General features: G+C 48.4%; 50 protein-coding genes, 2 tRNA genes, 1 other RNA gene and 1 pseudogene (2 of these 54 only partly in view). 38 read left to right on the top strand and 16 right to left on the bottom strand.

Annotated elements, in window-relative coordinates; genetic code table 11:
- On the top strand, positions 1-954 hold the 3' portion of the coding sequence (locus FAY32_RS07770; RefSeq protein ID WP_143462879.1) for an aldo/keto reductase. It extends 63 nt beyond the left edge of the window; the window shows 954 of its 1,017 coding nt (coding positions 64-1,017); its start codon lies off the left edge, out of view; the stop codon is at positions 952-954.
- 87 nt (positions 955-1,041) lie between these two features.
- Here the strand turns inward: FAY32_RS07770 and FAY32_RS07765 are convergent, their stop codons facing one another.
- A complete protein-coding gene (locus FAY32_RS07765) occupies positions 1,042-1,578 on the bottom strand; it encodes a 3'-5' exonuclease (RefSeq protein ID WP_143462878.1) in 537 nt (178 codons plus the stop codon).
- A gap of 26 nt (positions 1,579-1,604) precedes the next feature.
- Positions 1,605-2,369, bottom strand: coding sequence for an exodeoxyribonuclease III (locus tag FAY32_RS07760; RefSeq protein WP_143462877.1), 765 nt, complete (start codon positions 2,367-2,369; stop codon positions 1,605-1,607).
- A gap of 241 nt (positions 2,370-2,610) precedes the next feature.
- On the opposite strand from FAY32_RS07760, the gene murB reads away from it, so the two are divergent.
- The gene (gene murB, locus FAY32_RS07755; protein ID WP_143462876.1) at positions 2,611-3,522 is read left to right on the top strand and encodes a UDP-N-acetylmuramate dehydrogenase; all 912 of its coding nucleotides are present in this window, start codon (positions 2,611-2,613) and stop codon (positions 3,520-3,522) included.
- Between the two features lie 17 nt (positions 3,523-3,539).
- Entirely contained in the window at positions 3,540-5,672 is a 2,133-nt protein-coding gene (locus tag FAY32_RS07750; protein WP_143462875.1) for a cation:proton antiporter, read from the top strand.
- Between the two features lie 417 nt (positions 5,673-6,089).
- On the opposite strand, the gene FAY32_RS07745 is transcribed toward FAY32_RS07750, so the two are convergent.
- Positions 6,090-6,749, bottom strand: coding sequence for a DUF1361 domain-containing protein (locus FAY32_RS07745; protein WP_143462874.1), 660 nt, complete (start codon positions 6,747-6,749; stop codon positions 6,090-6,092).
- Between the two features lie 247 nt (positions 6,750-6,996).
- Here FAY32_RS07745 and cdaA point away from each other — a divergent pair, with 247 nt between their 5' ends.
- From cdaA to FAY32_RS07670, 15 genes are all read left to right on the top strand, one after another.
- Entirely contained in the window at positions 6,997-7,845 is an 849-nt protein-coding gene (gene cdaA / locus FAY32_RS07740) for a diadenylate cyclase CdaA (RefSeq protein ID WP_143462873.1), read from the top strand.
- Positions 7,845-8,816 (top strand): CdaR family protein, encoded by a 972-nt coding sequence (locus FAY32_RS07735; RefSeq protein WP_143462872.1) that lies wholly within the window; start codon positions 7,845-7,847, stop codon positions 8,814-8,816. The genes cdaA and FAY32_RS07735 overlap by 1 nt, the downstream gene beginning before the upstream one ends.
- 34 nt (positions 8,817-8,850) lie before the next feature.
- The gene (gene glmM, locus FAY32_RS07730; protein WP_143462871.1) at positions 8,851-10,206 is read left to right on the top strand and encodes a phosphoglucosamine mutase; all 1,356 of its coding nucleotides are present in this window, start codon (positions 8,851-8,853) and stop codon (positions 10,204-10,206) included.
- 576 nt (positions 10,207-10,782) lie between these two features.
- Positions 10,783-12,600, top strand: coding sequence for a glutamine--fructose-6-phosphate transaminase (isomerizing) (glmS, locus tag FAY32_RS07725; protein ID WP_143462870.1), 1,818 nt, complete (start codon positions 10,783-10,785; stop codon positions 12,598-12,600).
- 156 nt (positions 12,601-12,756) lie between these two features.
- Complete coding sequence (locus FAY32_RS14985; protein WP_125689137.1) at positions 12,757-12,879, top strand: hypothetical protein; 123 nt, start codon at positions 12,757-12,759, stop codon at positions 12,877-12,879.
- A gap of 345 nt (positions 12,880-13,224) precedes the next feature.
- On the top strand, positions 13,225-13,929 hold the full coding sequence (locus FAY32_RS07715) for a glucosamine-6-phosphate deaminase (protein WP_191988164.1): 705 nt from the start codon (positions 13,225-13,227) through the stop codon (positions 13,927-13,929).
- Between the two features lie 101 nt (positions 13,930-14,030).
- Positions 14,031-15,479: a glucosaminidase domain-containing protein gene (locus FAY32_RS07710; RefSeq protein ID WP_143462868.1), complete on the top strand. Its 1,449-nt coding sequence runs from the start codon at positions 14,031-14,033 to the stop codon at positions 15,477-15,479.
- Positions 15,480-15,962: 483 nt separating this feature from the next.
- Positions 15,963-17,048: an ABC transporter ATP-binding protein gene (locus tag FAY32_RS07705; protein WP_143462867.1), complete on the top strand. Its 1,086-nt coding sequence runs from the start codon at positions 15,963-15,965 to the stop codon at positions 17,046-17,048.
- Positions 17,049-17,653: 605 nt separating this feature from the next.
- Positions 17,654-17,962, top strand: coding sequence for a hypothetical protein (locus FAY32_RS07700; protein WP_143462866.1), 309 nt, complete (start codon positions 17,654-17,656; stop codon positions 17,960-17,962).
- 280 nt (positions 17,963-18,242) lie between these two features.
- The gene (locus tag FAY32_RS07695; RefSeq protein ID WP_143462865.1) at positions 18,243-19,007 is read left to right on the top strand and encodes an NEAT domain-containing protein; all 765 of its coding nucleotides are present in this window, start codon (positions 18,243-18,245) and stop codon (positions 19,005-19,007) included.
- Positions 19,008-19,274: 267 nt separating this feature from the next.
- Positions 19,275-20,510, top strand: a complete 1,236-nt coding sequence (locus FAY32_RS07690) for an NEAT domain-containing protein (RefSeq protein ID WP_143462864.1) — start codon at positions 19,275-19,277, stop codon at positions 20,508-20,510.
- Positions 20,503-21,291 carry an NEAT domain-containing protein gene (locus FAY32_RS07685; protein WP_143462863.1) on the top strand — a complete coding sequence of 263 codons (789 nt, stop codon included), beginning with the start codon at positions 20,503-20,505 and terminating at the stop codon, positions 21,289-21,291. Before FAY32_RS07690 ends, FAY32_RS07685 begins: the two co-directional genes overlap by 8 nt.
- An 11-nt stretch (positions 21,292-21,302) precedes the next feature.
- The gene (gene isdE, locus FAY32_RS07680) at positions 21,303-22,196 is read left to right on the top strand and encodes a heme ABC transporter substrate-binding protein IsdE (protein ID WP_143462862.1); all 894 of its coding nucleotides are present in this window, start codon (positions 21,303-21,305) and stop codon (positions 22,194-22,196) included.
- Positions 22,193-23,161 (top strand): iron ABC transporter permease, encoded by a 969-nt coding sequence (locus FAY32_RS07675; protein WP_143462861.1) that lies wholly within the window; start codon positions 22,193-22,195, stop codon positions 23,159-23,161. The genes isdE and FAY32_RS07675 overlap by 4 nt, the downstream gene beginning before the upstream one ends.
- The gene (locus tag FAY32_RS07670; RefSeq protein WP_143462860.1) at positions 23,142-23,903 is read left to right on the top strand and encodes an ABC transporter ATP-binding protein; all 762 of its coding nucleotides are present in this window, start codon (positions 23,142-23,144) and stop codon (positions 23,901-23,903) included. The genes FAY32_RS07675 and FAY32_RS07670 overlap by 20 nt, the downstream gene beginning before the upstream one ends.
- 514 nt (positions 23,904-24,417) lie before the next feature.
- Here the strand turns inward: FAY32_RS07670 and ppx are convergent.
- Genes ppx through FAY32_RS07645 form a run of 5 tightly spaced genes read right to left on the bottom strand, consistent with a single transcriptional unit; the run spans position 24,418 to position 30,525 of the window.
- Entirely contained in the window at positions 24,418-25,353 is a 936-nt protein-coding gene (ppx, locus tag FAY32_RS07665) for an exopolyphosphatase (protein ID WP_143462859.1), read from the bottom strand.
- 1 nt (position 25,354) lies between these two features.
- On the bottom strand, positions 25,355-27,514 hold the full coding sequence (locus FAY32_RS07660) for an RNA degradosome polyphosphate kinase (RefSeq protein WP_263862547.1): 2,160 nt from the start codon (positions 27,512-27,514) through the stop codon (positions 25,355-25,357).
- A 2-nt stretch (positions 27,515-27,516) separates the two neighbouring features.
- Positions 27,517-29,046 carry a Ppx/GppA phosphatase family protein gene (locus tag FAY32_RS07655; protein WP_143462857.1) on the bottom strand — a complete coding sequence of 510 codons (1,530 nt, stop codon included), beginning with the start codon at positions 29,044-29,046 and terminating at the stop codon, positions 27,517-27,519.
- Between the two features lie 26 nt (positions 29,047-29,072).
- The gene (locus FAY32_RS07650; protein ID WP_143462856.1) at positions 29,073-29,894 is read right to left on the bottom strand and encodes a LicD family protein; all 822 of its coding nucleotides are present in this window, start codon (positions 29,892-29,894) and stop codon (positions 29,073-29,075) included.
- 22 nt (positions 29,895-29,916) lie between these two features.
- Positions 29,917-30,525, bottom strand: coding sequence for a DUF5067 domain-containing protein (locus FAY32_RS07645; RefSeq protein WP_143462855.1), 609 nt, complete (start codon positions 30,523-30,525; stop codon positions 29,917-29,919).
- Between the two features lie 630 nt (positions 30,526-31,155).
- On the opposite strand from FAY32_RS07645, the gene FAY32_RS07640 reads away from it, so the two are divergent.
- Entirely contained in the window at positions 31,156-31,599 is a 444-nt protein-coding gene (locus FAY32_RS07640) for a MarR family winged helix-turn-helix transcriptional regulator (RefSeq protein ID WP_143462854.1), read from the top strand.
- Positions 31,600-31,656: 57 nt separating this feature from the next.
- The gene (locus FAY32_RS14800; RefSeq protein ID WP_191988161.1) at positions 31,657-31,830 is read left to right on the top strand and encodes a hypothetical protein; all 174 of its coding nucleotides are present in this window, start codon (positions 31,657-31,659) and stop codon (positions 31,828-31,830) included.
- Positions 31,831-31,889: 59 nt separating this feature from the next.
- Here FAY32_RS14800 and FAY32_RS07635 read toward each other — a convergent pair whose 3' ends face one another.
- Positions 31,890-32,342: an OsmC family protein gene (locus FAY32_RS07635; RefSeq protein WP_143462853.1), complete on the bottom strand. Its 453-nt coding sequence runs from the start codon at positions 32,340-32,342 to the stop codon at positions 31,890-31,892.
- 391 nt (positions 32,343-32,733) lie between these two features.
- On the opposite strand from FAY32_RS07635, the gene FAY32_RS07630 reads away from it, so the two are divergent.
- On the top strand, positions 32,734-32,913 hold the full coding sequence (locus tag FAY32_RS07630; protein WP_143462852.1) for a hypothetical protein: 180 nt from the start codon (positions 32,734-32,736) through the stop codon (positions 32,911-32,913).
- 574 nt (positions 32,914-33,487) lie between these two features.
- Here the strand turns inward: FAY32_RS07630 and FAY32_RS07625 are convergent.
- Positions 33,488-33,859: a DUF1304 domain-containing protein gene (locus tag FAY32_RS07625; RefSeq protein WP_143462851.1), complete on the bottom strand. Its 372-nt coding sequence runs from the start codon at positions 33,857-33,859 to the stop codon at positions 33,488-33,490.
- A gap of 214 nt (positions 33,860-34,073) precedes the next feature.
- Between FAY32_RS07625 and FAY32_RS07620 the strand changes: the two genes are divergently transcribed.
- The 6 genes from FAY32_RS07620 (at position 34,074) to FAY32_RS07595 (ending at position 40,706) form a co-directional block, all read left to right on the top strand.
- Positions 34,074-34,568: an alcohol dehydrogenase gene (locus FAY32_RS07620; protein WP_143462850.1), complete on the top strand. Its 495-nt coding sequence runs from the start codon at positions 34,074-34,076 to the stop codon at positions 34,566-34,568.
- Between the two features lie 200 nt (positions 34,569-34,768).
- Positions 34,769-35,719, top strand: coding sequence for an L-lactate dehydrogenase (locus tag FAY32_RS07615; RefSeq protein WP_143462849.1), 951 nt, complete (start codon positions 34,769-34,771; stop codon positions 35,717-35,719).
- Positions 35,720-36,091: 372 nt separating this feature from the next.
- Complete coding sequence (locus tag FAY32_RS07610) at positions 36,092-37,513, top strand: anion permease (protein WP_143462848.1); 1,422 nt, start codon at positions 36,092-36,094, stop codon at positions 37,511-37,513.
- A gap of 133 nt (positions 37,514-37,646) precedes the next feature.
- Entirely contained in the window at positions 37,647-39,035 is a 1,389-nt protein-coding gene (locus FAY32_RS07605; protein ID WP_143462847.1) for a class II fumarate hydratase, read from the top strand.
- Between the two features lie 257 nt (positions 39,036-39,292).
- Positions 39,293-39,775: an RNA polymerase sigma factor gene (locus FAY32_RS07600; RefSeq protein WP_143462846.1), complete on the top strand. Its 483-nt coding sequence runs from the start codon at positions 39,293-39,295 to the stop codon at positions 39,773-39,775.
- Positions 39,768-40,706 carry an anti sigma factor C-terminal domain-containing protein gene (locus tag FAY32_RS07595; protein ID WP_225428308.1) on the top strand — a complete coding sequence of 313 codons (939 nt, stop codon included), beginning with the start codon at positions 39,768-39,770 and terminating at the stop codon, positions 40,704-40,706. Before FAY32_RS07600 ends, FAY32_RS07595 begins: the two co-directional genes overlap by 8 nt.
- Before the next feature lie 315 nt (positions 40,707-41,021).
- On the opposite strand, the gene FAY32_RS14980 is transcribed toward FAY32_RS07595, so the two are convergent.
- Together FAY32_RS14980 and FAY32_RS07585 are read right to left on the bottom strand one after the other, a co-directional pair.
- Positions 41,022-41,582, bottom strand: coding sequence for a C40 family peptidase (locus FAY32_RS14980; RefSeq protein ID WP_263862546.1), 561 nt, complete (start codon positions 41,580-41,582; stop codon positions 41,022-41,024).
- A 384-nt stretch (positions 41,583-41,966) separates the two neighbouring features.
- Positions 41,967-43,364 carry a YhgE/Pip family protein gene (locus tag FAY32_RS07585; protein ID WP_143462844.1) on the bottom strand — a complete coding sequence of 466 codons (1,398 nt, stop codon included), beginning with the start codon at positions 43,362-43,364 and terminating at the stop codon, positions 41,967-41,969.
- 257 nt (positions 43,365-43,621) lie between these two features.
- Between FAY32_RS07585 and FAY32_RS07580 the strand changes: the two genes are divergently transcribed.
- On the top strand, positions 43,622-44,182 hold the full coding sequence (locus FAY32_RS07580) for a TetR/AcrR family transcriptional regulator (RefSeq protein WP_143462843.1): 561 nt from the start codon (positions 43,622-43,624) through the stop codon (positions 44,180-44,182).
- A 203-nt stretch (positions 44,183-44,385) separates the two neighbouring features.
- Here FAY32_RS07580 and ssrA read toward each other — a convergent pair.
- Positions 44,386-44,756: a transfer-messenger RNA gene (gene ssrA / locus FAY32_RS07575) on the bottom strand.
- Positions 44,757-45,030: 274 nt separating this feature from the next.
- Here ssrA and FAY32_RS07570 point away from each other — a divergent pair.
- The 9 genes from FAY32_RS07570 to FAY32_RS07535 all read left to right on the top strand — a co-directional run bounded on the left by FAY32_RS07570 (position 45,031) and on the right by FAY32_RS07535 (position 56,543).
- Positions 45,031-45,756 carry a response regulator transcription factor gene (locus FAY32_RS07570; RefSeq protein ID WP_143462842.1) on the top strand — a complete coding sequence of 242 codons (726 nt, stop codon included), beginning with the start codon at positions 45,031-45,033 and terminating at the stop codon, positions 45,754-45,756.
- Between the two features lie 2 nt (positions 45,757-45,758).
- The gene (locus FAY32_RS07565; protein ID WP_143462841.1) at positions 45,759-47,228 is read left to right on the top strand and encodes a sensor histidine kinase; all 1,470 of its coding nucleotides are present in this window, start codon (positions 45,759-45,761) and stop codon (positions 47,226-47,228) included.
- 63 nt (positions 47,229-47,291) lie between these two features.
- Positions 47,292-48,440, top strand: a complete 1,149-nt coding sequence (locus FAY32_RS07560) for a class I SAM-dependent methyltransferase (protein WP_143462840.1) — start codon at positions 47,292-47,294, stop codon at positions 48,438-48,440.
- Between the two features lie 182 nt (positions 48,441-48,622).
- Positions 48,623-49,483 (top strand): GRP family sugar transporter, encoded by an 861-nt coding sequence (locus FAY32_RS07555; protein ID WP_143462839.1) that lies wholly within the window; start codon positions 48,623-48,625, stop codon positions 49,481-49,483.
- Positions 49,484-49,615: 132 nt separating this feature from the next.
- The gene (locus tag FAY32_RS07550) at positions 49,616-50,962 is read left to right on the top strand and encodes a glucose-6-phosphate isomerase (protein ID WP_143462838.1); all 1,347 of its coding nucleotides are present in this window, start codon (positions 49,616-49,618) and stop codon (positions 50,960-50,962) included.
- A gap of 459 nt (positions 50,963-51,421) precedes the next feature.
- The gene (locus tag FAY32_RS07545) at positions 51,422-53,437 is read left to right on the top strand and encodes a SpaA isopeptide-forming pilin-related protein (RefSeq protein ID WP_143462963.1); all 2,016 of its coding nucleotides are present in this window, start codon (positions 51,422-51,424) and stop codon (positions 53,435-53,437) included.
- 227 nt (positions 53,438-53,664) lie between these two features.
- Positions 53,665-54,246 (top strand): hypothetical protein, encoded by a 582-nt coding sequence (locus FAY32_RS07540; RefSeq protein WP_143462837.1) that lies wholly within the window; start codon positions 53,665-53,667, stop codon positions 54,244-54,246.
- 103 nt (positions 54,247-54,349) lie between these two features.
- Positions 54,350-54,484: a hypothetical protein gene (locus FAY32_RS14975; protein WP_263862545.1), complete on the top strand. Its 135-nt coding sequence runs from the start codon at positions 54,350-54,352 to the stop codon at positions 54,482-54,484.
- Positions 54,485-55,592: 1,108 nt separating this feature from the next.
- Positions 55,593-56,543, top strand: a complete 951-nt coding sequence (locus FAY32_RS07535; protein ID WP_143462836.1) for a hypothetical protein — start codon at positions 55,593-55,595, stop codon at positions 56,541-56,543.
- 83 nt (positions 56,544-56,626) lie between these two features.
- Here the strand turns inward: FAY32_RS07535 and FAY32_RS15070 are convergent.
- Positions 56,627-56,878: pseudogene (locus tag FAY32_RS15070) on the bottom strand (hypothetical protein); the annotation flags it as partial.
- Positions 56,879-57,004: 126 nt separating this feature from the next.
- Positions 57,005-57,076 (bottom strand) — tRNA-Gln (locus FAY32_RS07525).
- Between the two features lie 180 nt (positions 57,077-57,256).
- On the opposite strand from FAY32_RS07525, the gene FAY32_RS07520 reads away from it, so the two are divergent.
- Positions 57,257-57,330: transfer RNA gene (locus FAY32_RS07520), tRNA-Glu, on the top strand.
- A gap of 115 nt (positions 57,331-57,445) precedes the next feature.
- On the opposite strand, the gene FAY32_RS07515 is transcribed toward FAY32_RS07520, so the two are convergent.
- Positions 57,446-57,671, bottom strand: partial view of an EAL domain-containing protein gene (locus FAY32_RS07515; RefSeq protein ID WP_143462835.1) — the 3' end only. Its footprint extends 449 nt past the window's final position; only the last 226 of its 675 coding nucleotides appear in the window; its start codon lies off the right edge, out of view — the gene reads right to left on this strand; its stop codon occupies positions 57,446-57,448.

Below are 57,671 nucleotides of genomic sequence, written 5' to 3'. Positions count from 1 at the left end.
TTGAAACTTTCTGCCATTAGTTTAGGTCTTTGGAATAACTTTGGTAGCGTGGACGCGTATGATAATCAACGTGCCATCATCCATCAGGCCTTTGATCTGGGGATTACGTCGTATGACCTGGCTAATAATTATGGACCAGAGCCTGGGAGTGCCGAGGAAAACTTTGGCCGGATCATGGCGACCGACATGCATGCTTATCGTGATGAAATGGTTATTTCCAGTAAGGCTGGTTACGTGATGTGGCCCGGTCCTTATGGTAACTGGGGTTCACGGAAAAGCATCATTGCTAGTGCTGATCAGAGCCTGCAACGGACGGGGTTGGACTATTTTGACATTTTCTACAGTCACCGTGCTGACCCAGCAACTAATCCAGAAGAAACTGCTTTGGCATTAGACCAACTCGTGCGCTCGGGGAAAGCCCTTTATGTGGGAATCTCAAACTACAACGGCGCACAGACCCAGGCCATCGCCAACATTTTCGAGGACCTACATACACCGTTTATCATTCATCAACCACGCTACAATCTGCTGAACAGGGAGATTGAGAACGATGTATTGCCCGTTTTACTGCGGAATCACAAGTCGGCAATCAGCTTCAGCTCGTTGTGCCAAGGTTTGCTAACAACGAAATATTTGAACGGCATTCCAACGGACTCACGGGCAAATAAAGCCACGATTCCGTTCTTACATCCCGCTCAAGTTGAACAGACCCTGCAGACGATTCGCGCACTAAATGGTGTTGCCAAACAACGCAATCAAAGCCTAGCGCAAATGTCATTGGCTTGGAACCTCAGACAACCAGCAATTGCCAGTGTGCTGATCGGTGCTAGTCGTCCCGAACAGGTCGTCGATAACGTCGCGGCTCTGAAGAATCTGGACTTCACAACGGATGAGTTGAATCAAATCGACCAAATTTTAGCGCAACAAGCGCCGATTGATTGGGATAAGAAGTAAATTAATGAAATAAAAAAAGATTGGCACTATCCGCATAAGATGGTGTCAATCTTTTTCATTTAACGGGTTGCTAATTTTAAGCACAGCCTAAGCATTGACCGTCACAAAGGATTTCAGCGGTTGCGTGCCAAAATGGTTGGCTTCATACAGCAGAATATTAGCACAGGCGAGGCTATCGTCGAGCGCGTTGTGATGATGATGCAAGTCAATGTTGAGTTCATCGCAGACGGTGTTCAACTTGTGGTTGGGGAACTCGGGGAAGAACTTACGACTGGTCTTCACGGTATCTAACGTCAGGTAGCGTGCGGTCGGTAAGTTGTAGTGTTCCAACGTGCTGCGTAAGACGCCGTTGTCAAATGGTGCGTTGTGGGCAATCACGAGGCGATCCCGTTGGAAGAGGGGCGCAATGTGCTGCCAAACCTCCGGAAAGGCTGGTGCATTGGCAACATCAGCTTCGTGAATGCCGTGGATCTGGACATTGCGCCAGAAAAAATCAGTATCTGGCTTGATCAAGGTATAAAATTCATCGACGACTTGACTGTTTCGGACGATGGTCAGGGCTAAGGAACAAGCGCTGTATCGCTTGCCACTGGCCGTTTCAAAGTCCATGGCAACAAAATTCACAAAGACATCTTCCTCTCTTAATTGATTTAAACGGTGAGTCCATCGACATCCAATTCTACCGGACAGTGGTCGGACCCCATGATTTGATCTAGAATTTCTGCTTGCTTGAGTTGTGGTTCGAGGCGTTGGCTGGTAATAAAGTAATCGATCCGCCACCCAGCGTTGTTATCGCGGGCGTGGAATCGATAGCTCCACCAGGAATACCGGTCGGTGGCATCCGGATTGAAGTAGCGGAAGGTGTCGGTGTAACCGGCGGCCAGTAACGCTGTCATTTTTTCCCGTTCATCATCTGTAAAGCCAGCGTTCTTATGATTGGTTTTGGGATTTCGTAAATCGATTTCCGTGTGGGCCACGTTGAGGTCACCACAGAAAATAACGGGCTTTTTGGCATCCAACTTATTCACAAACGCCAGAAAAGCTTGTTCCCAACCCATGCGAAAGTCAAGCCGCTTTAGTCCACTGCCAGAATTGGGCGTGTAACAGGTCAGCACATAGAAATCGGGATACTCCAACGTAATCGTCCGGCCTTCGTGGTCAAAGTCAGGGGCATCGATACCATAAAGGACATGCAATGGCTTGTGTTTGGTAAAGAGCGCCGTTCCGGAATACCCCTTACGTTCGGCGTAGTTCCAATATTGATAGTAACCAGGGAGGTCGAGATCAATCTGGCCCTCCTGTAACTTAGTTTCCTGAATGCCAAAGAAATCAGCATCCAAATCCTGAAAAGTTTCAACGAAATTTTTCTTTACAATTGCCCGTAGGCCGTTTACATTCCACGAAATAAATTTCATTTTCGGCACCTCCACTAACTCATTTTAGTATACCAGAAAAAGGGGGCGGTAACGTGGCAGAGCGTTTAACGGCCGCGTACCCCCGTCCTTGTCAGGATTAAGAGATTTTATTGGAAATGAAGCGTTCGCCGTCGGTCTGGCTAGTTTTCATGGTAAAATAGGGCTATTGACGATTAATTCCGTTAGACCAGTCATTGGCAAAACGGAACGTAAATCTTTGCGAAACGAGAGGATAATCACGATGATGGAAGATATAGCAACGGCATTTCCTGCGGTAAAAATTTTGCGTAACGAGCCTTTAGCGCACTACACGCATACCAAGACCGGGGGTCCTGCTGACTATTTAGCCTTTCCAACGAACGTTCAGGAGACCAAGTCCTTGTTGGCTTATGCTAAGCAAGAAAAGTTGCCCGTGACGGTGGTGGGGAATGCCAGTAACTTAATCGTTCGTGACGGCGGTATTCGTGGCTTGGTGATGATTTTGACTGAAATGAAGAAAATCACTAGCACGGGTCAAACGGTCACTGCCGAAGCGGGGGCATCGTTGATCAAGACGACCCAGGTAGCTCAAAGTCACGCACTGAGCGGCTTTGAATTTGCTGCGGGAATTCCCGGTAGTGTGGGTGGTGCGGTCTTCATGAATGCCGGCGCTTACGGCGGTGAAATCAGCGAGGTCGCTTTGTCGGCAGAGGTCTTGACGCCAGCAGGTGAAATTCGGACGTTGACGAACGAAGAGCTCGACTTTGGGTACCGGCACAGTTCCATTCAGGACTATCACGACATCGTCTTGTCGGCAACCTTTACCTTGACGCCAGGGGATGGGGTGGCCATTCAAGCCAAAATGGATGACCTGAATGCCCGGCGAGCCGCCAAACAACCGTTGGACTTGCCTTCCTGTGGGAGCGTCTTTAAACGGCCAGAGGGCCATTATACCGGTCAGCTGATCCAAGAGGCTGGCTTACAGGGTCTAAAGTGGGGCGGCGCACAGGTTTCTACCAAGCATGCCGGCTTCATCGTGAATATTGACCACGCAACGGCCACGGATTATTTGGAATTGATTCACCATATTCAGGAAGTTATCTTGAAAGAAGACAACGTCCACTTGGAGACGGAAGTCCGGATCATTGGTGAAAAGCCAACGACCGCAAACTAAAAAAGGGGGAACCATATGTGCCTATTGTTGAAGCAGTGATCCTGTTGATCGTGTTAGTTCTGTTCTCTAATATTATCAGTCACTACCTCACGTTTATTCCAGTCAGTTTGATTCAAATTGCGTTGGGCCTCATCGTTGCCTTAGTCTGGCAATTTGAGGTGCCATTGGAGACTGATTGGTTCTTGCTCTTGTTCATTGCACCATTGCTGTATAACGATGGTCGGCGTTTTCCCCGTCGCGAACTCTGGCGATTACGGGGACCTATTTTTGCAAATGCCATTTGGTTAGTTTTCTTAACCACGATTTTAGGGGGCTTCTTGATTTACGAGTTGATCCCCAAGATGCCATTAACGGTGGCGTTTGCGTTAGCAGCCATCTTATCACCGACCGATCCGGTGGCGGTGCAGTCGATTTCGAAGCAAGCCAAGTTACCAGAAAGTCTCATGCATTTGGTCAGTGGCGAAAGTTTGATCAACGATGCCAGTGGACTGATTGCCTTTAAATATGCCATTGCGGCCACGGTCACGGGAGCCTTCTCAATGGGAACGGCGGTCGGTGATTTCTTCTATATCAGTATCGTCGGCTTCTTATCCGGACTGATCATCATGACGGCGATTCAGTTGTTGATGGATATTCTGCGGCGGCAAGGTATCGATGATGTTATCTTCAATACGGTTTTACAGATTGCCACACCATTTGTGGTCTATCTGGTCACTGAAGAGATTACGCATGCATCGGGAGTTATTGCGGTGGTAACGGCCGGCGTCCTCTATCATGCCCGGGAAAATCGGATTGTAGAGGATTCACCGGAATTAAAATTAGTCACAGAAAAAGTTTGGGATATTATTATCTATTCGTTAAACGGAATTGTTTTCGTGATTCTAGGAATTGAACTGCCCGTGGCCACATCACAGGTCATCAAGGGTGGTCAATTTAACACGTGGGAAGCCTTATTCTTTGCCCTAATGACCTGGGTGATCATCGTGGTGATTCGGACGGTGTGGACGTATGGGTACGTGCTGTACGAACGCTTGAATAACCGCTCGCGAAAGGAACGGCCAGGTATTCGGATGTCGATCCTGTCTGGCCTGTCTGGTGTGCGGGGAGCCGTGACCATGGCCGGGGTACTTTCCGTGCCAATGACCATCGCATCCGGAGCTGGTTTTCCCACGCGAGCGTTGATGCTCTTCGTGGCTTCGGGGGTCATCATTATCAGTTTGGTGGCCGCAACGATTACCTTGCCGTTGATTTCAACGTCCGGGCAACCGTTGCAGACCCGGGCAAGTGCGAGTGATGAGGGCGCCAACGAGATCGATTTGGATGCCGATGGTGAGGAGATTCCTGCCGAGCCGGTACGTCAGATCAGTGAGGACGAAGCACGCGCCTACATCATGCGGCTGGCCATTTCGAAGATTGAAGAGTTGCGACGACCGAACAATCAACGGGCGGCCTATGACTTGATCTTGGACTATCAATTTATTATTCGCCGGTTGGAAATGAACTACCGGGCCGACACGGCCATGCAGAAGGTCCTGGACGATGAGATTCGCTTACGGCAAGTGACGTTAGCCGGTGAGCGTGAGTCGTTAAAGGAGTTGCGCCAGGCGGAGAAAATTACGCAGACCAGCTACGTCGGGGCACTGCGGCGAATTGAAAATATGGAGAGCCGGTTGACGCAGGTCGCCGGACACACCATGCCAAGTGTACTGAAATACTGGCGCGTTTTCTTCAAGCACATGTTTCGAAACGCGGCCTACTGGCTACATTCGGAAAATACGGAGCGGCTGCATGCCGAGAATAATTTAATCGAACGGGAGACGGCAAAGGCAGCCATTAAGTCATTGTCGCAGTATCTCTCAAGTTCTGATGTAGACGAGACGCAGTTCGATAATCAAGCGGTCTATCATTTGCTGGTTCAGTACCGAAATCGCATTGAACGGGCCAAAGCGGAAACGGCGCCGACCCACGAAGAAGAGTACCAACATCAGATCAACAAACTGCGGGTGCGGGCACTCGGGGCCGAACGGTCGGGCATTCAAAACCTACTCGAGGCGGGCAACATCACCTGGAATATGGCGTCGCATCTTCGACAATATGTCAACTACTCCGAAAATGTTTTGGTAATGTCTTTGAACAATGAGGAAGGCTAGCATTTCGTTGGTAGCTGATCCGTTTCTATAATTGGATTGTAAATTGAAAGGACCCCACCAACTGCTGAGATACAGTTGGTGGGGTCCTTTCGATATTGGCAGTTAAAGAGGTTCTAAAACTGAAATTCAGGCTACATTCCAGTTTTGGGATAAGCATGTACACCGTTAAATTAGGCTAAATTGGGTGTAGGACGGTGGCGGGCACTTCAGACTGGAAGAGCACCAGTCTTTTCGCTCGCTTTGAAGCCAACTGCCGTTTGCCAAGCTTGAACCGAATTCTCTTTGCAGAGGGATATATAAAAAGAACCCAAACAGCTCAATCCAAAACAGATTGAGGTGCTCAAGTTCATTAATGAGTTTACCATTAAATTAGTAGTGTCTAGCTGGAAGCAACTGACGCTAAGTAACGTCATCAGTTTAATCGTCAGCTGGCTGGCGGCTGTTAGTCATGATGAGGTAGAGTACCCAGTAGCAGAAGAGCTGGATGAGCGTCATCAAGCCCACGAAGATCCACATATTCGGCGTCCACATGTTCATCAGCGGCCGAATGAACTGTTCAGGATTCAGAAACAGGTAGACCGTGTGAATCCGTAGAAACCGGCCAATGTAGAGCCCAACCGATGTGAGAAAAGTTAGAATCATGACGGTCAGTAACCGAACCACCGCATGACCGTTTCCCAGTCTGAGACTGATACACTCACTGACGTAATTGAGACTCCAGAAGCCCAAAAACGAACAGCTGATGGCACTAATGATCATATACGTGAAGTAGATCCAGAGGTGCGGGGTGACCCGTAACAGGCCAGTGACGGCGTAAGGTTGCAGTAAGGACAGGTGAAACAGATCCGTCAGGAGGTAAGGCGCATTGGGATAGAATAGCAGCCAGAGGAGCACCAGTGGCCAAAAGAGCCAGGCACGTGGCCGCTGCCGGCCAATGTGGAAGCTCAGTTCGATGGGGATGTAGCCCAAGAAGGTGTTGAGGACTAAGAATGAGAACGGGTCCTTCGCGCGGAAAAAAAGAAAAATGAGCCACGCGACAAAGAAAATCCGAATTTCCCAGCGGGCACGCCGATTCATAAGCCATCACCAATCCTTTCGCCAAGTTTCTACTTCCATTCTACAGCGAAATCGCTGTCAGTAAACAGAATATGACTTCTATGGTAACAGATTATTTTCCTGAAAATAACGCCACGGTTATACTTTAAGGAATCCGTAAGTTTTAGTTGTCGTTCCCAGCGACTTTCCACGACTTGTTGGGATTCAAGGCGAAATGTTGAGGCCGCCGTGCTATAATAAAATTTGAATTCGATTTGGAGGGAAAGTCATGAACCTAGATTGGGGAAAACTCCTTACGTTAGGGAATTTAGTCAACCTACTCGACATCTTGGTCGTTTGGTTCGTTATTTACGAGCTGATTGTGATGCTACGCGGAACCAAGGCAATTCAGCTCTTCCGCGGTGTGATCCTGATCTTGATCGTTAAGTTCATTAGTACTTACGTGGGGTTGAATACGGTATCATGGTTGGTCGACTTAGTCATCAATTGGGGTGTCATTGCAATCATCATTGTCTTTCAGCCGGAAATTCGGCGGGGACTGGAGCACTTAGGTCGCGGGTCGATTTTTGTCCGCGTTCGCCACGAGAATGAAGCGGCCACCAAAATGATCGAAGGTTTGGATAAAGCCATTCAGTACATGTCTAAACGGCGGATTGGGGCGTTAATGACCATTCAGCGAGACACGGGACTGGAAGACTATATCGAGACGGGGATTAAGCTGGACGCCGAGTTGACCGGCGAACTGTTGATCAATATTTTTATCCCGAACACGCCCTTGCATGATGGGGCAGTCATCATTCGGGACAATCGGATCGCCGTTGCGGCGGCGTACCTGCCCTTGTCTGAGAGCAATCTCATTCCTAAGGAACTGGGGACACGGCACAGAGCGGCGGTCGGTATTTCTGAGGTGACGGATGCATTGACGATCGTCATTTCTGAAGAAACGGGTGAAGTGTCGATCACGAAGAACAACGAGTTACTGCGGGGATTGACACAGGCCGATTACCTGAAGTTTTTACGTAATGAATTGGTTAGTGAAGAAGCCCCTAATGAAGGGAACTTCTTAGTCAAGGCGCTCGATTGGTTTGATGAGCGCTTTCGAGGGGGGCGGCGCTAATGAAAAACGAGCGTTACACCACGTGGCTATACCGGATCCTAGCCTTGATTTTGGCGGTGCTGTTATTTTTCTACGTCAACAGCACTAAGTCCAGCTCAAGCAATTCGCAGTCGACCAATTCAACCAACAACACGTCGCTGACGGCAACCAAGACGATGACGGTCTCGGTACCGCTACAGTTGAACGTGAACAGCAACAAGTACTTTGTGACCGGGTACCCTCAAAAGGTCAAAGTGACTTTACGGGGACCCCTGGCGTTAGTGACAACGACTGCCAATACGCAAAACTTCAAGGTCTACGCGGCACTGAGCAATCTGGGAGTAGGGAAACATAAAGTGACCCTACACCAGGAGGGCTTGAACCACGAGATTGAGTCGACCATTTCGCCGGCAAAAATCTCCGTGGACATTGAGCCGCGGCGAACCGTGTCCTTCCCAGTAAAAGTACAGTACGCTAGCCGCAATATTGCGGCAGGGTATACCGCTGGAAAGGCTACGACTGACACCACGACCGTTAAGGCCACGGGTGCGGCCAATGAGATTGCGCGGGTGAAACAAGTTGTTGCGCAACTGACGGTGCCACAGAACACGAAGAAGACCATTAATAGTCAAGCCGTCATTGAGGCACTTGACAGTAGTGGGAAGACGGTCAATGTCATCTTGACACCATCTACCACGACGGTCAGTCTGCCGGTGACATCCGATGGTCAGAGTAAGAAAGTCAGTCTGAATTTGAATGCGCAAAATGGCTCGTCCGGAACGACGTACAAACTAACTAGTAACGTGAACAAGGTCACGGCTTATGGGAGCGCAGCGGAGCTTAAAGCGCTGAATCAAGCGACCGTGGATGTCGATGTCAGTGATGTCAAGAAGACGGCGACGAAGACCGTGACACTCGATGCTAGCGATAACAAAGTGACAGCCTTTGATCCAACGACCGTTAAGGTTACGGTCAAGGCCGTCTCAAAATAACGAAAAACAAAGTTGAGAAATGAGGAATTTTACGATGAAGTATTTTGGAACCGATGGTGTGCGTGGGGTTGCTAACCAAGAACTAACGCCTGAATTAGCTTTTAAAGTTGGTCGTTTCGGCGGGTACGTTTTAACCCAACACGCGGACAGTCAAAATGCCCACCCCCAAGTTTTAGTGGCCCGGGATACCCGGATCTCCGGTCAATTGTTGGAGAATGCTTTGGTTGCTGGTCTATTGTCCGTCGGAATTGAGGTCTTACGGTTAGGCGTTATTTCAACGCCTGCTGTGGCTTACTTGGTACGGACACAGGGTGCTGCTGCCGGGGTCATGATCACGGCTTCCCACAACCCCGTTGAGTATAACGGAATCAAGTACTTTGGGAGCGATGGTTACAAGCTATCCGATGAGATGGAAGAGGAAATCGAAGCGCTCTTAGACGGTGAGAAGGATGAACTGCCACGGCCAACGACTGATGGTTTAGGAACGGTTGAGGACTACTCAGAAGGTAGTCAAAAATACATTCAGTTCTTGGAACAGACCATTGCCGATGACCTCGAGGGGTTACACATTGCGGTCGATTCTGCTAACGGTGCCACGAGCAGTCTAGTTTCCCGGCTATATGCTGACCTGAACTTGGACTTTGACACGATTGCTACGACGCCTAATGGGTTGAACATCAACGCCGAGGTTGGTTCGACGCACCCAGAACAGTTGCAAAAGTTTGTGCTGGAAAAGGGAGCACAAGTTGGGCTGGCATTTGATGGTGACGGTGACCGTTGTATTGCAGTCGACGAGGCGGGTAACATTGTCGATGGTGATAAGATCATGTACATCTGTGGCAAGTACATGGCGGAACACGGTCGTCTGAAGAAGGATACGATTGTGACCACGGTCATGAGTAATCTGGGGATGTACAAGGCCATGGCTGCCCATGAACTGAAGTCAGTTAAGACGAAGGTCGGGGACCGTTACGTGGTTGAAGAAATGCTCAAGTCTGGCTACAATCTGGGTGGCGAACAGTCTGGCCATATCGTCTTCTTAGACTTTAACACGACTGGTGATGGCCTGCTGACTAGTCTACAGTTGTTGCACATCATGAAGGTCACAGGTAAGAAGCTGTCTGAATTGGCTGCTGACGTGACGACTTACCCACAAAAGCTAGTCAACATCAAGGTTGCTGACAAGCAAGCTGCCTTGGAGAATCCACAAGTTCAAGCGATGATCGCCACCGTTGAAAAGGAAATGAATGGTGATGGACGAGTCTTAGTCCGGCCTTCCGGAACAGAACCCCTTCTGCGGGTCATGGCGGAAGCCCCAACCGAAGAAATCGTTGCGGGCTATGTTGCCCGAATCGCAGACGTTGTGCGGGCCGAAGTTGGCGTGGAATAAATTTTAATTTAATAGTGATTATAGATGTTTGAAACATAAGAAAGAGTTTGGGACATAACGCAAAAAAATAGCTTTTTCAGAAGGATTTTTGGCTTCTGAAAAGGCTATTTTTTTACCATTATCGTGTCGAAACGTGCGCCACCAGGCAGTTTGTTGCGCTTAACGTGAGAACCGGAATTATGCCAAGACCAGGCAACCCCTGTTCTCACGTTAATGCTCGCAAACTAACCGTCTGATGGCGCACTATTTGGTTCTTTCAGAAAATATTCTCAAACAAAATAATTGTTGAATACTTTCTTTTCATGGGATAATGATGTTGCCGCCTAATCGTTACCAGTCAAGGCATTGACCGCCTGAATTTCTCGTGAAAAATGATTATGAAAATAATCATAGACCATTCTAGATTTTTATAATTGACAACCCCGCTTAAACGCTGTAAAGTATAGTCATTCAGAAATGTTTTTCAGTTTGTTTCAGTCTATACCAATTTAGAAGAAAACTGATACATTTTCAATCATAAAATTATCCGACCCTTTCGGTAACCCGAGACTGGTGTCGAGCAAAGGAAGAAAAATTATGTGTGGAATTGTTGGAGTTACGGGTAATGACAATGCCGTTAAGATTTTAGTTGATGGTCTTCAAAAGTTGGAGTACCGCGGCTACGATTCAGCCGGAATTTACGTTAACGACCAGAAGGGGCAAGACTACTTAGTCAAGACTAAGGGGCGGATCGCCGAATTACGGTCAAAGATCACACCGGAAGTTCACGGGTCAACTGGGATCGGCCATACACGTTGGGCAACCCACGGTGTGGTTAGCGTGGACAATGCGCACCCACATTTCTCTAACGATGACCGGTTCTACCTGGTCCACAACGGGGTCATTGACAACTTCCAAGAATTAAAAGCGAAGTACCTGAGTGACGTGCCTTTCAGAAGCCAAACGGATACTGAAGTGGTTGTGCAATTGATCGACAAGTTCGCTATTGAAGACAACTTGGATGCTAAGCAGGCCTTCTTGAAGACGTTGAGTCTCTTAAAGGGGTCTTCATACGCCTTCCTGATGATGGACCGTGAACAACCAGACACGTTGTTCGTTGCCAAGAGCAAGAGCCCATTGTTAATTGGTGTTGCTGATGGTTTTAACGTGGTCTGCTCAGATGCTTTGGCCATGTTGCGTGAAACACACGACTTCTTGGAATTAATGGATGGTGAAGTCGTTACCATTACGCCTGACAAGGTTGCCATTGAAGATGCCGATGGGAATGCCGTAGAACGGAAGCCATTCCACGTTGACATGAATGCTGACGAAACCGATAAAGGGACTTATCCATTCTACATGTTGAAAGAGGTTGATGAACAACCTAACGTGATGCGCAAGTTGGCCCAAACCTACTTGTCAGAACACGGCGAACCTCAATTTGACAGTAAGCTGATCGACGCGATGCGTGCGGCTGACCGGTTGTACATCGTGGGTGCTGGGACTAGTTACCACGCCGGGTTAGTTGGGAAGCGGCTTTTTGAAAAATTAGCGCACATTCCAACGGAAGTTCACGTTTCTTCCGAATTTGCTTACGAGCAACCAATGCTGTCTGAGAAGCCATTCTTCATTTTCTTGACGCAGTCTGGTGAAACGGCTGACAGTCGTGAAGTGCTGGTTAACGTCAACGATGCTGGCTACCCAAGCCTGACCATTACCAACGTTCAGAACTCCACGTTGTCTCGTGAAGCCGACTTCACGTTGTTGCTACATGCTGGTCCTGAGATTGCCGTGGCTTCAACCAAGGCTTACACGGCGCAGATTGCACTGGAAGCAATCTTGGCAAAAGCGCTGGGCGAAAAGACGGGCCAAATCGTGGCGCAAGACTTCAACATCCGGCAACAACTTGGTTTGGTTGCGACGGGGATGCAAGCCATCGTCGATGAAAAGGACAAGTTGGAAAAGATTTCTAACGACTACCTGATGAATACAAACCGGGCCTTCTACATCGGCCGGGGACTCGACCACGCCGTTTCACTGGAAGCTGCTTTGAAGCTGAAGGAAATCTCTTACATTCAATGTGAAGGATTCGCTTCTGGTGAATTGAAGCACGGAACAATTGCTTTAATTGAAAAGGATACACCAGTGATTGGGTTCATTACCCAGGCAAAGACAGCCGGCTTGACTCGTAGCAACTTGCAAGAAACGATTGCCCGTGGCGCTAAGACCATGACGATCGTGCGTGAGGGCTTAGCGATGGATGGTGACGATTTGATCTTGCCTGACGTTGACGAAATGTTGATGCCATTGTTGAGTGTTGTCCCAGCCCAGTTGTTGGCTTACTACACGAGTTTGAACAAGGGCTTAGATGTTGATAAGCCACGTAACTTGGCAAAGAGTGTTACTGTTGAATAATTAAACCTGAATTTGGAAGAGCGGCCATGCTAGGTGGTCGCTCTTTTTGTCTTTAGTGTTGCGTAGGGCAGGTTACCCGGGGGACCTTTACTTGCGAAAATCGGATTTTCGTTGTATAGTACACACAAATGCAAAATGAAAACGCAGGTGAAAACAATGAAATATACAAAACGGGTTGATGCCCATAAAAACCAGAAACAACGTGATGCGACGTTTGAGAAATTCCGGAAACAACAAAATGAATTAAGCGCCAATCGCCGGGGTATTCGGCGGAAGTAGGACGACATCGGAAGACGGTGACGTCCTTTTTTGTACGGTCAATGGGGGTTAGGTAAGTGAGGGGTAAGTCATTCTTTGGATTGACAACCAGGATGCCAAAATAGTTTAGGGGTCTTGAACGTGAAAACTTTTAAAAGATTAATTTTCACATTCAAAAAGAAGTTGGAAGAATAAGTGGTTGTTTCAATGATTAGGAAGCTTAATTAAATTTTTCAGATGAAACGCTGGATTCCAAGTCAATTTAGATTGTTTGAGCGAAATACTTGCAAAACTGGTCTAGAGCATTTATAATTGGACTATACCATTAAGAGAGGGAGACTGAATGATATGAAACAATTGACGAATATGAATGTACAGGTTGTTAGTGACAAGCAAGCAGGGGGCCAAGCCGGCTTTAAGGTATTTGAGCAAGCCTTAGCCAATGGCGCAAAGGTTTTGGGACTAGCTACGGGGAGCACACCGGTAACCATTTATGAACAATTGGTGGCCAGTGACCTGGACTTCAGTCAATTAACCTCAGTCAACCTAGACGAATACGTTGGGCTGAACGCTGATCATCCACAAAGCTATCGTTACTTTATGCAACAGCACCTGTTCAACGCCAAGCCATTCGCACATTCCTACGTACCGGATGGCACTAATGCGGATGCAGCAGCGGAAACTAAGCGCTACGATGCCATTATTAAAGAGAACCCGATTGACTTGCAACTGTTAGGCTTGGGTCAAAACGGCCACATTGGCTTCAACGAGCCCGGAACTGATCCTAAGTCGACAACGCACAAGGTGGCGTTGACCGACTCGACCATCGCTGCGAACGCACGTTTCTTCGACAATGCCGATGAAGTTCCTCGTTTTGCCTACTCGATGGGGATTGGGTCCATCCTTCAAGCCAAGCAGATTTTGATTGTTGCTTACGGTGAAGCCAAGGCCGCAGCCGTTGCTGCCATGATTCAAGGTCCTATCACGCCAGATGTACCAGCCAGCTATTTGCAGACTCATCCGAACGTGACTGTCATTCTCGACGAGGCAGCCGCTAGCCAATTAGACTAGCTTGAAAAATTAAACAAGTTTCTGCATAAAATTTTCTTTCTCCGAGTTGCCGTGGTATGGTATTCTTGTCCTGAAAGCGATTTTAAGGGGGAACTTGTAAGATGAAACGAACGAAATGGTGGCTTGCGGCCGTCCTCATGTTGGGAGCGGTCACAGGTGGCATCAGTATCACGGACAGCCATGCGGCAACGACGAATCCCCAGGCCTTTATTTCGCAATTAAAGAGTCCGGTCCAGACGGTTGCCAACCAGTATAAGCTGTACCCGTCGGTCATGATGGCTCAGGCGGCGTTAGAGAGTGGTTGGGGGACCAGTGCACTAACGACCCAGGCGAACAATTACTTTGGGATCAAGGGCAGTTACAATGGCCAGTCTGTGACCATGCAGACGGCGGAATACGATGCGAATGGGCAGTTGTATTATACCAATGCTAGTTTTCGGAAATATCCGAATGCCAAGGCCTCAATGACGGATAATGCCACGTTGCTCCGTAACGGAACGAGTTATAATCCGGCCATTTACAGCGGCACTTGGCGCGAGAACGCAGCGACCTATGCGGATGCAGCGAATGCCCTGACCAATACGTATGCGACATCGCCAGTCTATGGTAGCAGTTTAATTTCGTTGATTCAGCAGTACAATTTGAATAGTTTAGATGGCAACTCAAGTAGTTCTAGTTCCAGTTCCAGTTCCAGCTCCAGTGCTAGCAGTAGTTCGTCTAGCAGCTCCAGCACCACCAAACCCGTGGTTTATGACACCGCGAAATACTATGGTGGTGACAGTGGGCAAACGGGACGGCTCAGCAGTAAATATGCGAGCTATCGCCTGTATAACCACATTAAAGGAACTCGGGCGAGTGTGAAGAAGACAGCCTGGACAAAGGTGAGTGCTACGATTGACAAGCCAGTCTATTTGGATATGCGTGGTGTTAAACAGTCGGCAACGTCTGGTAAGAAGACGACGTGGTATCGTATTCGGTTTAGCAGAAGTGCAACCGCGAAGAAGTACTGGGTCTACGACAGTGCGCTGACCTTGCCAACGGTGAAATATAAAAAAGGGGCGGCAACTGTCAAAGTAGACAGTGCGTCCAGTGGCTATTATTATGATCACGTTTATAATTCACCCTACCTGGCCAAGGCTGTGGGACAGTTGACTCAGTTGACTGCCAAGAGCTATGCGGCTGATAATCAAGCGACACGGACACAAGATGGGATTAAGAGTACGTGGTACCGCATCAAGGTCGGCACGAAGAAGTATTGGGTTGCAGCTGGTGAACCGGCTGTGAGTCCCCAGTATGATGCCGTGGCGTATTCGGCGGCCGCTGGCACGAAGAAGCTTAGCAGTAAATTTAGCAAGTTTACGTTGTATAACCACGTCAAGAAGACCCATTTCGACCAGCAGACTTTCAATTGGCCTGCCGGAAGCAAACAGGGAACCAAGGTGACCGTTAATTTACGGGGCATCAAAACGGCGTATAAAACCACGTGGTATCGGATTCAGTTCAGTGGGAACAAGACCAACTACTGGGTCGATGCACGGGCACTTAGTTAGTTAAACAAGTTTTTATCGGGCGAGAGTGGGCCATCAGGCGGTTAGTTTGCGAGCATTAACGTGAGAACAGGGGTTATGCCTGGTCTTGGCATAAGTTTTGTTCTCGGGTTAAGCGCAACAAACTGCCTGGTGGCGCACGTTTCGACACGATAATGGCCAAAAATGAAATCAGCTGTTTCAGAAGAGAATATTCTTCTCTGAAACAGCTGATTTTTGAGTTACGTCCCAGACTCGTTTTTTTGAGCGTTATTGGAAACGGCATGGTGTCTTGTTAACTTTACGGTCAACGGTCGTGGGGGTGGCTAGTCATCGCTTGGTACGGGCCAATTCTAGGTGGCAGGTACGATGGGGGTAAAGAAAAGGCTAAGCTCGACTAGAAAATTCCCACTAGCCCGATTTTTTTGGTATAATACAACAGACTAAGCCCGGTTTGCTGACGGGCCGTATAGGTAACGTTAATAATTGAGTTAGGAAGTTTAATTCATGGATAATTCTTACAAAATTAAGGTTCAAAACGTCACGAAAGAGTATGACCTGTATAAGAGCCAATCCGAAAAGCTCCGGGCCTTCTTTTCGCTACGCAATTCTAAGGTGCCACATTTCTGGTCATTGATGGGCATCTCACTGGAAGTTAAGCCCGGTGAAACGTTGGGCTTGATTGGGGTCAACGGTTCTGGTAAGTCAACGCTCTCTAACATCATTTCTGGAATCATTCCGCAAACGACGGGGGTAGTGGATGTTAAAGGGGATACCTCGATCATTGCCATTGGTGCTGGTTTACGGGGGAATCTGACCGGACTGGAAAATATTCGGTTGAAGGCGTTAATGCAGGGGCTAACTAATCCAGAAATCGATGCATTGATGGACGATATTGTTTCCTTTGCGGATATTGGTGATTTCTTATACCAACCCGTCAAGAGTTACTCCTCAGGGATGAAGTCACGGCTGGGATTCTCCATTGCCGTGCACGTGAACCCAGATATCCTGATTATTGATGAGGCCTTGTCTGTTGGGGATGATACCTTCTACCAAAAGTGTGTGGATAAGATTTCTGAATTTAAGGATGAAGGCAAGACCATCGTCTTTGTCAGTCACTCCTTGAAGCAAGTTGAAATCTTGTGTGATCGGGTTGCCTGGATTCACTATGGGACGTTGAAGGAAATTGGCTTGACCAGTGACGTGGTTAAACACTACCGCGAATTCACAAAGTGGTTCAAAACGCAGACCAAGAAGGAAAAGAAGCATTTCCAACGGCAGATGAAGACCAATCAAAAGTCATTTGATATCGATGCCTACCAAAAACAGGTGGTTGCCGAGCGTCAGGCGGCGGAACCTAATGATGGGAATGTGGCTGCTGAGGTCAAGAAGGACTTCTACGGTTCTGTTATCAGTGAAAAGATGAGCTGGGGGAACCGCATTTTAACCCTCGCAGTGGGTGTTGTATTTGTGCTGTCTTGTCTGGTCAATGTTTCGGGACGCTCATTAAGCGATGTGGTCCAACATCCTGGCAACCTGATTCGCCCGGAAACGGTCTTGCATGACAACAATGCAACGGCGAACGTTAAATAAATTAGAAAATAATGATAAAACAAATAGATTTTTAACATGTGACGTGGTATCTTTAAGTTACCATTTATTTACCCCTTTATTTGATTTCCCAATGAATTGAATAGAGGTTTTATCTCTCATTTGGTGAAGACTAAATGGCGGGGTCGGGAGGCGTGGCTTTCCGGCCTCTTTTATTTGTCCCCCAATTGGGTGGTATAAATGGAATAACGCTGGTGGCTTTCAATTACGGCACGAAAGTTAAATATTTTTGCGTTCCAACACTTCCCCCGTCTGGTGGTGGCAAAACCCATGTAGGAGTAGAGGGTAAGTGGTTAGTAGTCCAACTGATAATCCCAAGTAACAGTCAAAAATAGTAACTATTTTCAGAAACCTATTGACAGCGCTTACAAAAATGGGTATATTATTACCTGTAAGGTATTAATAATTACCTTCTAATCAATTCTCTTTCTCTCTTATGCCGACCACTGCCATTCCCTGGTAGTGGTTTTGTTTTGCCCAAAATCACGGTATACTAGACCTATTGGGCTGACTGGATCAGTGACGGTCAGAAGTGACTGGCAACGAAGATTATGGGGCAGCCAAACATTGTACGGAGGTAAGTTGAAATGAAAAGTCACGAAACGTTTACATTGATCGAAGAAATTACGCGACTGGATGGTAGCAAGTACATGGAGATCAGCAATATGGTTCAAAACGGACGGGCAGAGTTAGCGGTTGAACGAAAATTGATCAAACAAGTCCGGATTCTTCAATTGAACATTGCCCATACGCCCCACGTTCAGGCTTACGAGGACTATGTAAACGAGAATTACGAGATGCCCACTGAGGACTTTACAGAGTTCCAGGAATGGGCGAAACCCGAAGCACAACAAAAAGAAGTCGATGCCATCCTGCATGAAAATCATATTGGGTAGATTTTACTCAGCAGTTCCTTATTTTCTCAGAATCGTACAACATCATTAGCAATAGCAATAAACGTTTTCAAAGCTATTTATCATGTGATTCCTATCAATCAAGCGATAAGTGACTAATCCTTCAAAATTGAATTTGACTATTTATTTGGGAAACGGTTAAAAATCCGTTTCCTTTTTTTAATGATTTAGGCGCTAAATTGTGGTGCTTGATGAGCAATCGTGCTACTATGAAAACGGATTCATAAATATATTTACTAGTTTTTACTTTGGAGGGATTATCGTGAAAAAATCACTGACTGTGATGAGTGCTTTATTGATGTTATCTGGTGTGGGGGCCGGCATCCCTTTGAGTCAAGCTGTAACGCCAACCCAACAGGTTCAAGCGGCTGCTTTGAACCCAGCGAAACTAGCCAACGGCACGTACACCGTTAGTTTCAATATTTTCAAGACGGGAACTACGACCGCTTCTGAGGCGGCTGGGTATTTCAATCCAGAAGCTAAGGTTACCGTAAAGGATCAGCAGGCAACCGTGACCTTAACGGCGACCGCCGCGGCGGCAAACTACATAGACGGGCTCACTTTGGGGAAGCAAACAGCCAAGGTCACTAAAGCTGCAACGGGAAATACGTACACCTTTAGTGACGTCGATCTCACGGCGAACCAAGTACTGGGCTTTAAGTTAACGGTTCCCATGAATGGAAAAGATGTGACCATGCAGGAATCGGCGACGTTAGCCTTTAAGACCGGCACGTTGAAAGCCACGTCTAAGCCAGCAACGACGACCAAAAAGACGACTAAAGCCAAGGCCAAGGTGAAGTTGTCCACCAAGACGGTCAAGAACAAGGCTAAGAAGATCCATGGCACCACGACTAAAGGGGCCAAAGTTACCGTCAAACGCGGGAAGACCACGTTAGGCAAGGTGACGACTAAGAAAGCCGCTTACACGGTCAAGTTGAAGAAGGCCGTTAAGAAGAACTGGAAATTAAAAGTGACGGCAACTAAAGCCGGGTACAAGACTGTTACCAAGACGGTAATCGTCAAGTAAGTGTAAAAATCACTGCCAGAAAAGGTGGTGGTTTTTTACTAAATGCAAGCGGATGTGAAAAAACGACCAGTTAGTCGGGCCTAAAGGAGCAAGTGGCGATTTGTGCGGATAATGACCACCGCCCTTACAGGTCAATCCTGGTATAATTTAAGTAAGCAATTAATTTTATAATTGAACCATGAGTGGCAACCGGCTAAATGACGGTTGCATACATAGTGTTCGGTGTGCCTTAAGTTGGGCATAACTATAACGAATGGGGGAGCAACCATGAACTGGGTTAAACGGTTATTGCAGCTACTAGGAATCATGATAGGGGGGATTTTAGTCGTCAATTGGGGCCAAAGTATGACGGCCAAAGCCGCAGTTAGCGGTAACGGCATCTACCAGGTCCCCGTCAAAATAATTAAGGAAAAAACCAATGCAACATCGGATGCTAATCAGTTTTTTGGCAAGCAGGCGGTGGTCCGCGTTAATGGGAACCACTATACCGTTCTGCTCACTTCCAATGGTGCGCAATACATCAAGTCGATGAAGGTCAATAATCAAACCGTGACGTTGGTCAAGAAGATCGATTCACAGGCCATCTACCAATTTAATTTGACGAAACAGACGAGTCCACTCACAACCGCCTTTCAACTGACCACGCCGGTGGGAGCAATGAACGAAAAAGCTTGCCTGACGCTAGCTTGGTCGGCTGCCGAAAAGTTGAGCAGTCAAACCGCGACGACTGAGCTCTTAAGTCAAGCCACGACGCTAGCGCAAGCGGCCACGACGACTAGCAGTCAATCGGTAGCGACCAGCAGTTCATCAACGTCAGTGAAGCCATCATCGGCAACTAAAACGAGTTCGAGCACCAAGAGTAGTTCCACGGCGGTTACTAAGACAACCGCACAGAACAAGTACTGGAAGTATCAGGTCTTGAAGAGTGATCAGATGAGTCTGTCGGACGCCAATAAGTACTACACCGGCATTGCCCGCGTCACACCGGCTGATGGTGGTTACCGCGTGACCCTCATGGTCAGTTACGCCAAGTCGTTGAAATTAGGCTCGGAGGCCGTGGTGCCGAAGTCGATCGACGGTCAAAAGATTGTGGATAGTCAGGTGACCTACAGTGAAATGGGTAAGAACTATACCATGGTCTATGGGTTCAATATCAAACGAACCAGTGACCTCACGCGTAGTCTGATTCCAGGCAAAATTCACGTGACGGTGCCTATTATGCACATCAATGAGACGTTCCCCGTGCGGTTTCAGTTTGCTGCCAGCGGGTCCAAGACGCAACAACAGGCTGCAGCCGTTGCGGCACTGCCTAAGAAAACAACGACGCAACGAGCAGCTGAGCCAGCGGCGATGGCCACGGCGCGTGACACGCATAAGACCGCTAAGACGGCCAAACAACAATTGCCAGCGACCGGTGAACGTCAATCCTCAGCAGCACTCGTGGGCGTGGTCGGCTTGCTCGCAGGCATTCTGTTGATTCGAGGGGGCCAGCGCCATGTCTAGAGTAATCAAATGGGGCTTAGGTTTGGCATTTCTCATGGTTGTGGGCATCTTACCACTCACAGCCCACGCGCAAGCCATTTCGTATTCGGCGTTGAAATATGGAACGACGCAGACATCGATGGCGAGCGGGTACTTTGTCCGCCCAGCGCAAGTCACCGTGAAAAATCACGCGTACGTGGTCACGATGGATATTAAGACCGCCAAAAAGTTAACGAATTGGCCGGTTAAGGTGTTGTCGGTCAACGGCGGCGCACCAGAAAATGTCCGCAAGACCAAAGACAGTGCTGGTAATTCCCATTTATACTATTCGTTTACCACGACCGATTTGAAGCACGATATCAACGCCAAACTCTACATTGACGTGCCCAAGGTCTACAAGGCAACACATAACATTTCGTTTAAATTTAAAACGCAGGGGCTACCGGCACTAATGACCCCCAAGACGACCAAAACGGCTACTAGTCACAAGTCACAGGCGGTCAAACAACCAGCCCGTGCGACCGTTACCAAGCAGACACCTGCGGCTAAGAAGTCGTCGCATGCGGTGCAACCCGCATCGACTAAGCAGCCCACGGCGAAGGCTAAGCGTAATAGCAGTCGCGTAAGTCGGCACAGTCAGTCAGCACCAACAGCATCATCATCGTCAACCAAAACCCAGGCAACCAGTGCGGCGGACCAAGTCCCCAAACAAAAGATACATTGGGGTGGCCTAATTGGTGGTGCAATTGCCATTGTGGTTCTTGTCGGTGGTGGTAGTTGGTGGTACTTCGGTCGGCACTAGGGGGTGGCATCATGAAAGATCCGAGAAAAGTGGGACTCATCTCCCTGGCAGTTTTGATCGTGATTGGTCTGATTGGTGGTGGCATTGCCTGGCAACGTCAGCACGCCCAACGTCATCAGCCACGAATCGTCGCAACGACCTATGCTATCGTTCAGATTGCCGACAAGCTGAATCTACCTTTAGTGGGGGTACCCACGACCAGTAATCCCTTGCCCCAGAGTTATCGGAAGTTGGCGAAGGTGGGCAATCCCATGAATCCTAGTGTGGAAAAAATTGCGGCGCTAAAGCCCACGGCCGTTTATTCCGTCACGACACTTGATGATCAGTTTGGTAAGGCATTTAAGGCCCAGCACGTGACGCCACACTTCCTTGACCTGACGAGTGTGGCCCACCTTGAGCAGACCCTGACGCAACTGGGGAAGCGGTATAATCGACAGACTGCGGCACGGCAACAGGTACGGGAGATCGATCAAGCGAAGCAACGGGCCAAAAAACGGTCCCAGAATCGGCAAAAACCGCGGGTCTTGGTCCTGATGGGCCTTCCGGGGGCCAGTTACATGATTGCGACCAATCATGCTTATGTGGGTGATCTGGTCCATTTGGCAGGTGGTCAGAATGTCTTTACTAGTCAGACCCAGGAGTATATGGAACCGAACGATGAAGCGATCCAGAAGGCTAACCCGCAAGTCATCTTACGACTGGAACATGCGATGCCAGCCATGGTAACGAAGCAATTTAATCAAGAATTCAAGCAAAATACCATGTGGTCACGAACGTCAGCGGTCAAGCACCACCGCGTCTATGATCTCCAAGAACCGACCTTTGACGCGACCGCTAATATGCACGTTGTGACGGCGCTGAATCAGGTCAGTCGGTGGCTGTATCCGAAGGGGGCGGCTGCATGAAGCAACACGCCAGTTGGTGGTACGGTGGGGTCATAATCCTCTTGCTGGTGACCATCGTGATTGCACTTATGGCCGGGACGGTATGGCTGGGGCCACGGCAACTAAGCATCGCCCTTAGCGACCCTGGCAGCCAGGCCTTCGTCACGGTCTTTTCGTTACGGGTACCACGAATATTGAGTAGCCTGGTGTGCGGCGGGAGTTTGGCCGTGGCTGGGGCACTGTTTCAGGCTGTCTTTCGGAACCCGATTGCCGATCCCAGCATCTTGGGCATCAGCTCGGCGGCGGATTTCTTCAAATTGGGCGGGGCCATGCTCTTGCCTTGGCTGCCTGGTCGTGCGTGGGTAATGGCACTGCTGGGCGGTTTCATTGCCCTGGTTATTTTGACTAGTGGCCGTGCGCTGGCCGACCCCTACCGCTTGATCATTGTGGGGGTCGCCCTGGATGCGACCTTTGTGGGCTTGCAACGGTTGCTCAGCAGCGGTGCAACCCAGGTCAGTCACAGTACGTTCAATGGTCTCACGTGGGCGGATGCCACGACGCTTCTGATTCTAGGCGTCATTGGCTTAGTCGCAGCGTTGTTAGTGGCGCCCTGGGCAAACTATTTAAAGCTGACAGATGCGGCGCTAAAAAATGTTGGGGTACCGGTCAAGGTGATTCGCTGGAGTCTGCTGTTGCTGGGGATGTACCTGGCAACCAGCGTGACGGCGGTCGTTGGCGCAATCCCGTTTGTCGGTATTGTGGTCCCCAATGTGGCTCGGCGGTTAGTGGGCCACGACTATCAATCGGTGATTCCGTTTAGCATGCTGGCCGGGGCTTGGCTCATGTTGGCAGCGGATACGCTGGGACGCACAGTGATTGTTCCCAGTGAAATCTCGGCGGCAACCATGATGGCCGTTATCGGGGGCCCATTTGTCATTATTCTCTTACAACGGGGGCGGGGACGACATGGATTGTCAACACGTTAGTTATCAGTACCCGCACCAAAATACGGGTATCACGGATGTCACGGGGACGTTTCCACCAGGTCAAGTGACGACCATCATCGGTCCAAACGGCGCAGGCAAGTCAACGCTGTTAAAGCTGTTGGCCCACCAACTCGTTGCGGCCAGTGGGCAGATCACACTAGCGGGGAAATCGGTGGACCAGTACACAGCTAAAGCATTTGCCCAACAGGTTGCCATGGTGACCCAGCACCATCAGCTATACGATGACATGACGGTCAGTGAGGTCGTTCAGACGGGACGCTTGCCCTATCACGGCTTGCTACAGGCAATTTCGCCAAATGAGGTGGTCCCATTTCTCAAAGTAACGGGTCTGACGCAGTTAGCAGCCACCCACGTGCAAGACCTCTCGGGTGGGCAGCAACAACGAGTCTGGCTGGCTGCAGCATTAGCACAAGAGCCAACGGTTTTGCTGCTGGACGAACCCACAACGTATCTCGATGTGCACTATCAGCAAGACCTGATGCGCCAGCTCCGCCAACTGGCAGCTACGGGCATCACCGTGATTCAGGTGCTCCACGACATCAATCAGGCGTTCCGGTTCAGCGACTGGCTCTGGCTCATCAAACAGGGTCGGTTGATAGCGCAAGGTCAACCAGAAGATCTACGACAAGCAGACCTGCTGGCTGACGCATTCCAAACGCCGATTGAAATCGTGGACGTCCCGCGATTGGGGCCTTACATTGTACAGATTCCAGAGGCGTAGAGCGATGAACAACCACCAGCTTACATTGCGTTCTCAGGTGATACTGAGACTAACTTAATGGTATGAATGCTGATCATTATGGGGATGGACCCTGAATTTCAGCATTCAACCTTTAAATCGAAATACAAAAGGAGTTGTTTTCAACCGTTAAGGGCTGAAACAACTCCTTTTTTGTAAGAATCTAAAGGCTGTAAATTTAAAAACATCTGCCTACCTTGGTAGATCCAATTGCTGAAATATTGGCAACATAGTGTTAAATTACCGCCTTACCGTTCGCCAAATTTTGCTCATTCACGGCTACGCAACTGGTAGGCCAAAACTATGGTTAAATACTGTCATACCAACGATTGATTACATCGTTATCAGGGTAATCAGCTAACGTAACCGGAGGAGGTCAGAGATGTAGCCAGCCGGAGGACCGTTTCTCAGGCCGCAGGCGGTCCCCACAGCCGGCGGAATCTCTGACAGCCGCAGGTGATCGTTTTAGACTAATTTAATGTTCGACAACCGGAAACTATTCCGGATGACTCTTGATCTCGTTGATGCGGTCAAAGAGGATACCATCTCGCAAGCCAGCATTAGAAAAGGTGATTTGTTGTGAATCCAGGAGCCGCATGAGCAGGGCAACTGGAATTAGGCCGCCGATGATAATGTCAGCGCGATCCTTAGATAAACCGGGCACCTTTTTTCGACCAGCTAAGTCGAGTCCTAACAGTTGCGTTAGTGTGGCGTAAACGTCAGTGGCCGTGAGTTTGTAGCCGTGAACGTCTTCAAAGTTGAGAAAGTTTTTCTTGCGGCGGTTGATCTTGGCCAGCGTCCGGTTGGCGCCACCTAACCCAATGACGGGCAGGTTGGCAGCTTCCCTGAGCCACCAGACATCGTTCAAGACATTGTTGACGAAGGTCATGGCAGAGAATAGGGAATCGGCTTGAATGCGGTCGCTTTCCAGGTAGGCCTGTGAGAGGGTCACAGATCCTAACGGAATGGAGACGACCTGCTTCATTTGACGGTTTTGCACTAGAATCAATTCGGATGATGCCCCGCCGGTATCGACCAACAGGCCGTTGACGATTGGGAGGGTGTTAACCACGCCCAGATAGTCGTAGCGGGCTTCATTAGCGCCAGAGATGACGGTGAGCGTCAAGCCGGTTTCTTCTTTGACCTGTTTCAAAAACTGTTTCTGGTTGCTGGCTTGGCGAACCGCAGCCGTAGCTACAGCCTTGATTTGCTTGTGCTCAAGCTGGTCATAGATGGTTTTAAAGTCGGCCAATGCGGCCAACGTTCGGTCGATGGCAGTGGGTTGGAGGAGTTGTTCATCCCCCATGTTCTCTGACAACCGGACATAGCGTTTGACTTGGTTAACGGTTTTGTAGTTGCCGGCATCGTCGATCTCGCTGATGGTCATTCGGACCGAGTTCGATCCCAGATCAATGACGACTAAGTTTTCCATATTATTCAGGACTCCGATCAATAGGGGATTTTGGTTGGTTCTTGGGACTCAACATCGGTTTAAACTGCCGGGGGGCGTTGGTCGCTGTCGCATGATGGGTGGTGGCAGCCTTGATCCGGGCTGTAGCTTGCGCCATAAAGTCTTCCTGTGCATCCAATGGTTCTAGACCCCGCCGGTCAACACGGGTGTAGGTCCGGTCGGCTAGCAGGACCCGTGTCTTGACGTTATCATGCCAGAGCGTGGCAAAAATATCAAAGACTGCTTGGCGTAAGTCGGACTGTAAAATTGGGAAGAGCAGCTCGACCCGGCGGTTAAGGTTCCGCGTCATGAGGTCGGCACTGGATAAGTAAACTTGCGGGTCGCCAGCATTGGCGAAGCCGTAGATTCGGCTATGTTCAAGGTACCGGCCAACAATGGAGTGAACTTCGATATTTTCACTGATTTCGGGAATACCCACGTTTAGGCAGCAGATTCCCCGCACGAGTAGTTTGACGTGAACCCCCGCGTGGGAGGCCTCGTAGAGCTTGGCAATCATGGCCGAATCAGACAGGGAATTCATCTTCATTTCAATCCAAGCGGGCTGGTTCGCCTTGGCATTGACGATCTCTTGGTCGATCTTCGCCGTGATGAAGTCCCGAATGCCATCTGGCGACATGTGCAACTGGTGGAAGTATGGCGGCTCCGAGTAGCCCGACAGCATATTGAAAATGTTGGAGGCGTCGATCCCCATATCGGTGTTGGTGGTCATTAGGCCGAGGTCGGTGTAGAAATGGGCAGTGACATCGTTGTAGTTCCCAGTCCCCATGTGCATGTAGCGCCGAATGCCGTCCGGTTCTCGCCGGACAATCAAGGTCAGCTTACAGTGCGTCTTCAATCCAATCAGCCCATAGATGACGTGGCAGCCCATTTTTTCTAGTTGCTGGGCCCAGTGAACGTTGTTTTCTTCATCGAAACGCGCCTTAACTTCGACCAACACGGTGACTTGCTTGCCATTTTGCGCGGCATTTCCTAAGTACTTAATAATCGGGGAGTTCGCGGAGACCCGGTATAAGGTCATCTTAATGGCTAGAACGCCATCGTCACAGGCGGCTTGGCGAATCAGTTCGGTCACGGCCGCGAAAGTGTCATAGGGGTGGTGAACCAAGACGTCGTGTTGGCGAATGGTCTTGAAGACGTCATCATCGGGCTGGAGACCAGGTGTCCGGGCAGCGGTGAACTTGGGGTAACTCTCATCGGCATGACCGTCGATCTGCTTGGTCAGTTTACTGAGAAAAGTCAGGTCGATGGGGCCACCAATCTCGTAGACAGCATATTCGGGAACTTTGATCGATGAGGTCAAGCGCTCTCGTAGTGATTGACTGATCCCGGCTTCGACTTCCAGTCGGACGGCACCACCGTGTTCCCGTTTCTTCAGTTGCTGTTCGACTTCCTTCAGCAGGTCGGACGTGTCCTCTTCGGCAACGTCTAAATCCATGTCCCGGATGACCCGGTAGTTAGCCGCTTCCTTGACTTGATAGCCGATAAAGAGGTTGCCGATAAAGGTCTTGATGATATCCTCCAGCATAATGAAATCGTTATCGGCACCGGGGAGGTTAACGGTCCGGGGGAAAATCTCAGGGACCTGAACGGTGGCAAACCGTTTGTCCTTCTTGTCACCATTCTTGTAGAGCCGCAACGCAATGTTCAACGTATTGTTGCCGATGAATGGAAATGGTCGCGAACTATCGACGGCCATGGGTGTGAGGGCCGGTGAAATCTCATCGTTAAAGTATTTTTCAATGAATTTGTACTGTTGCGGTGTTAACTCGCGAGGCGTGAGAACGTGGATGTTCAGGTTAGCCAACAACGGCAGCAGCATCCGGTTGAGCGTCGAGTATTGCTTAACGACTTGGTCGTGGGCCTTCGCGTTAACGGCTAGCAGCTGCGCTTCGGCAGTCATTCCGGAGGCATCCGGCTTGGGGTAATTAACAGCGGCCAACTTGGAGAGTGAGGCCACGCGGACCATGAAGAATTCGTCGACGTTACTTTGGGTGATTCCTAGGAAACGGACCCGTTCAAGCAGGGGAATGGTTTTGTCCCGGGCTTCCTCCAAAACGCGGTCGTTGAAGTCGAGCCAGCTGAGTTCCCGGTTGGTGTAGTATTTAGGTTTTGTATAGTCCAATGTCATTTGTGTAACCTCCTTTGTTTCAATACGGGTTGGAGCCCGAAGACGTCAGTGAAAAATTGAGCTTTATAGTTAAACGCCCAGCGAATCAATGACAGTTCGTCGTCGCTGAAGACGGTGATGATGACCTTGTTGGTGCGCACGGAGACGGAGATCTTCTGGATGGTCTGTTGATGGGCGTCATCCAGGGCGTCTGCTAGCCGTAAGATAGCGGATAGTTTGGCAACCGTCAGGCGTTTTTCAGGATCTAGCAACCGGAAGTGGGCCAGATCTTCAGCGGGCGTTCGGGTGCTGTGGTAGCGAGAAACGGCCGCGATGATCTGCGTTTCCTCGGCGGACAGCCCCAACATTTCGGATTGCTTTAGCACGTAATCGGAGTGCAAATAGTGTTCGTGGGTGTCGATGAAGCCACCGATATCGTGGACGATGGCAGCGACTTGTAGTAATAGTCGGTCACGCGAGGTCAGGTGGTGTAACGTGCGTAATTGATCAAATAAATGCAAGGAAAATTTGCGAACCAAGGCCATGTGATGCGGTTCAACGCGGTAACGGTGGGCGAGATCATCGGCAGCCGCTAGAATTTGGTTCTCAAAGTGATACTTGTGGTAGCCGGCTTCAATGGCCTGGTTGGTGGTTAGCCCATCGAGTACGTTGAGGTTGACCAGATGGAGCTTGTCCGCGTGAACCACGGTCAGCAGCTTTTGAATCAATAAGACTTCTGGTAAGACCAGTTCAACGTTCTCCTCGGTCAGATGTAGGCGTTCCATTAAGTACTGATCCGAGGCCCCGGCCACTTCGTTTGTAAACTTAGTAAATTGTTTGCGTGACAAGGTGTGACTGATCTGGTCATTGGGAATAAAATAATTATTTATGGGAGCGGCCCCAATGAGAATCACTTGATTGGAAGAGGTCCGCAGGTCATGGGGCAAGAAGCGATAGAAGTCGTCGACCTTACTATTGATGTAGTCGTCGAGGACATCGACCGGATTGGGTGCGGTGGCCCGCAGATTTTGGAGGACTTCCTTGATCCGGATGGGGCCAAGCTTCATGTTGTGTGAAGCAACCAGGTTGCCATTGCCAAAGAAGGACAAGGTCGTGCTCCCGGAGTTCAGCCCAATAATGGCGGCGTGATCCTGAACGAGGTCAGCGTAGTTGGTGAGGTTCAAGGCAATCGCCTCATTACGGACGAAGGATTCTTCTCCTAAAGAGAGCCACTCGATGTGTAAACCGGTGCGAACAAAGAGTTGATCGCGAATAAACTCGGCGTTGGGTGCCGTGGAGAGGGCTTGTGAGCCCCAGATCCGGTAGTTGGTCACACCGTCGTCCTTGATGACCTGGAGAAACCCACGAAGGGCCTCGACAGCATCAGCAACGGTTTCAAAATCGATTTCTTCATGGTTGTAAATATTTTCCCCAATGGCAACGGTCGATTTTACCCGTTCAATTTGGGTTCCTGTTTTCAGATTAACAATCGATAATTCCATGCTAGAGACATTTACTAGGATGGCGCCAAAATAATCATCAGCCATAAACTCATCTACTTTCCCTAATATTTTTAGTCGGTAAAGACTTGATTATCCATAATCACCCGTTCCAAGTGCTTTTCAGTCCGCTGATTTTCCGGCGGAAGGGCCATGTAGTCGCCATACATACGCGTCAAAATGATAGCATATGTCGCGGGAACCTGAACCGTTAGATGCTCAAAAGGAACGGGGGTTAGGTCGCTTAGCTCCGCAACGGGAAAGACCTCTTTCATGTAGCCATATTGTGATGCGAGATTCTTAACCTGCAGGAGTGAGGTGTCGTCTTGATATTGCGTCATGACCGCATCGCGTTCGGTCTTCAACGCAGCCGTCTCGGCGAGCTGTTCCGGTGACAGTGGACTTTGCAGTTTACGTAAGGGATTATCGACCAAATGGTAGCGTAGCTGGAAGAGAATGCGGGTGTTCAGCAGTTGAAACTTGGCCATTTGTTCCCGTTGCAGACTGGTATCTAGTGGGATGCGGTCCAACGGGAAAATGTCGATAAAGATACCTTTACGGGCATTGTTGACGTTGTTTTTTTCTTCAATATAAGTGTTGCGGTCGAGTAACTTGGCATAGCTGAGGCCGTAATTTTCGTCGCTAGTGGGCGTTTGTAAGAAATAGTGGGTATCGGCCAGTAACTGGGGTGCCTGGGCTAGCAGACGGTCATAATCGGTCCGTAGTAGGCCCACATCGACATCGTCATCCCAGGGAATAAATCCCTGATGGCGAATTGCGCCCAGTAGCGAGCCTCCCATGAGAAAGTAAGGGAGGTCGAGTTGGTGACAAAGCTGAATGAATTGGGCGAGATTGCCCAGTTCGACTTGATGAATGCGATCGATTAAACGCGGCATAGGTGAGTCCTTTCCTGAAACGCTAATTGAGTGGGTAATGGCTGACGTGAACGACCTGATGATGGGTGTCCTTGAAGGTGATAGTCACAGGTTGGGTCGTCTTGGGTTCAAATGTCGCCAGACCCGTGACGGTTTTACCAGCCTTGACGGGCATCACGGTCCGGTTCAATTTATTATTGTCCGTGGTCTGACTGGTGGTGAAGGCCAGGTTGCCGGTGCCCAACTTCTTGCCGTTCTGGGTGGCACTAACGGCGGCCTGCCAGATGTCGGCGGGAATGATCTCCTTGGCCTGATGGTTGGTCACCGTATAATAGAGGACAAACAAGTTTCGATTGGCCGTGGCGCTGGCAGTCACCTTTTCCCCGGTCAGCTTGAACGTGACGTGATTAATGGTGAATTGTTGCTGACTAAAGGTGGCAGTCTTCGCCTGCGATGAGCTGCTAGCGCTGACTTTTTTGGATGAGGTTGCTTGGCTGGAACTAGAATTAGAGCTGGAACTGGAACGTTGAGCGGTGGTCGATGCGGATTGCCGATGACTGCCCGTTTCCGGTTCTTGTTGACTGGGTGACCCGCAACCTGCTAGCAATAGGAGCAGGCTCCCCAAAGCGGCGATATTTTTAACGTGTGACATGACTACTTTCCCCCTTGGAAATTTGTGTGATTAAGCGCTGTCATCTGGAAGCAAATCAAATAGAACACTCGGAACTTCGGTATCCGTGGGAACCACCTGTAGCTTGCGGAATGGCCTTAGGGTTCGGTTTGAAACTGACCCTGCCATGCCAGATAGTTAAGAATTTCCAATATTTGCTTAATATCCGGCGCAGATGACAGCAGATGAATGGCAGTTGGTCTAGTAATCGGGTACTATTACGGATGGGCAGCTAAGCTGAGGTTTATTTGTAGCTAAATTCACTATAAGGGTTGTTCACTAACGATCAGCGACTTGGTCAAATGACCACGTTTTCGAATTGAATAACTGACAGGCTGACAAGGTTAAACTAATGCTGTCATAGGACTACAATGTAAGTTATGTGGTCGCTAGATACCGGTTTACCAGTTTTGTACCTGATCACCCATTGCCTAGTCACCATTCAGACAACGCAAGTCGCTCACTAGGCGAACTAAACCCGGCCATAGCGCTACTTATAGTTTAACATAGGTTGGTCCAGACCACTGGGGAAACGCTAGGAAAAAGGCTGGTATTTAGTAAGCGTAAATGCTAAGATAAAAATCGTATTTTGAGAAATGTAGGTGGGATAGTATGGCTGAACGAGAAGAATCATTACTAGACGCTTTTATTGACGTCTACATGAGTTCACTCAAATATCTGGACGAGTTTGTTTCTGAGCCCGCTAAGGAGTTTCATCTTTCGTTCGAGCAGTATTTGATTTTGCGTGATATTACGCAGAATAAAGACGTGACGCTAATGGACATTGCTAGTAAACGGCAAGTTACGCGTAGCGCCATTTCGCGGCAGATCAAAGTGTTGTTGAAGCAGGGATATCTGCGGCAGCAACCTGATGAGAATGATCGGCGGCGGCTTTACCTGTTGGCGACACCCGCAGGCGCTAAGGCGGAGCGCGTCATTCGGCAGCGCATCAATAGTCGCTTTCAGGGATGGGTCGACGTTTATGGCGATGACCGGGCCCACGAAATTTTGAACTTCATCCGGGAGTTCAGCCAGATTACCCGCATGAAGAAATAGGTTACGGCTACAGAGAGCCCAGCGGACTAGCGTTGGGGAAAAAGGAGATTGAAGTCAATGAGCAAAAAGCGCATGAGTGACGAAGAGGCCAAGCGCTGGCGCAAGATTGTCTTCATGGACGATGGTCACGATGACAAACGGTCGCCACGAAAATCGCGGTCGTTCGTGTATGGGGAACCAACACAGCGGTCATTGTGGGAACGCGTAAAGGACCGGTTGAACCGGCGTTAAATGAAGAGGGCCACACGATCCCATTGCGGGAAGTGTGGCCCTTTTTGCGTGCCGAACGCTTAACCCGCATCGACAGCGGTGACTGGCGTAAACTCCTGGACGAGCTTAACCTGAACGTTATCACTACCATGCAATAACTTGGCAACCGGGCAACGCCGTTCAGCCAGATCGACCATGGCAGTTGCCGTTTCCAGATCGACACCGGGAATTTTGACCTCAGCTGTCAGATAGAATTGAAAACCGCGGCGGTCCCGGGCCATTTCTACAATGGTATGGACTTGTGAAGTATGTGGGAGTTCCCGCTTCTTCTCGATAGCTTCAAGGGTGGCGTTAAGGCAAGTACTCAGCGCCAGACCGATAAACTGTTCGGGATTAGCGCCAGGCACATCTTCAAGTGGGTGACTCGTCAGCACGTCTAGCCCACCGGGAACATAGGAGTGGCTCTCAAGCCCGTCGTCATTGTTAGCGACGGTGCGGTAGAGGGGCGGGAATTTTTCACGATCAATTGCCATCAGCGTCAGCTTCTTTCTTAATGATTTAACTTAAGACTACGCCGGTTAGCTGAAAAAAACAATGAATTCGGCAGAAAATGTAAGGGCTTTCCGATAGGGTAAACCAATGACCGTTTATTCATTAAACAGTTGTGCCAAACTAAGGTTTAGCATTGTGACAAACGGTTGCACTTACCAGGTATACCAATTTCGATTTGTCCGATTATTTTATTAATAAATAGGCACAATTAATCCGGACAAATATCAATGATTTCACCGGTACTGAGGTTAAAGGGTTTATGTAAATATTTTGTAATAAATGACTTATAGGGGTAGACCGCTTAGCGGAATATGCTTATAATGTAGGGGACAAGCAGTAGAACACTGGCGAAGCGTATTTGGGGGGAGCCATATGTTAACAGAAAAGCTGTCGGAAGAAAAAAAGAAGTTTCAAATGATTACTTGGCGGGCCAAGCAACACGGTGCCCAAGTGGTTGAGCGGGATCTGATGCGACAGTTCACCGCCACCATTGCTGAGCAGGAAGCCATTATGGCTGCTGCGAAACGCCGTGAAGTCGCGCCGGTTGGTTAAGCTACTGGCGTTACTGAAGGCCGTTTGACTGAGTTAGAACCGTCCCATGGTAAGCTTATGAGGTTACAAAGGGGGGCGACAACAGTGAAGCATCCAGCAGTGTATTATGTCTATTACCTCGGTGGTGTGGCCTTTTTAGGTGTGATGGTTGATGTGATCTATCACATGGTCAGCCTCTGGATAGTGGCAAGTAGTTATTAGCCAAACAACATGGGACAAAAAGTGGTCAACGTTCATTGACAGCTTTTTGTCCCATGTTTTGATTATCGGTATTTGGCGTCTAAAACAGAGTGGGACATAAGGCGGTTAGTTTCGACACCATAAGGGCAAAAAACTGATTTGTGATTTTTGTCTCAGGCCCGCTTTGTGTAAATTTTGGCAATAAAAAAGCTAGTTACGTAAGGACGCAACCAGCAGAATAGAAGTATGTGTACGGCTTCAACGGTGTTAATAATGGCTAAATGTCAATTAACTCCTCCAACGATTGAAGACCCGTGGCAGGCTCTCACCTGAATATGTAAGTTCATTATAACGTGGCGAGCCGGGTCTGTAAACCACAAAATTAAAGATTCGGTTAAACTAACTGAGTTAGTAAAACGAGAAACGTCACTAATGCCGGCATTCCCTGGAACCAAAAAATCTGCTTTTTTACGGTCAAACTGCCGAAAATTGCGACAACAATCACAAATAAAAGAAGTAATGCCGTCATAACGAGCTGATTATGACCAGAGAGAAATAGGGGCGTCAACCCGAGGGTGAGGCCGAGCATGCCGTTGTAGATGCCCATATTGGCGAGCGCAGCTTTGGCTTGCGGTTGTTTAATAAAACTTAGTGGCATGCCAAATAGCTCAGCTTGCTTGGTGGGGGTGCCCCAGATTTCGATGCCCATGATGCCCAGATGCTCAATTGCGACGAAATAGATTAAGATGGTTAAAATTATAGTCATGATAATTGCCTTCCCTTTATAAAATCTAGTATAGTAGAGTAAAGAATCGTTGGATAAGCGGTTGAGACTAGAAATGTTTCTTACTTTAAGCTAATTTTTAGTTTGGCGTGTAGAATAGTTAAGTGAGGATATTTACGTCAGGGGAGCTTGGGTCATTCGCGGGGAGAATGGCGTCATGACAGACCTTATGAAATTTTGAATGGAGGAATTACCCATGAGACTCCTAGACTTAAGTGGACAACAATTCGGCAGACTGACGGTTATTCGACGAGATGGCACCGCGAAGAATGGTAACGCAACGTGGCTGTGTAAGTGTAGCTGTGGTAATTTAGTTACAGTGGATAGTTATCGGCTGCGTCACGGAATCACGGTGAGCTGTGGCTGTTACCGGCGTGACATTAGTAAGGCTCGGTTGACCAAGGATCCACGGACCCGGAAGCAGATTGGCAATGCGACCAATTTGCCATTAGTGAATGGCTCTAACGTTGCAGCCTTAACTAAGATTAGCTCCCGCAACATTTCAGGCGTTATCGGCGTTAGCTTTGATAAGCGCTCTGGCAAGTGGGCCGCACGTCTATTCTACCATGGTCGTTACATCTTAAACCAGACGTTTACAGAATTTTACGATGCTGTTGCTGCGCGTAAGGAAGCGGAACAAAAATTGGCAAAGCAAAACGAGTTAAACTTAAAGGCCTCGGCTGAAGGCTAAATTCAGCGGATTCACCAGCAAAGTAATAGAAGCCAAGTGAGTCGGTCCTGTTGGGGGCCGACTTTTTTGGTGGTTACAGGTTTGGCCCCTCGTTCCAAAGTCCGAATCAATTGTGTTTTAGCCCCGCTGTGTTATAGTCGAGCTGAAATTTAACCATCACGTCGATAGTGAGAATATTTTGGAGAGGGGAATGGGGACCCATGTTCAATCAAACGCGACACCAAAAGGTTGTTTTGGTCGGGGATGGCGCTGTTGGGTCATCGTATGCGTTGCTGATGTTGCAGCAGCCAGTGATGGATGAACTGGTGATTGTGGATATTGCAGAGAAACACTGTGTCGGGGATAGTTTGGATCTGGAGGACACGCAACTGTGGTCAACGCCTAAAACGGTACGACCGGGGACTTATGCGGATGCCCGTGATGCTGACCTCGTTGTCATCACGGCGGGTGTTCCCCGACAACCTGGTGAGACCCGGTTGGATTTGGTGAATAAGAACTTGAAAATTTTGCGGTCGATCGTCACACCCATCGTGGCCAGCGGATTTGCCGGGATCTTCCTAGTTGCGGCCAATCCTGTTGATATTTTGACGGCTGCCACACAGCGATTGTCAGGATTTCCCCCAGCTAGAGTGATTGGAACGGGAACGTCCCTCGATACGGCCCGTTTCAAAGTGGCATTAGCGAAACGCCTCCAAGTGGCGCCACAACAACTGGAGGTCAATGTGATTGGTGAACATGGGGATACTGAGTTTGCGGCGCTCTGTGCGGGAAGGCTGGGGGGACGACCACTGTTAGAGATTGCGCAGCAGCGGGGCATTACGAATCAAGAATTGATGGATATAGAAGCAGCGGCGCGCACTAAAGGTGGCAAAATTATTGGCTTGAAGGGAGCGACCTTTTATGGCGTTGCGACGTGTTTGGCCCGTATCAGCCGGGCCATTCTGGCTAATGAGAATGCGGTGTTACCAGTGGGCGCTTACCTTGATGGGCAGTATCATCAGCATGGCCTGTATTTGGGAACACCGGCAGTCATTAATGCGAATGGCATTGATCACATTTTGGAACTCCCGTTGAGCCCTGAGGAACAAGAAAAGATGGCCCATTCCGCCGGCGCCGTGCAATCGGTGCTGTCGGCTGCATTTGCGAGTTAACGGCGATATAGCTTAAATAATTGAAACACGAAAGGAGTTGTCAGCGTTAAGGCAGCTCCTTTCGTGTTGTCGAATTTATATTGGGAAAATAGGGAGTGATGCTATACCAGAATAATTACCAAATAGTCTGGGGATGGTTCAATTATTAATTTAAGCTGCCTGGCTAAGGGTTGGAAAATGCAAGCTTCGCCCCATGACTGGCAGGTTAATTAGCTCAGCGGGGGAACCTAATTTTTGGCAACCGGTTCCGCCAGCCCCTTTACGGCAAAACACGGTAGGATGAGCAACAGGAACGGTTAAATGCCCAGAGAGACCTTTGACCAAACGCGATTGGCAACTGATATTGGCATAGGCGCGTAAGGGGGAAGTCACATGGCATCATTAGCGAATATTAAGTATCGCAAATTCTTTTGGCCACTGCTGGTGGGGCTCGTTATCTGGTTAGCGGTACCCGTTAAGCCAGTTGGTGTTTCGCTAGCAGCTTGGCATATTTTGGCGATTTTTGTGGCGACGATTATTGGGTGCATCACGCAACCACTACCGATTGCTGGTGTCGCCTTAGTTGGTTTTACGGTGACGGTCTTATTCGGCGTTGTTCCCATGGATGTGGCCGTTGAAGGTTTTGGCAACAAGACCGTTTGGCTAATTGTGATGGCGTACTGTTTATCGCGGGGCTTTATAAAAACGGGGTTTGGTCGCCGAGTCGCCTTGATCTTCGTTCGATTATTTGGCAAGAAGACACTGGGCCTGGCCTATTCATTAATGGGTGTCGACCTGCTGACGGCTGCGGCGACACCTAGTAATACGGCCCGGGCTGGTGGGATTGTCTATCCGATTATTGACTCGCTGGCGGCGACTTTTGGGTCGACGCCTAAGGAGGGAACGGAACGCAAAATTGGCTCCTTCCTAACCTTCACTGCGTTTCAGGCAAACGTGATTACGTCGGGGATGTTTATGACGGCCATGGCCCCGAACCTGTTGGCGGTTTCGTTGGCTAAAGCAGATCACGTCACGCTGACTTGGATGGGCTGGTTTTTAGCGGGAATCGTTCCCGGCGTCATCAGCTTGATTGCTGTACCGTTCTTAATTTACAAAATGTACCCACCGGAGATTAAAGATACGCCTAATGCCAAGCCATGGGCGGAAGCGGAACTGGCTAAAATGGGGCCGATGAGCCGCGCCGAGAAAATCATGTGCGCCGTCTTCGCACTAGCGCTGATACTCTGGATCGCATCCAGTTTTATTGGCATGGATGCCACGCTGGTTGCTTTTCTGGCCGTCACCATTCTGGTGGTCTGCGGGGTGCTGACGGTCGACGATATTTTAAATGAAAAGGGTGCTTGGAGCACGCTGATTTGGTTTTCCATTTTAATCTTTATGGCGACCGAGTTAAATAAACTGGGTTTTATTCCCTGGTTATCCAAAACGCTGGGTGGCAGTCTTCATGGGATCAATTGGATCTTCGTATTAGCAATTCTGCTGCTATTTTATTTCTACTCCCACTACCTGTTTGCGAGTGGCACCGCTCACGTGAGCGCCATGTATGCGGCGCTACTAGGAGTCGCAATTTCTGCGGGGGTGCCCCCGACCTTGGCGGCAATGTTACTCGCAACTTGTGGGGCGCTGTTTAGTTCCACGACGCACTACGCCAGTGGACCAGCCACGATTTTATTTGGAACGGGTTATGTGAAACAAAATGACTGGTGGCGGATGAACGCCATTCTTGGGGTGTTCTACATTCTTGTGTGGTTTGGCATTGGGTCGTTGTGGTTAAAGATGATCGGCATGTGGTAATGCGATTCAGTGACGAAGAGAAGTCCGTGGGAAACTAGCGGGACTTCTTTTTTGCTGTGGGCCGGAATAGTTGACGACACGTTGTCATAATGGGTATGCTAAATTTAACGACAAAACTGAGAGGAAGACTGTGATGAAATACCGTCAAGAAGCAGATACATTGGGAACGGTCAACGTACCGGAGAATGCGCTATGGGGACCGCAAACGGAACGGAGCCGCCACAATTTTACAACGGGCCCACTGATGCCGATGCCAGTGATTCGAGCATTGCTACAGCTGAAACGGGCGGCGGCGGTCGCCAATCGTGATCTGGGTGAACTGCAAGAAGCTAAGGCCCAACTGATTATTCGGGCGGCTGATGAGTTGCTGGCCTTACCGGATGCTCAGTTGCGGCCAGATTTTCCGTTACACGTGTATCAGACGGGGTCTGGGACGCAGACGAATATGAACGTCAACGAGGTCATTGCCCACCAAACCATGGCGTATGAGCCAACCAGTGGCGTGCTGCCCAACGACGACGTCAATCACGGACAAAGTTCAAATGATACGTTTCCCACGGCAATGGCGGTGACGTCACGCATGGCCGTCGTAGGGTTGGAAACGAGCGTTCAGAAACTTATCGATGAGTTAAAAGTGAAGCAACAAACCTATTGGCGGGTGGTTAAGATTGGGCGCACCCATTTACAGGATGCGACGCCCTTAACATTTGGTCAGGAAGTCAGTGGTTGGGTCAGCATGTTGGAACATGATTTGGGCTACCTGCAGTCGTTGGCGGATACACTACTGGAACTGCCAATTGGCGGCACGGCCGTTGGCACGGGATTGAACGCTGCACCGGGATTCGACATAGCGGTGGCGGAACAGCTAAGTCAAGCGTATGGTCAAACGTTTACGGCTCGCACGAATAAGTTCTTTGGTTTGGCGGCCCACTCCGGGTTGAATGTCGTTCACGGCGCGATTAAAACGCTGGCGAGTGATCTCTTGAAAATTGCGAATGACATCCGCTTTTTGGCGAGTGGTCCCCGGGCGGGTTATAACGAACTGAATATTCCGGCAAATGAACCAGGGTCGTCAATCATGCCTGGGAAGGTCAATCCCACTCAGGCAGAAGCATTAACGATGGCGGCAACGCGAGTCATGGGTAATGACGTCACCATCACGGTTGCCGCCTCGCAGGGGAACTTTGAAATGAACGTGTATAAGCCAGTTCTGTTGGCAACCTTCTTGGAGTCCACGGACTTACTCCAAGGCACGCTGACTGGCTTTACAACAAAATTAGTCCACGGATTGACGGTCAATGCCGAACACATGCAGTCACTCGTCGACAACTCACTGATGACGGTCACGGCGTTATCGCCCCACATCGGCTACCATGCCAGCGCAGAAATTGCGCAGGCAGCGGAAAAGAATGGGACGACCTTGCGTGTGGCGGCGCTGAAGTCGGGGGCGGTCACGGCAGCACAGTTTGACGAATGGGTCGATCCGTTGGCCATGACGAACTTGAATCGAGAAGAGAACTAGTGATCGGTTAAGCAACGTTAGAAACGTGAATAGGGAAGTGCGGGGTGGTCGCAGTCGGTCAATAAACTTAGCGATAGTTCTTAGCAGGGAAGCCAAGCGATAGGCAAGGCTTCTTTTTTTGACGGGAAATTTCCAGATGGATTCCTAGTACCCCCGTTTTCCCGTATACTGAAGCGGACAGATTTAAAAAAATCAAAAATGAACCGTTACTTTTTACCAACTCATTCGTTACATAGGTGTAAGGGGAGGAGGTTGACATGCGATTACAGCAATATGAAAATCAAATGGCACAGATGGCCGTAGAACTTCAGCGCTATTTGGTGAGTCGGGGAGCACAAAGCGATGTTGCGGCGGACATCGTCCAGGATGTTTTCGTTAAATTATTAGAGATGCAATTGGTCCTGCCGGCAGATAAGTTGCGTCCCTACATGTATCGGGTTGCTTGGTCAACTTACTTGGATTATTATCGTCGCACCCAACGTTATCAGGATTTAGTCACGCGCTATCTTGGACCGGCAGCCATGATACCACCACAACCGGTGGATTCGGGAGTTGAACAAGCAATGGCGCAATTGTCATCTAAGGAACGCCATTTATTATTGCTGCGTTATGACCAAAGCTTGTCGATCGCACAAGTGGCAGCTCAGTTAAAGGTTCGGCCAGGTGCGGTTAAAATGCGGTTGCATCGGGTCCACAAGAAGTTAGAAAAGATTATGACGAGGAGTGAACAAAATGAATGACGAGAAACAATTTCGCCGGTTAGCCATTCGGGTAAAGATCACACGCTGGTTAATCACCATTGGAATCAGCATAGTCGTCCTATTTTTGGCGGCCATCGGCGGATACTGGTTGACGCAAAAACAAGCCGGAAAAGCATCTAAGGCGGATGATCATTTTATGGAATTGGCCGCGCAAGTGATGGCCCCCAACATTACGGTTAGTGACCGCTATCTAGCGGATACGAACTTTATGGGCGGCAAGGTGACGAGCCATCGTTATAAGGAAATCGAAGGCTATCGGGAGTCGTGGTCACCAATGGTGCAGGCATACTCCTGGAGTTGGTTGGGCAATCAATCAAGCGAAACGATGAATGCGGTGGATGAGACAACAACGGCCGCCTATGATCGATTGACACAACATAAGGTGCCACTTTTTTACAACCCACAGGTCAAGCAACCGGACATTAAGCGTGCTACCGATATTGACAAAGTAGCTGGGAGCAAGGGCGCCGTTGCCGAAGTAGCCGTTTCTTTTGAACGTCCCCTGACCTACGCACAGATTCAACAACGTTTACCGAAGAAACTGCATGCTGTCTGGTACTGGGCCGGCGTGAGCCCCAAGGCCGACGCCACGTTTATGGATAATAATTATTTAGGTGTGCAGGCAGATGCACAAGGCCATTTACGACAAACGAAGGATGAAAATGACTACCAGAGCTTTCACCGGGCCTTAACAGAGTTCGTTAAACTAGGCTGGGATAGTAGCTATAATAACTTTAGCCTGCACAAATATGCCAAGACGTACGCGCAACAAAATCCAACCTTAAAGACGGCTAAGTTTTCAGGAGTCATTGTCACGGGGGACAGTGAGAACTTTAAGCCACTGGTTGATGCAAGTTGGATCTATTCAAGCTCGGCTGGTTTTTTTCAGCAACGATCGGTGATCAAATAGAATGAGTTGTCGCAGTTAATGATCGCTTCAACCGTCAATAATAGCTGTACATGGCAGAGTGGGACATCAGGCGGTTAGTTTGCGAGCATTAACGTGAGACCAGAGGTTATGCCGGGTTTTGGTATAATTTCTGGTCTCGGGTTAAGCGCAACAAACTGCCTGGTAGCGCACGTTTCGATATGATAATGGCAAAAAATAAAATCAGTTTTCTCAGAAGAAAATATGGCCAATCCCGCCTTCTGAAAAAACTGATTTTTGAGTAATGTTCCAGACTTTTGCGTTAAACGTAGATATATCCACGCTATCGAATTTTTACTAAAGGACGATGTAGTAGCTAGGTGCCCAGTAAGTTTGACTAAAGACACCAATACCGTCATTCTCGTTTTGCGCGGCAACGTAGGTTCCGTTACCTAAAGAGATGGCATCGTGATAAGGAGCCGTTTCTGAACCCCAGAAGAGGATAGCCCCAGCTGGCGCATTGGCCACATCGTAGTGGTGTGTGCCCAGTTGGGTTTGTTGATAAGTTGTCCGAGCACTCAGGCCCAAAGCATATTGGACCAAACCAGAACAGTCGAAGCCGGCAGTGGTACTCCCACCGTAAACGTAAGGGGTGCCGCTGTTAGCGATGGCTAACGCAGTCGCGACACCGTTACCACCAGTCACTGTGGCCGATTGAGCGGCTGTGTTGGCCGTGGCTTGATGGTGGTAGGCTGTCTGGGTAGCCGTCGTATGAGTTGAATGGCTGGTCGTGGTCGCCGGTGAACTGACCTGCGTGGTTGGCTGGGTTCCGGCAGTCCCAGTTGCGGTTGACATATGTGCGGAAGCCGTTGTGGCCCCGGATAGGAACAGGGCTGCGGCCCCGAATGTGCTGATCAAAATTTTCGTAGTGGTATTGATAGTGTTCACTCCAATGATTAAGTATTTGGTAGTCTGCGATGACGACTACAACTATTAGTTTAGGGAAGTCACGTTGCGCCGCCGTTTCAGTTAAGTAAAGACTGGACGACAATTTAATGACGAGAGATGTTACGCCTCATTAATAACTTGTAGGCTGATCATTGCACTTAGTTAGGCAAACATGAAAATTGAAGGTCGGTCCGCGCTTCTGTGGAGATGGCCATGCTAAGCTGTACGCGGTGGGTAAATAAAGAAGAAATCGGCGTTGTTTAGCTTGGAGCGTGCATCTCAACCAAAGTTAACACACAAACTGGGTCTGAGATAGCTATCCCAAACCCAGTTTGATTTTTAAAATGTAAATGGTTAAGCGTGGGTGAGGGGATTCCGCTTCAAATCCAGGTGGAACCGAAGCATGATCAACAGGTTAAACCCAACCGTCATTAATATCATAATTAGCCAAGCATTGGGCAAGCTGATGTTGGTCGAAATGGCTGAGCGCAGGACCTGAATCAGATAGGTCATGGGCAGCCAGGGATTGAGTGCTTGGGCAAAGCTGCTGACGAGTGGGAGTGGGTACAGGCCACCAGAGCTCGCTAATTGCATGACCAGGACAATGGAAATGAGCCAAGTCCCAAAGCCACCGAGTAGTAAGCGAAGGCAGAAGATGAGTGATAAGAAGAGTAGTGATCCCAGTAAGATGGCGGCAAATAGCCGAGCGTTAGAGCGGGTGGTGAGGGCGTTTGCCTGATGTAAGGTAAAATCAAGCAAGCCACTCTGTAAGAGGGCGACCCCAGCGATAATGCCAGCTTTACTGCCCCACCAAGCGAATGCAGAGTGTGGATCGCTGTAGGTGCGGCGGCCATCATACATGGTGCCTAACGCAATGCCGCCAACATAGAGGCCAATGGCGATGGCAAATGGCGCCATGCCTGTTCCGTTGTTCGGTACACTAGCAATATCGTGGGTGGCCGCGACAACGGGGGTCGCCAATGCATCCGCCGTGGTTGGTCGCGTGGCAATGGTCGCTAAACGCAAGCTACCACTGGTTAAGGACCGACTCAAAGCCTGACTGCCCATTTGAACTTGGGTTAAGCCGTGTTGAGTGGCGGTGAGGCCAGTGGTCAACGCGATACTTTTCAATGGTGCAGTAGCAGCTAGCAATTTTTGATTGCCGGCTAGGAGTTGTTGTGACCCGGTCGCTAATTGTGTACTGCCACCGGCAGCCCGGGTCATGCCTGCAGTAGCACCATTTAGTGCAGTTAGAAGAACCTTAGTCTCCAGCTGAGTCACCTGATGACTGACCTTATTGGTGATGGCGGTGCTAGCCCCGGTCGTCATTTTGGAAACGATGTAGTTAGCACCGGAGTTCAGGTCGTAGTGAAGCACCATTTGATGAGGAGCCGCCGTGAGAAGTGTTGTGGCGTTGTAAGAAAATTTTCGAGGAATGGTGACGACCATGTAGAGCTTACCGGCCTTTAACTGGCGGTGGGCAGCCTGGGCACTGAGCTGATGAAAGTCTAGTGAGGAAGAGTTATCGAGATTATGAGTAAGCTGCTGGCCAATCGCAATGGCTTGACCATGAATGGTGACAGCGCGGTCGTGATTGACGACGGCAACGGGGATGTCATCGGTATGACCGTACGTGTTCCACATTGAGGAGAGGTAGAGATAGCAGTAGATAGCGGGGATGATGGCAATCATGAGGAGAACCACGAGCATCATCTTATGGTGATATAAAAACTTCAATTCACTTTTGAACATTGGAAATCGCCCCTTTGAAATAAACATGGTGTTGATTGAACGGTTACAGAATAGCAGGACAATTTTGATGGGGCAATCAACAATTTAAGGGGTCATGGTGAGTTGAAATGCAGGTGGTTTACTGAGCACCAAAGGGAAACTGTGGCATAGGTAGTTAGCAAGCAATCAACAAATTTGGTGAGATTGACGATTGGCAGCAGTTGCAAAAAGTTTTAAGCTGATAACAAAATCAACGGGGTGTTGAGGGGATGATTGGCATGGAAACGAATTTAAAAATGATCGGTACAGAACGAAAAATTCAGCAAGCCTTTATTAAATTGGTGATGCGGGAGGGATTTGACCACTTGACGGTCCAACAGTTAAGTCAGCTGGCGCAGATCAATCGTGGGACCTTTTACCTCCACTATTTAGATAAGTTTGATTTGCTAACGCACTATGAAAATGATTTGGTCACGGCGATTCAGCTTATCTTTGAGCGCTATCCGAAGCCCAACACTGAGACCAATAGTGAGAAAAACGCCTTTCAGCAGATGTTTAACTATCTCTATCGTCAACGACAATTGGTTGTCGCCCTGATCAACAGTCCGGCCTCGCAGTTGGCAGCCCGAATTAAGCCGGTCATTGCAAATGTCATTGGTCGACCAGTGGCTAATACCAAGATTCCCGTGAATTTTGCTCAGGAGATCGTCACGCAGGGAATCTGGGATTTTGTGTGCTTCTGGTTGACCCAAGAGCCAATTCAGCAGCCACAGGAGGCGTACGAGATCTTCACGGCGAGTCGTCAGTTGTCACCGCAACAGTTGTTACGAGGAGAATAGGTACAAAAAACTCTCTGAGGGTGTCGCTTCGCTCTACCCTCGTAACCATATGATGAAATGAACCGCCTTTCCCAGTATACTTACGGGAGAGGCGGTTCATTGTTCATCGATGGTTTATTGGTGCTGGATTTAAGCCCGTACAAAAAACCACATTCGCGAAGGAATGTGGTTTTTCTCGTCATAGGTTTTAAACGTACTGGCATTTATGGAGCCGGCGGGGATCGAACCCGCGTCCTAGCATATTGCCAACTTAACGTCTACACGCATAGGCAGACTACTTAAAGTTTCACTGAATAACTTGCCGCCTGTCAGGGCCCACATACTCAGCTAACCTGATTCATCTCTTCTAACGTACTTCAGGTGGGAGCCGTTAGCGTAAGCCCGTTAAATTTAGGACCCAGATCTAGACCGCGGGCAAGCCTAGGAGGATCTACGTTAAGCGCCTATTAAGCAGCTAAAGCGTAAGAATTGTTATTATTTTTTGCAGTTATAATAAACTGGACCTTTTAACGTAGATGCCGCTACGACGCGCAGTCAAGCTTCAACCTATACCAGTCGAATCCAGAACGGCCCCATGACGATACTCATATAGTGTAGCATACCTCAACGGTTGTGAAAACTATTTCGTTCGGTTGCAGCTAATTTAAGGAAATATCAACGACTACGGTATAGTATAATAGGTAATTAAGGGCCCACACGGCCAAAAATAAGTGACCGGCGAAAAGTTACAGAAACTTCATGATTCTATCATGGGGATGTCTGATTAACCTGTTAAGTTCAAGACACTATGACTCACTAGCTTTTTGCCGGCTCCGAATACGTGAAAGACTGAACCTTTGGAGGTAGCAATGAAGTTATTAATGATTGAAGACAACCATTCAGTATCACAGATGATGTCCATGTTCTTTAAGAAGGAGCAGTGGGACGCGCAATTTGCCTACGATGGCAACGAGGCGGTCGAGATGTTTGCCGCCGCACCCAATGACTGGGATATGGTCACGCTAGACCTGAACTTGCCCGGTATGGACGGTATGCAGGTCAGCGCCGAGATTCGCAAGCTTTCGCCGACTGTGCCGATCATCATGTTGACGGCTCGGGATTCAGAAAGCGATCAGGTTTTAGGCCTTGAAATGGGCGCGGACGATTACGTCACGAAGCCGTTCAGCCCAATTACGCTGATTGCCCGGATCAAGGCGTTGCATCGACGAGCCGAGCTGGGACCAATTTCACAGTCGGCCCCTAAGCCATTGAACGATACGGAATCATTTGACGTGGTCACTGAGAATTTTAAGCTCAACACGAAGACCCGCGAAGCCTATTTAAATGGTCGGCAGATTCAAGACTTAACGCCTAAGGAATTCGATTTACTCAAGACGCTAGCCCAGAAGCCACGCCAGGTCTTCTCGCGGGAACAACTCCTGCAGTTGGTGTGGGATTACGAATACTACGGTGACGAACGTACTGTGGATGCCCACATTAAAAAATTACGGCAAAAAATCGAAAAGGTTGGTCCCCAGATTATCCAAACGGTTTGGGGGGTGGGTTATAAATTTGACGATAGTGGAGCAAACTAACAATGAAGTTAATGTATCAACAAATGTTGGGATTCTTTGCGGCCATCACAATTATTCTGGTTCTAATGGGCGTGTCCTATTCGCAGATGACCCGGCACATGGTGTACAGCAATACGTGGAATTCTCTGGAGAAGTACTCCAACAGTCTAATTGAGCAATCGTTACGCATTAGCTCGCAGCAACCCAAGACCGTTAACTTTGACACGACGGCGCTGGAGAATAGTGAACAGTTGTTGCAAAATCAAGCAGTCAGTACGGCCATTTATAATGCGTCGAACCGGATCGTTTTCCCGGCGAATGTCTATCAACAATCCATCGATCGTTCCGATTGGAAGAAGTTAAAGAATAATCAAATTATTCACAAAGTTGTCGATCGACGCGTCCGCAATAAAAACGGACAGGTGGGTCCCGCGGTGACCGAAGTGATGAAACCTTACTTCTATAATAATAAGCTGGTTGCGGTCGTTGTGATGGGGGCCTTCGTCTCCGATATCAATACTAACGTCAACCAGATCAATCGTAATCTGATCAAATCGCTGCTAGTCTCTTGTTTGGTGGCAATCATCGCCAGTTATATTTTGGCCCGCTACTACACGTCACGAATTAATCGGCTACGAAAAGCAACCAATCAAGTGGCGAAAGGAAATTATGACGTGCAAATGGCTAGCCGTAATCGAGACGAAATTGATGACCTGATCAACGACTTTAACGGCATGGCACATTCGTTGAAAGATTCACAAGAAGAGATTCAGCGGCAGGAAGAACGGCGTCGGGAATTCATGGCCAATGCATCGCACGAAATGCGGACGCCACTGACCACCATCAATGGTCTGTTAGAGGGATTGGCCTACGATGCGATTCCTGAGGAGAGCAAGGAAGAAAGTATCGAACTCATGCGTAGTGAGACCAGTCGACTGATTCGCTTGGTCAACGAGAACTTGGACTACGAAAAGATTCGATCGGACCAGATTATGCTCAATTTGCATGAGTTTAACGCTATCGATGCGCTCCATAACATTGTGGAACAGCTGAAACAAAAGGCTGATGACAGTGGGGATACACTGGAGTTGCAGGCTCCTAAAGAAATTCCGGTGTATGCCGATTACGACCGGTTTGTCCAGATCATGTTCAATATCACCCAGAACGCCATTCAGTTTACCCAGCACGGGGATATTACCATTTCTGCCCAACGGGGGTATGAAGAGACTATCGTGAAGGTTGCCGATACCGGAATGGGGATGTCTGATAAGCAACTTCAGAACATTTGGGAACGGTATTACAAGGCCGATCCGTCACGAAAGAACACCAAGTATGGGGAGTCCGGTCTGGGCTTGTCCATCGTGCATCAGCTGGTTCAACTGCATCACGGGAAGATCAGTGCTACCAGTAAGGAAGGGGTCGGCACGACCTTTACCGTCATTTTCCCCGACCAACATCAGACGAATTCTGAACGCGCCAAGCCAGTCGAGTAATCTGGAGCTGTGCTGAACCGCGTGACATGTTACAATGAGGGGAACCATTTAAGGAGGAAACTTTTGAAACGAGTACAAATTACCGGAAAATCCGTCCGTAAGTTCGAGGACGGCTATCCCATCGTATCTTTAACAGACCTAGAAAACCATAATGACTTTGAGGACGGCGCGTGGATTCAACTGGAAAACCACGGCCATTTCGTCGCCACAGCTTACTTTGCAAAACAACACCGAGGCATCGGCTACGTGCTGAGTCTTCGGGAAAATGAAGCAATCGACGAACGGTTCTTTGCTGGCAAACTGCGGGCAGCACTGGCTCGGCGCTCAGCCTTCGCTGACGCAGCAGCTTACCGGCTGTTTAACAGCGTTGGGGATAATCTCGGTGGCTTAATCATCGACGTTTACAACGGAGTGTACGTCTTCCGTTGGGAAAATCAGGCCTTGAAGCAGCAGTCACGATTGATCTACTCTGCCTTTGATCGAATCGTGGGGAAGACCTTCCCCATTGTTTCCGTGGTCACTGGTCAGGAAAAGGCCCAACTTGTTCGTGGGGATTTAGGCAAGCAACCCATGACCGTCATGGAAAATGGCATTGCTTATCCCGTTGACTTGACGTCCGGGCGCCAACAATTAGCTTTAGAGTTCCGCGACATTCGGGACTGGGTCAAGACAGACAGCGCCCAAAAGCGTGTATTGAACCTCTTTAGTGCCGAAACAGGAGTTGTCACGGCCGCGATGGTCGGTGGTGCGGTAGAAGCCGTGACCGTTGATCCAACGAACCGGGCAACAACGGCGACACAAGCGCAATTAGATGCCAACAACCTGGATCAAGCCGCCGTTGAAATGCGGACCATGGATGTGACCAACTATTTGGACTACGCCGTGAAGCATCAGTTGACGTTTGACACGATTGCCATCAACCCACCAGCTTTCGTTCGGGGAAAGAAACGGGCCTTTACCTTGGAACAAGACCTGCAAGCAGTCCTTGAACAGGCGTTGAAATTGACCCATACCGGTTCACAGGTGCTGGTCACAACGACGACACCAACGTACAATTTGAAACGATTACGGCAGACGGTAAACGATGCCGTTGAAAATTATACCGGTTCTGTAAGTGTTTCCACAACTTTCCAGTCACCAGACGATTTCCAAAGCAATCCTTCAGACCGACACAGTGAATCATTAAAGGGTTTACTACTATTAGTCGTTTAATGAAAACGATTGAAAACTAGCATAATAAGTACCGATTGGTAAGATAGACCACTTGCCAATCGGTATTTTTTTAGACAACAATGGTTTACTTTTGGAATGGAAACATTTAAACTTACTATTGCAAATTAAGAAGCGCTTACAGAGAGAAAAGTCAGAATTGAAACGAGAGTTGAGGTTTACAAATGGGTGTATTATTAGCTTTAATTCCAACGGTGTGTTGGGGTAGTATTGGATTAATTAGTGGTCGATTAGGTGGGACATCTTACCAACAAACGTTGGGGATGACCGCCGGGGCCGTCATCTTTGGGATTTTCTCCTTAGTGTACTTCCACAGTCAATTGACTGGGATGGCAATGTTGGTTGGGGTTGCTTCTGGACTCTGCTGGGCCGTTGGACAGTTTGAACAGTTTCAGGCTATGAAGTTTATTGGTATTTCACGAACGGTGCCAATTTCAACTGGTCTGCAATTAGTCGGCACGGCATTGGCCGGTGTCTTACTCTTCCATGAATGGAAGACCACTAAGATGGTCACGATGGGCACCATTGCTGTTATCGTCTTAATTGCCGGTGCAGCTTTAACCTCCTTGCGTGATAAGAAAGCGGTTGCTGGTACGGAACACATGGAAGCCGGTAAGGGATCCGTTGCAATCGTTGTCTCAACGATTGGTTATGTGCTCTACACCGTGATTGTGAACATGTCTGGGATTTCATCGAAGACCATTATTTTCCCACAATCCATCGGGATGATTCTGGGTGCCTTGATTTTCGTCATGTTCTCACGGCAGAAGGTTTGGCATAAGGCCACTGCCAAGAACATGATTACCGGACTGGTCTGGGGCATTGGGAACTTCTTTATGTTCATGGCGATTCCATCGGTTGGATTGGCGATTAGCTACTCGCTGGCACAATGTGGGATTGTTATCTCGACGTTCGGAAGCATCTGGTTACTGGGTGAAAAGAAGACTAGTCGTGAAATGGTCTACATTACGATTGGGTCACTTTTAGTCGTTGCTGGTGGGGTAACTCTCGGCATAATGAAATAGTTATAAACGGGCTGATGACGGGCGTTGTCGGCCTTTTTTATTTCCCAAAAAGTCTGGACTAGACCATTTACATTTTAGAGAAATGCGTTATAATGGACTAGTCAATAATAATAAAAGTGAGGTTATCTAAATATGGCACATATCGCCTTTGATCGTTCCAAACTTGACCCGTTTATTCATGACAATGAGTTAGGGGAAATGCAAGCGCTCGTTACCGCTGCGGATAGTGAACTCCGTAATGGGACTGGTGCCGGTAGTGATTTCCGTGACTGGTTGGCTTTGCCACACGATTACGACAAGGAAGAATTTGCACGCATTAAGGCTGCGGCTAAGAAGATTCGTTCCGATTCCGAAGTGCTCGTTGTGATTGGTATCGGTGGGTCTTACTTGGGCGCGAAGATGGCCGTGGATTTCTTACACGACACTTTCTTTAACTACTTACCAGCCGAAAAGCGGCAAGGCCCCCAAGTCTTCTTCGCTGGGAATTCGGTTAGTCCTGATTATGTTCACGACTTGATCAACTTGATCGGCGACCGAGACTTCTCTGTCAACATCATTTCAAAGTCTGGGACGACGACGGAACCTTCCATTGCCTTCCGGATTTTCAAAGACATGCTGATCAAGAAATACGGCGTTGATGGTGCTAAAGACCGTATCTACGCAACGACTGATAAGGCCCGTGGCGCACTGAAGACTGAAGCCGACGCTGCTGGTTACGAATCATTCGTTATCCCTGACGGTGTTGGTGGTCGTTACTCTGTCTTGACGGCTGTTGGATTATTGCCAATCGCTGCTTCTGGCGCAGATATCGATGAACTGATGAAGGGAGCTGCGGATGCTCAGGATGCTTACACAAATCCTGATTTGACTAAGAACGAAGCTTACCAATACGCTGCCTTACGGAACATTTTGTACCGGAAGGGTTACACCACGGAACTACTGGAAAACTATGAACCACGGCTCCAGTACTTTGCAGAATGGTGGAAGCAATTGATGGGTGAATCCGAAGGGAAAGACCAAAAGGGAATCTACCCATCTTCCGCAAACTTTACGACCGACCTGCACTCCTTGGGCCAATACATCCAAGAAGGTCGGCGGAACTTGATGGAAACCGTTATTACGGTTGACCAACCACAAAATGATGTTGACGTTCCTAGTGCTAGTGATGACTTAGATGGTCTGAAGTACTTGGAAGGTAAGCCAATGAGTTTTGTTAACACCAAGGCTTATCAAGGTGTTGTTTTGGCTCATACCGATGGTGGCGTACCTAACATGGGCGTGCACATCCCAGACCAAACACCTTACACGTTAGGCTACTTGATCTACTTCTTCGAAGTGGCTGTTGCCATCTCAGGTTACTTGAACGGCATCAACCCATTCAACCAACCTGGTGTTGAAGCTTACAAGACGAACATGTTCGCGTTGTTAGGCAAGCCTGGCTTTGAAAAGTTAGGTAAGGAATTAAACGCACGTCTTTAATCCTAATTAAAGTGACTGATAAAATACTCTACCAAGATTATTGGTGGGGTATTTTTTGGCTTATCGGGTTTATGAGATTAGTGAGGCCCATCCTTGGCAGCAGGAGGACTAACGCGGATATAAAACGTTTAATTGTGTGATGGGTGTCAAATCTGACTGGCAAGCCAATTACCCACTTAGTTCATAAGCCGACAAATGGCGTCAGGACAACGTTAGTGGTGATAATTTTTTTCGCTGGTCAATAGAAATACAACGTCAAGGCAGGGTTACTAGTTCTCTCTTTTTCAACGACCCTAATTTTTTCTTGCTGACAAGCCACCTAATTAAATACCAGTTATAGTGAATACAAGGCAGTCGAAGTATTGTCTGAAATAAGTTGCTTATGAGGCCAGTGATTACCAGAATTACTGTTTTAATGATGGCAACTGCTGCTTTAAAGTAAATTGGAGGAGGATTACGATGCGAAGGAAGATAACCGCTGTCGTGATGGGTATAGTGATAGCCATCATCGTCTATCTTGTCGGAGGCCTCGGTGCTGGTGGCATTACGGCGCATGCTAGTAATATATCGATTTCTGGTGTGGGTGAAAATGATGCTATTATTACGGATGCTAATGGGAACCGAATTCCTAATGGAAGTGACTTGAGCAAGTGGGACAACTATATGGTTGATTACACTTGGGGGCTACCGGACGGCGAGACTATCCAGAATGGTGATACGGCGACCGTAACATTTCCATTTTCCGCTGTGGGTCGGCGAGATGTGACCTTTCCACTCTACGATGATAGTGGTCGGCAGATTGGGACGTTTACCATTAAGGAGGGTGAAAACACCGGGACGATTACCTTTAACGATGCCTTAGCTGGCACGGCGACGAACCGACGGGGGACCTTGAAGTTCTACGTTAAAGGAAGTTCACAGAACCAAAACGTTGGGTTGGATTGGGGCATTAATAAAATTGGCTGGGTCAGCGAGCACAATCCAGATGGCACGCCAGCGCGGTTGACATGGAACGTGGCCTTTAACCCGAACAGTACGAACATGGGTCAAGTTGTTATTACTGACAACATGGGTCCTAATCAGGAGTACGTTGATGGGAGTGTGCAGGCCACAACCGGCCACTTTGATCCACAGACGGGGGACTTTAACAGTGATGGAGGTTCGCTAACGCCCACGGTTGAAGCGGCTGGCAATACGCTGATCTTTACGTTTGAAAATGTCAAGACGGCCGTAAACATGACATATCATACGATTCCGACGGTTACAGGGACTGGCGGAGAGTGGCTGAATACCGTTTCGATGAATGGTCAGAACATTACTGCTCGGATCGCATGGGGAGGCTCTGGAAGTGGCAATGGTGATAACAGTGGGAACGAAAAAGTCCCCAGTGAAGTTATTTTGACTAAAGAGGATAGCGAAACGGGTCAAAAACTAGCCGGAGCCGTTTACGACTTGCTGGACAGTGCCGGTAACATCATTAAAGCGGGACTAACGACAACTGCAGACGGAATGCTTACTTATTCAGGCTTGGAGGCTGGCAACTATCAATTTGTTGAGGTGACACCACCAACTGGCTATACGTTGAACAAGGAACCATTACCGTTTACAATTACGGCTGGAAGTACAGCGACTGTGTCAGTTAAGGCGACCGATACAAAGGAAGACAGCGGTGAGACCACGCCACCAGTGACGGAGCCAGAGAACCCTGGAACAACGACGCCGCCAGTAACGGAGCCAGAGAACCCTGGAACAACGACACCGCCAGTGACGGAGCCAGAGAACCCTGGAACAACGACACCGCCAGTAACGGAGCCAGAGAATCCTGGAACAACGACACCGCCAGTAACGGAGCCAGAGAACCCAGGGACAACGACACCGCCAGTAACGGAGCCAGAGAACCCAGGGACAACGACACCGCCAGTAACGGAGCCAGAGAACCCAGGGACGACCACGCCACCAGTAACGGAGCCAGAGAACCCAGGGACAACGACACCGCCAGTAACGGAGCCAGAGAACCCAGGGACAACGACGCCGCCGGTAACGACGCCAGAGAACCCTGGAACGACGACACCGCCAGTAACGACGCCAGAGAATCCTGGGACGACGACGCCACCGGTGACGCCACCAACCACGCCGGAGAAACCTGAAACCACAGTGCCACCAGTAAAGCCAACGACACCAACACTGCCGACTAAACCAACGAAACCGAACAAACCGGTAACATCGCCAACAACATCTGGCAATAACGGTTCGACCACGGCGACGCCAGGGACAACGACTGGGGGAGCAGGGGCTTCTTCAACCGGATCATCGACAAGTGGGAGTAGTCAGGCAAATGGCAACGGGTCATACGTTGGGACCACCTTACCGCAGACCGGTGAAAATCAGTCTCGTGGTCTGGTGTACACAATGGTTGGCTTAGCCTTACTGGCTATCGCAGGCGGATTTGGTTACGGTTGGTTACGGAAACACTGAGAGTGAGTGAATAGAAATTAAAAGGGACCATGGTTTCTCGGACTTTCTTCGAGGAGCCGTGGTCCCTTTTTAGCCGACGATTATTTTTTAGTCGAGAACGGGAAACGACATAATGTGTCATGCTGTTTTTGTATAATTTAAGAGCGGTGGGGGCGTCCCCAATCAATAAACTAGGTAGGGGCATCACCCATCAAAACAGGAAGATTACGGGAAAGGGGAAACGTACAGTGAAATATGTCAATAGGCGTTGGCTCATGGGGATGATTGTCATTCTGGGGGTGATTGGAGTTGGTTTAATCAGCCCAGTCAATGCGCAGGCAAAAGCACAGGCTAATTTTCCACGAAAGACGATTACGTATCACATCTCGTCAACCGGGCGTTATTACCAGGGTGTGTGGCAGTTAGCAGTCAAGAATTGGAATCGGTTGAAGGTGGTCAAGCTGGTGGAAACACGTGATGCGACGACGGCTAATATCGTGTTGACAACGATTAAGACTGCTGGAAAGAATTATGCTTATACGGATACAGCGAGTTACCCACCAGTGGAAAATGGTGATGATGATTCAACTTTAGAGACGACGCAGTCCCCCAATTACAAAATTCTATTGTCGCGCAAAATGATGAAGCAATTTTATTTCAACAAGACTGAAAGAGCTGGTTGGGGGAGTACCGCAATTGGTGATATCTTAGGATTGCGACCGTCCAAAAATTTTGAGAGTGTCATGAATTTTTCGTCATTTAAGGAAGATAAGCCAACCAAGTATGACAAGAAGAATCTCCAAAAGCTTTATCGAAATTTACCGGTTTAAACTAGTCGACAAAATTTAAAAATTCTAGAGGGACAACTGGGCAGTTGCTTATAAGGCTGGTAAGACGACCACCTGGGGAATCTGGGACACGAGTAAACGTTTTATGGGACCTAAACAGGCATTGGAGAGCTACAAAGTCGTGACGGCCAAGGTTGATGGCAAAAAGGTAAAAGTGTTGCATGCCAAGAACCTATCGTCAATGCCGGTTGATGAACCGTATTTTTACACCAGTAAGTAGCTGACCAAGCAAACGAATCCTAAGGGAGACAACTACGGTAACAACTATGGTTGGAACTAAACTTTCGTTAGGGATGAACTTAACGTCAAGCCAGCTGGATGATAACTTGCTTTAGTAAAAGAAGCTGCTGGTCTCGCCAAAATTATCGAGACCAGCAGCTTCTTTTAAAATAAAACGGCAAAAAAACCGCTAACGCAACGTTTTCACGTCTGATTAGCGGTTAACGGGTTGTTCTTCTGATTGGGTATACTGGGAACGAACCACCCCCCTTAGAAACAGCGTTGCATAGGCATTTATGTACATTTGACTATAAACTGGCTGTCATTTTGGCTGTCAATGACAGTAACTCACACATATTTGATACTTAATTTTGGCAGGGCGATGAAACTGTTAGCTTAATGGCTGGCAGTTTTTATTTTGTCTTCATGTATCAAAAAGAGCTTTATCCGAACCGTTCGGATAAAGCTAAACCTGTGTGTACATATTGGCGTGTGACTTATTAAATTGTAAAGCCATTAACTATAACCTAATTATAATACCCGTTGCTGAAATGTCCTAACAGAAAAGTTCTAGTACCGTAGTCATCCCTGCAGTGTTGCGATATTTCCCAAGATAAACAAAAACGCCCACTCAATCTATTCGGGCAGGGCATTCAGCACAACAATGCGTAAGAATAATAAATATCAGGGGAATTTAATTAAGATTGGCAACATCACATCTATATTATACTACCTGCTGCGGGGATGTCCTAACTAGTTATGTCGGGCTGCAGTAGGTGCTTAGAAATGGCTGATTACTTACAAAAAGAGCCTCACGAAAAACTAGCCGGGTTGATAACATTGATTATAACAGTAATCAATTTCGTCATTGAAATCTGGCAGTTAGTCGCAAAGCTCCTATGACTTATGGCATAGGCAGTGAGACACCGCTTGTATTTGTGTACCTCAATTTTAGCGGGGGATGTAGCACAATTCAAACATTAGAAAGCAGATAGTATATTGAGCAAAAGAGTAACAGTAAACCACCCTGCCGGTTAATAGGGTGGTTTTTAATGTTCTTGGGCTTGCGCTATAATGTTTAGTAAGGAATTATATTAGGGGGTAATTATTTGTTTAAGATGGGAAGTAAGAGTGCAGTATTGCTAATGCTGCTCGGTGCTGCTGCCGGTAGTCTAGCTGTAACCAATGCGTCTGCTAAAACTAGCAAAAAAGCCATGGCAACTAGTAAAAAGATAACTAGCGAGTTTGATAAAGTTGGTATTCGTAATCTAACGAGAATTACACGGGATAGCGATAGCCGTACAAATGCGGGTAAATTACAACCGGACGTATTTACGGTATCTAAGTCACTAAACTTGGGAAATCAATACCGCAATAAGGGTGCAAAAATCTCCAAAAATTCAGTGGTGATTGGCAGTGTGGACAGCAGAGGTCTTGCCAGTATAAAGAACACTACACTTTCAAAGAAAAATCAGAAAAAAGTATTCAGTAAAATTGGTAAAAAGTGGCAGTATAGCATATCTATGAATACTGTTAAGCCATCAATATTAAAGAGTCATACTGCTAAAACTGCCTTTGCATATGGCGGATATTCAAATTTACCCGATCTGTATCGGGCTGGTTCAAACTCAAGTAGCCAAGTAAGTAGTAAGAAATTTATAACTGTGACTGCGGACAACTATTTGAATTACTACACGAACAATACCAATTACACCAAAATTTCTCAGTCAATTAAAATTAAAAAATTCAACCGTGGAAAGTCAGTTTACACTTACTATCTGGCTAAACCATTGAAGGGGTTTGGAACCAAGAAGGTTAAGGTCTTTGGGAAAACTTTGTATCGTTTGAGAATGTCACTTGGTGACGTGTTCCAAGCAAAAGATGACAAAAATGGTGACGCAGATGGGTTCAGAATTATGGTAAAAGTTGGTAATCAAAAGTTCTACACCAATCTTGGCAATATTGCGGAGTCATATGCCGACTTATTACAAGGCAATAACTATGGTGCATACTCATTTGACGAACAAAAAGCCAAGCAATATGTTCAGGGATTGCAATAATCATATAAAAAAAGACTACCCAAGGGATAGTCTTTTTATTTTGTGAAATTATACTTTAATTCAAAGCCAGCAGGGTAGATCGGTTAGGGATGTAAGCCCAGCTCTTTGGCTAATGCCTTGAAAAAGGCCATACGTTTACGGCTTATCCCAGTACGATCACAACTAAGCTCTATTGCTAGTGTGATTACAGTAGCCTCATCATTGCGATTAAAATACATTCGTTTAATGATCGTTTGAGTTTCAGAGTCACTTCCCTGTAGGGTGTAGGCAACGGCTTCCTGATTTTCTCGCAGTACCTTTATTTGTCGGTCACTGCCGAGCTTTAAGGCCGTATTTTCTACCCTGTCATCTTGGCTGTCACATGGCTACCTCGTATGGACACCAATTTAAAGCCCAATGTACTAAAAAAGCCGCTATATCAACCCCCGTGAGGTCTAATAGCGACTAATGTAAAACAATAATTGGGTATACTGGGCTCGAACCAGTAACTTACGGATTCAGAGTCCGCTGCCTTACCATTTGGCGAATACCCAATGATCTGCGCTGCTTGAAGCAACTATTTAATAGTAACTTGTTCCGCTTTTGGTGTCAACCAGTTTTCTTTAAAAAATGGGGCGAACTGCATGAATTTCCGAATTTCTGTAATTTTATGCAGAGAACAATTGACATTTTTTGTTGGATAGCGTAAATTAGATATTGCTAGTAAATGACATTGCCCGCTGGTCAAACTGGTTTAAGACGTCGCCCTCTCAAGGCGGAGTTACGGGTTCGAGCCCCGTGCGGGTGATACTTAAGACGACGTTTATAAATAAAGAGCATCGAAGCGTTGATTTGACAACGTTTTGGTGCTCTTTATTTTTTGAATGTTAACAAAAAGAACCCGTATTCGCAAATACGGGTTCTTACTTGTCGCCGTCCAATTTGAAGAGGTGAGGCTTTCCGTAGAACCAGCCTTGACGAAGATCAATCTCTAAGTCATTGGCCATGTCGTGTTCTTCTTCATTTTCCACGCCTTCAAGAATCAAACGAAGCTTATACTGCTTGGCAATCTTATCCCAAAAGGCCAGGGCCTCGGGAATTTCGTTTTCACGATTTTCCTGACGGAAGTTTTGCATAGCAAATTTAATT

The sequence above is a fragment of the Levilactobacillus enshiensis genome (genome assembly GCF_007115095.1).
Classification (GTDB): Bacteria; Bacillota; Bacilli; order Lactobacillales; family Lactobacillaceae; genus Levilactobacillus; species Levilactobacillus enshiensis.
Note: the sequence above shows the minus strand (reverse complement) of the source record. Positions and strands in the feature narration are given on the sequence as shown.

Coding starts and splice junctions, on each gene's coding strand:
- FAY32_RS07760 (WP_143462877.1), bottom strand. CDS start 2,369: ATGAAATTTATTTCGTGGAATGTAAACGGCCTACGGGCAATTGTAAAG.
- murB (WP_143462876.1), top strand. CDS start 2,611: ATGATGGAAGATATAGCAACGGCATTTCCTGCGGTAAAAATTTTGCGT.
- FAY32_RS07745 (WP_143462874.1), bottom strand. CDS start 6,749: ATGAATCGGCGTGCCCGCTGGGAAATTCGGATTTTCTTTGTCGCGTGG.
- cdaA (WP_143462873.1), top strand. CDS start 6,997: ATGAACCTAGATTGGGGAAAACTCCTTACGTTAGGGAATTTAGTCAAC.
- FAY32_RS07735 (WP_143462872.1), top strand. CDS start 7,845: ATGAAAAACGAGCGTTACACCACGTGGCTATACCGGATCCTAGCCTTG.
- glmM (WP_143462871.1), top strand. CDS start 8,851: ATGAAGTATTTTGGAACCGATGGTGTGCGTGGGGTTGCTAACCAAGAA.
- glmS (WP_143462870.1), top strand. CDS start 10,783: ATGTGTGGAATTGTTGGAGTTACGGGTAATGACAATGCCGTTAAGATT.
- FAY32_RS14985 (WP_125689137.1), top strand. CDS start 12,757: ATGAAATATACAAAACGGGTTGATGCCCATAAAAACCAGAAACAACGT.
- FAY32_RS07715 (WP_191988164.1), top strand. CDS start 13,225: ATGAATGTACAGGTTGTTAGTGACAAGCAAGCAGGGGGCCAAGCCGGC.
- FAY32_RS07710 (WP_143462868.1), top strand. CDS start 14,031: ATGAAACGAACGAAATGGTGGCTTGCGGCCGTCCTCATGTTGGGAGCG.
- FAY32_RS07705 (WP_143462867.1), top strand. CDS start 15,963: ATGGATAATTCTTACAAAATTAAGGTTCAAAACGTCACGAAAGAGTAT.
- FAY32_RS07700 (WP_143462866.1), top strand. CDS start 17,654: ATGAAAAGTCACGAAACGTTTACATTGATCGAAGAAATTACGCGACTG.
- FAY32_RS07690 (WP_143462864.1), top strand. CDS start 19,275: ATGAACTGGGTTAAACGGTTATTGCAGCTACTAGGAATCATGATAGGG.
- FAY32_RS07685 (WP_143462863.1), top strand. CDS start 20,503: ATGTCTAGAGTAATCAAATGGGGCTTAGGTTTGGCATTTCTCATGGTT.
- isdE (WP_143462862.1), top strand. CDS start 21,303: ATGAAAGATCCGAGAAAAGTGGGACTCATCTCCCTGGCAGTTTTGATC.
- FAY32_RS07675 (WP_143462861.1), top strand. CDS start 22,193: ATGAAGCAACACGCCAGTTGGTGGTACGGTGGGGTCATAATCCTCTTG.
- FAY32_RS07670 (WP_143462860.1), top strand. CDS start 23,142: ATGGATTGTCAACACGTTAGTTATCAGTACCCGCACCAAAATACGGGT.
- ppx (WP_143462859.1), bottom strand. CDS start 25,353: ATGGAAAACTTAGTCGTCATTGATCTGGGATCGAACTCGGTCCGAATG.
- FAY32_RS07655 (WP_143462857.1), bottom strand. CDS start 29,046: ATGGCTGATGATTATTTTGGCGCCATCCTAGTAAATGTCTCTAGCATG.
- FAY32_RS07650 (WP_143462856.1), bottom strand. CDS start 29,894: ATGCCGCGTTTAATCGATCGCATTCATCAAGTCGAACTGGGCAATCTC.
- FAY32_RS07645 (WP_143462855.1), bottom strand. CDS start 30,525: ATGTCACACGTTAAAAATATCGCCGCTTTGGGGAGCCTGCTCCTATTG.
- FAY32_RS07640 (WP_143462854.1), top strand. CDS start 31,156: ATGGCTGAACGAGAAGAATCATTACTAGACGCTTTTATTGACGTCTAC.
- FAY32_RS14800 (WP_191988161.1), top strand. CDS start 31,657: ATGAGCAAAAAGCGCATGAGTGACGAAGAGGCCAAGCGCTGGCGCAAG.
- FAY32_RS07635 (WP_143462853.1), bottom strand. CDS start 32,342: ATGGCAATTGATCGTGAAAAATTCCCGCCCCTCTACCGCACCGTCGCT.
- FAY32_RS07630 (WP_143462852.1), top strand. CDS start 32,734: ATGTTAACAGAAAAGCTGTCGGAAGAAAAAAAGAAGTTTCAAATGATT.
- FAY32_RS07625 (WP_143462851.1), bottom strand. CDS start 33,859: ATGACTATAATTTTAACCATCTTAATCTATTTCGTCGCAATTGAGCAT.
- FAY32_RS07620 (WP_143462850.1), top strand. CDS start 34,074: ATGAGACTCCTAGACTTAAGTGGACAACAATTCGGCAGACTGACGGTT.
- FAY32_RS07615 (WP_143462849.1), top strand. CDS start 34,769: ATGTTCAATCAAACGCGACACCAAAAGGTTGTTTTGGTCGGGGATGGC.
- FAY32_RS07610 (WP_143462848.1), top strand. CDS start 36,092: ATGGCATCATTAGCGAATATTAAGTATCGCAAATTCTTTTGGCCACTG.
- FAY32_RS07605 (WP_143462847.1), top strand. CDS start 37,647: ATGAAATACCGTCAAGAAGCAGATACATTGGGAACGGTCAACGTACCG.
- FAY32_RS07600 (WP_143462846.1), top strand. CDS start 39,293: ATGCGATTACAGCAATATGAAAATCAAATGGCACAGATGGCCGTAGAA.
- FAY32_RS07595 (WP_225428308.1), top strand. CDS start 39,768: ATGAATGACGAGAAACAATTTCGCCGGTTAGCCATTCGGGTAAAGATC.
- FAY32_RS07585 (WP_143462844.1), bottom strand. CDS start 43,364: ATGTTCAAAAGTGAATTGAAGTTTTTATATCACCATAAGATGATGCTC.
- FAY32_RS07580 (WP_143462843.1), top strand. CDS start 43,622: ATGGAAACGAATTTAAAAATGATCGGTACAGAACGAAAAATTCAGCAA.
- FAY32_RS07570 (WP_143462842.1), top strand. CDS start 45,031: ATGAAGTTATTAATGATTGAAGACAACCATTCAGTATCACAGATGATG.
- FAY32_RS07565 (WP_143462841.1), top strand. CDS start 45,759: ATGAAGTTAATGTATCAACAAATGTTGGGATTCTTTGCGGCCATCACA.
- FAY32_RS07555 (WP_143462839.1), top strand. CDS start 48,623: ATGGGTGTATTATTAGCTTTAATTCCAACGGTGTGTTGGGGTAGTATT.
- FAY32_RS07550 (WP_143462838.1), top strand. CDS start 49,616: ATGGCACATATCGCCTTTGATCGTTCCAAACTTGACCCGTTTATTCAT.
- FAY32_RS07545 (WP_143462963.1), top strand. CDS start 51,422: ATGCGAAGGAAGATAACCGCTGTCGTGATGGGTATAGTGATAGCCATC.
- FAY32_RS14975 (WP_263862545.1), top strand. CDS start 54,350: ATGGGACCTAAACAGGCATTGGAGAGCTACAAAGTCGTGACGGCCAAG.